Origin of the sequence: Eubacterium sp. BL-380-WT-2B (assembly GCF_009696115.1) — a bacterium.
Taxonomy (GTDB): domain Bacteria; phylum Bacillota; class Clostridia; order Eubacteriales; family Eubacteriaceae; genus Eubacterium; species Eubacterium callanderi.
In genome coordinates, this window is record NZ_VUMP01000007.1 from 57,672 (window position 1) to 115,342 (window position 57,671).

At 45.8% G+C, this 57,671-nt stretch carries 59 protein-coding genes and 4 pseudogenes (2 of these 63 cut by a window edge); 50 read left to right on the top strand and 13 right to left on the bottom strand.

Going from position 1 to position 57,671, the window contains the following annotated elements; genetic code table 11:
- The 5 genes from FYJ53_RS14655 to FYJ53_RS14675 form a co-directional block, all read right to left on the bottom strand.
- Positions 1 to 1,037, bottom strand: partial view of an ABC transporter ATP-binding protein gene (locus FYJ53_RS14655; protein ID WP_008978102.1) — the 5' portion only. 718 nt of this gene lie to the left of the window's left edge; the window shows 1,037 of its 1,755 coding nt (coding positions 1–1,037); the start codon lies at positions 1,035 to 1,037; its stop codon lies off the left edge, out of view.
- Complete coding sequence (locus FYJ53_RS14660) at positions 1,031 to 4,315, bottom strand: energy-coupling factor transporter ATPase (protein WP_008978101.1); 3,285 nt, start codon at positions 4,313 to 4,315, stop codon at positions 1,031 to 1,033. Before FYJ53_RS14660 ends, FYJ53_RS14655 begins: the two co-directional genes overlap by 7 nt.
- Positions 4,316 to 4,326: 11 nt before the next feature.
- Entirely contained in the window at positions 4,327 to 5,028 is a 702-nt protein-coding gene (locus FYJ53_RS14665; RefSeq protein ID WP_020990933.1) for an energy-coupling factor transporter transmembrane component T, read from the bottom strand.
- Positions 5,028 to 5,612 carry an MptD family putative ECF transporter S component gene (locus tag FYJ53_RS14670; RefSeq protein ID WP_154557406.1) on the bottom strand — a complete coding sequence of 195 codons (585 nt, stop codon included), beginning with the start codon at positions 5,610 to 5,612 and terminating at the stop codon, positions 5,028 to 5,030. Before FYJ53_RS14670 ends, FYJ53_RS14665 begins: the two co-directional genes overlap by 1 nt.
- Before the next feature lie 183 nt (positions 5,613 to 5,795).
- Positions 5,796 to 6,617, bottom strand: coding sequence for an AraC family transcriptional regulator (locus FYJ53_RS14675; RefSeq protein WP_243143991.1), 822 nt, complete (start codon positions 6,615 to 6,617; stop codon positions 5,796 to 5,798).
- Positions 6,618 to 6,965: 348 nt separating this feature from the next.
- Here FYJ53_RS14675 and FYJ53_RS21895 point away from each other — a divergent pair.
- The 12 genes and pseudogenes from FYJ53_RS21895 to FYJ53_RS14745 form a co-directional block, all read left to right on the top strand.
- A pseudogene (locus FYJ53_RS21895) lies at positions 6,966 to 7,277 on the top strand (hypothetical protein); the annotation flags it as partial.
- Position 7,278: 1 nt separating this feature from the next.
- Positions 7,279 to 7,407: pseudogene (locus FYJ53_RS14685) on the top strand (Maff2 family mobile element protein); the annotation flags it as partial.
- A 652-nt stretch (positions 7,408 to 8,059) separates the two neighbouring features.
- Positions 8,060 to 9,979 carry a tetracycline resistance ribosomal protection protein Tet(W) gene (gene tet(W) / locus FYJ53_RS14695; RefSeq protein ID WP_002586627.1) on the top strand — a complete coding sequence of 640 codons (1,920 nt, stop codon included), beginning with the start codon at positions 8,060 to 8,062 and terminating at the stop codon, positions 9,977 to 9,979.
- Positions 9,980 to 10,029: 50 nt separating this feature from the next.
- Positions 10,030 to 10,797, top strand: a complete 768-nt coding sequence (locus FYJ53_RS14700) for a class I SAM-dependent methyltransferase (RefSeq protein ID WP_002586626.1) — start codon at positions 10,030 to 10,032, stop codon at positions 10,795 to 10,797.
- A 171-nt stretch (positions 10,798 to 10,968) separates the two neighbouring features.
- On the top strand, positions 10,969 to 11,391 hold the full coding sequence (locus tag FYJ53_RS14705; protein WP_002586616.1) for a sigma-70 family RNA polymerase sigma factor: 423 nt from the start codon (positions 10,969 to 10,971) through the stop codon (positions 11,389 to 11,391).
- Positions 11,384 to 11,596 (top strand): helix-turn-helix domain-containing protein, encoded by a 213-nt coding sequence (locus FYJ53_RS14710; protein ID WP_002586615.1) that lies wholly within the window; start codon positions 11,384 to 11,386, stop codon positions 11,594 to 11,596. The genes FYJ53_RS14705 and FYJ53_RS14710 overlap by 8 nt, the downstream gene beginning before the upstream one ends.
- 497 nt (positions 11,597 to 12,093) lie before the next feature.
- Positions 12,094 to 12,492 carry a plasmid mobilization relaxosome protein MobC gene (locus FYJ53_RS14720; protein ID WP_002596229.1) on the top strand — a complete coding sequence of 133 codons (399 nt, stop codon included), beginning with the start codon at positions 12,094 to 12,096 and terminating at the stop codon, positions 12,490 to 12,492.
- Positions 12,464 to 14,089 carry a relaxase/mobilization nuclease domain-containing protein gene (locus FYJ53_RS14725; protein ID WP_002596230.1) on the top strand — a complete coding sequence of 542 codons (1,626 nt, stop codon included), beginning with the start codon at positions 12,464 to 12,466 and terminating at the stop codon, positions 14,087 to 14,089. The genes FYJ53_RS14720 and FYJ53_RS14725 overlap by 29 nt, the downstream gene beginning before the upstream one ends.
- The gene (locus FYJ53_RS14730) at positions 14,079 to 14,465 is read left to right on the top strand and encodes a cysteine-rich VLP domain-containing protein (RefSeq protein ID WP_002596231.1); all 387 of its coding nucleotides are present in this window, start codon (positions 14,079 to 14,081) and stop codon (positions 14,463 to 14,465) included. Before FYJ53_RS14725 ends, FYJ53_RS14730 begins: the two co-directional genes overlap by 11 nt.
- 72 nt (positions 14,466 to 14,537) lie before the next feature.
- Positions 14,538 to 15,332, top strand: coding sequence for a replication initiator protein A (locus FYJ53_RS14735; protein ID WP_006356266.1), 795 nt, complete (start codon positions 14,538 to 14,540; stop codon positions 15,330 to 15,332).
- Positions 15,329 to 16,171 carry an ATP-binding protein gene (locus tag FYJ53_RS14740; RefSeq protein WP_002596233.1) on the top strand — a complete coding sequence of 281 codons (843 nt, stop codon included), beginning with the start codon at positions 15,329 to 15,331 and terminating at the stop codon, positions 16,169 to 16,171. The genes FYJ53_RS14735 and FYJ53_RS14740 overlap by 4 nt, the downstream gene beginning before the upstream one ends.
- Before the next feature lie 14 nt (positions 16,172 to 16,185).
- On the top strand, positions 16,186 to 16,380 hold the full coding sequence (locus FYJ53_RS14745) for a transposon-encoded TnpW family protein (RefSeq protein WP_002596234.1): 195 nt from the start codon (positions 16,186 to 16,188) through the stop codon (positions 16,378 to 16,380).
- Positions 16,381 to 16,444: 64 nt separating this feature from the next.
- Here the strand turns inward: FYJ53_RS14745 and FYJ53_RS14750 are convergent, their stop codons facing one another.
- The gene (locus tag FYJ53_RS14750) at positions 16,445 to 16,645 is read right to left on the bottom strand and encodes a hypothetical protein (protein ID WP_002596235.1); all 201 of its coding nucleotides are present in this window, start codon (positions 16,643 to 16,645) and stop codon (positions 16,445 to 16,447) included.
- Between the two features lie 225 nt (positions 16,646 to 16,870).
- Here FYJ53_RS14750 and FYJ53_RS14755 point away from each other — a divergent pair, with 225 nt between their 5' ends.
- From FYJ53_RS14755 to FYJ53_RS14775, 5 genes are all read left to right on the top strand, one after another.
- A complete protein-coding gene (locus FYJ53_RS14755) occupies positions 16,871 to 18,487 on the top strand; it encodes a recombinase family protein (protein ID WP_002596236.1) in 1,617 nt (538 codons plus the stop codon).
- Positions 18,488 to 18,702: 215 nt separating this feature from the next.
- Positions 18,703 to 19,065: a helix-turn-helix domain-containing protein gene (locus tag FYJ53_RS14760; protein ID WP_320885729.1), complete on the top strand. Its 363-nt coding sequence runs from the start codon at positions 18,703 to 18,705 to the stop codon at positions 19,063 to 19,065.
- Positions 19,025 to 19,402, top strand: coding sequence for a TnpV protein (locus FYJ53_RS14765; RefSeq protein WP_154557409.1), 378 nt, complete (start codon positions 19,025 to 19,027; stop codon positions 19,400 to 19,402). Before FYJ53_RS14760 ends, FYJ53_RS14765 begins: the two co-directional genes overlap by 41 nt.
- A 51-nt stretch (positions 19,403 to 19,453) precedes the next feature.
- Positions 19,454 to 19,624 carry a hypothetical protein gene (locus FYJ53_RS14770; protein WP_154557410.1) on the top strand — a complete coding sequence of 57 codons (171 nt, stop codon included), beginning with the start codon at positions 19,454 to 19,456 and terminating at the stop codon, positions 19,622 to 19,624.
- Positions 19,625 to 19,784: 160 nt separating this feature from the next.
- Positions 19,785 to 20,642 carry a PrsW family glutamic-type intramembrane protease gene (locus FYJ53_RS14775; RefSeq protein WP_154557411.1) on the top strand — a complete coding sequence of 286 codons (858 nt, stop codon included), beginning with the start codon at positions 19,785 to 19,787 and terminating at the stop codon, positions 20,640 to 20,642.
- A gap of 216 nt (positions 20,643 to 20,858) precedes the next feature.
- On the opposite strand, the gene FYJ53_RS14780 is transcribed toward FYJ53_RS14775, so the two are convergent.
- Positions 20,859 to 21,665: a helix-turn-helix domain-containing protein gene (locus FYJ53_RS14780; RefSeq protein ID WP_154557412.1), complete on the bottom strand. Its 807-nt coding sequence runs from the start codon at positions 21,663 to 21,665 to the stop codon at positions 20,859 to 20,861.
- Positions 21,666 to 22,149: 484 nt separating this feature from the next.
- On the opposite strand from FYJ53_RS14780, the gene FYJ53_RS14785 reads away from it, so the two are divergent.
- The 7 genes and pseudogenes from FYJ53_RS14785 (at position 22,150) to FYJ53_RS14815 (ending at position 27,597) form a co-directional block, all read left to right on the top strand.
- Complete coding sequence (locus tag FYJ53_RS14785) at positions 22,150 to 22,338, top strand: hypothetical protein (protein ID WP_154557413.1); 189 nt, start codon at positions 22,150 to 22,152, stop codon at positions 22,336 to 22,338.
- The gene (locus tag FYJ53_RS14790; RefSeq protein WP_154557414.1) at positions 22,335 to 22,676 is read left to right on the top strand and encodes a DeoR family transcriptional regulator; all 342 of its coding nucleotides are present in this window, start codon (positions 22,335 to 22,337) and stop codon (positions 22,674 to 22,676) included. Before FYJ53_RS14785 ends, FYJ53_RS14790 begins: the two co-directional genes overlap by 4 nt.
- Positions 22,669 to 22,965, top strand: coding sequence for a DUF3847 domain-containing protein (locus tag FYJ53_RS14795; RefSeq protein ID WP_118773048.1), 297 nt, complete (start codon positions 22,669 to 22,671; stop codon positions 22,963 to 22,965). The genes FYJ53_RS14790 and FYJ53_RS14795 overlap by 8 nt, the downstream gene beginning before the upstream one ends.
- Positions 22,966 to 23,261: 296 nt before the next feature.
- Entirely contained in the window at positions 23,262 to 23,789 is a 528-nt protein-coding gene (locus FYJ53_RS14800; RefSeq protein WP_154557415.1) for a hypothetical protein, read from the top strand.
- A 211-nt stretch (positions 23,790 to 24,000) separates the two neighbouring features.
- Positions 24,001 to 25,581 carry a MobQ family relaxase gene (gene mobQ / locus FYJ53_RS14805; RefSeq protein ID WP_154557416.1) on the top strand — a complete coding sequence of 527 codons (1,581 nt, stop codon included), beginning with the start codon at positions 24,001 to 24,003 and terminating at the stop codon, positions 25,579 to 25,581.
- 64 nt (positions 25,582 to 25,645) lie between these two features.
- Complete coding sequence (locus tag FYJ53_RS14810) at positions 25,646 to 26,290, top strand: CHC2 zinc finger domain-containing protein (RefSeq protein ID WP_154557417.1); 645 nt, start codon at positions 25,646 to 25,648, stop codon at positions 26,288 to 26,290.
- Positions 26,259 to 27,597, top strand: a pseudogene (locus tag FYJ53_RS14815) (VapE domain-containing protein). The gene FYJ53_RS14810 and the pseudogene FYJ53_RS14815 overlap by 32 nt, the downstream one beginning before the upstream one ends.
- Before the next feature lie 28 nt (positions 27,598 to 27,625).
- On the opposite strand, the gene FYJ53_RS21900 reads toward FYJ53_RS14815, so the two are convergent.
- Positions 27,626 to 27,865, bottom strand: coding sequence for a tweety protein (locus FYJ53_RS21900; protein WP_154557418.1), 240 nt, complete (start codon positions 27,863 to 27,865; stop codon positions 27,626 to 27,628).
- Between FYJ53_RS21900 and FYJ53_RS14825 the strand changes: the two genes are divergently transcribed.
- From FYJ53_RS14825 to FYJ53_RS14905, 17 genes and pseudogenes are all read left to right on the top strand, one after another.
- Positions 27,839 to 28,036, top strand: coding sequence for a hypothetical protein (locus FYJ53_RS14825; RefSeq protein ID WP_002592708.1), 198 nt, complete (start codon positions 27,839 to 27,841; stop codon positions 28,034 to 28,036). The genes FYJ53_RS21900 and FYJ53_RS14825 overlap by 27 nt on opposite strands.
- Positions 28,037 to 29,707: a recombinase family protein gene (locus FYJ53_RS14830; RefSeq protein ID WP_154557419.1), complete on the top strand. Its 1,671-nt coding sequence runs from the start codon at positions 28,037 to 28,039 to the stop codon at positions 29,705 to 29,707.
- A 90-nt stretch (positions 29,708 to 29,797) separates the two neighbouring features.
- A pseudogene (locus FYJ53_RS14835) lies at positions 29,798 to 29,881 on the top strand (Maff2 family mobile element protein); the annotation flags it as partial.
- Entirely contained in the window at positions 29,881 to 30,750 is an 870-nt protein-coding gene (locus FYJ53_RS14840) for a VirB6/TrbL-like conjugal transfer protein, CD1112 family (protein WP_154557420.1), read from the top strand. The pseudogene FYJ53_RS14835 and the gene FYJ53_RS14840, both read left to right, overlap by 1 nt.
- 18 nt (positions 30,751 to 30,768) lie before the next feature.
- A complete protein-coding gene (locus FYJ53_RS14845; protein ID WP_154557421.1) occupies positions 30,769 to 31,542 on the top strand; it encodes a DUF3849 domain-containing protein in 774 nt (257 codons plus the stop codon).
- Positions 31,542 to 31,982, top strand: coding sequence for a PrgI family protein (locus FYJ53_RS14850; protein ID WP_154557422.1), 441 nt, complete (start codon positions 31,542 to 31,544; stop codon positions 31,980 to 31,982). Before FYJ53_RS14845 ends, FYJ53_RS14850 begins: the two co-directional genes overlap by 1 nt.
- Entirely contained in the window at positions 31,909 to 34,299 is a 2,391-nt protein-coding gene (locus tag FYJ53_RS14855; protein WP_371720672.1) for a VirB4-like conjugal transfer ATPase, CD1110 family, read from the top strand. The genes FYJ53_RS14850 and FYJ53_RS14855 overlap by 74 nt, the downstream gene beginning before the upstream one ends.
- Positions 34,292 to 35,305: a DNA (cytosine-5-)-methyltransferase gene (gene dcm / locus FYJ53_RS14860; protein ID WP_154557423.1), complete on the top strand. Its 1,014-nt coding sequence runs from the start codon at positions 34,292 to 34,294 to the stop codon at positions 35,303 to 35,305. The genes FYJ53_RS14855 and dcm overlap by 8 nt, the downstream gene beginning before the upstream one ends.
- Positions 35,306 to 35,449: 144 nt before the next feature.
- Positions 35,450 to 35,635, top strand: a complete 186-nt coding sequence (locus tag FYJ53_RS14865) for a hypothetical protein (RefSeq protein ID WP_154557424.1) — start codon at positions 35,450 to 35,452, stop codon at positions 35,633 to 35,635.
- Positions 35,632 to 36,396, top strand: coding sequence for a hypothetical protein (locus FYJ53_RS14870; protein ID WP_154557425.1), 765 nt, complete (start codon positions 35,632 to 35,634; stop codon positions 36,394 to 36,396). Before FYJ53_RS14865 ends, FYJ53_RS14870 begins: the two co-directional genes overlap by 4 nt.
- Positions 36,397 to 36,411: 15 nt before the next feature.
- Entirely contained in the window at positions 36,412 to 38,757 is a 2,346-nt protein-coding gene (locus FYJ53_RS21905) for a C40 family peptidase (protein ID WP_154557426.1), read from the top strand.
- Between the two features lie 25 nt (positions 38,758 to 38,782).
- Positions 38,783 to 39,046 carry a DUF4315 family protein gene (locus tag FYJ53_RS14880; protein ID WP_154557427.1) on the top strand — a complete coding sequence of 88 codons (264 nt, stop codon included), beginning with the start codon at positions 38,783 to 38,785 and terminating at the stop codon, positions 39,044 to 39,046.
- Positions 39,027 to 39,638 (top strand): DUF4366 domain-containing protein, encoded by a 612-nt coding sequence (locus FYJ53_RS14885; RefSeq protein WP_154557428.1) that lies wholly within the window; start codon positions 39,027 to 39,029, stop codon positions 39,636 to 39,638. Before FYJ53_RS14880 ends, FYJ53_RS14885 begins: the two co-directional genes overlap by 20 nt.
- Positions 39,638 to 41,425, top strand: a complete 1,788-nt coding sequence (locus FYJ53_RS14890) for a DNA topoisomerase 3 (protein ID WP_243143994.1) — start codon at positions 39,638 to 39,640, stop codon at positions 41,423 to 41,425. The genes FYJ53_RS14885 and FYJ53_RS14890 overlap by 1 nt, the downstream gene beginning before the upstream one ends.
- Positions 41,422 to 42,348, top strand: coding sequence for an antirestriction protein ArdA (locus FYJ53_RS14895; protein ID WP_154557430.1), 927 nt, complete (start codon positions 41,422 to 41,424; stop codon positions 42,346 to 42,348). Before FYJ53_RS14890 ends, FYJ53_RS14895 begins: the two co-directional genes overlap by 4 nt.
- A 3-nt stretch (positions 42,349 to 42,351) precedes the next feature.
- Positions 42,352 to 43,869 (top strand): YodL domain-containing protein, encoded by a 1,518-nt coding sequence (locus tag FYJ53_RS14900; RefSeq protein ID WP_154557431.1) that lies wholly within the window; start codon positions 42,352 to 42,354, stop codon positions 43,867 to 43,869.
- On the top strand, positions 43,866 to 44,228 hold the full coding sequence (locus FYJ53_RS14905; RefSeq protein WP_154557432.1) for a cysteine-rich VLP domain-containing protein: 363 nt from the start codon (positions 43,866 to 43,868) through the stop codon (positions 44,226 to 44,228). The genes FYJ53_RS14900 and FYJ53_RS14905 overlap by 4 nt, the downstream gene beginning before the upstream one ends.
- A 170-nt stretch (positions 44,229 to 44,398) precedes the next feature.
- Here FYJ53_RS14905 and FYJ53_RS14910 read toward each other — a convergent pair whose 3' ends face one another.
- The 5 genes from FYJ53_RS14910 to FYJ53_RS14930 all read right to left on the bottom strand — a co-directional run bounded on the left by FYJ53_RS14910 (position 44,399) and on the right by FYJ53_RS14930 (position 50,031).
- The gene (locus tag FYJ53_RS14910) at positions 44,399 to 44,968 is read right to left on the bottom strand and encodes a hypothetical protein (protein ID WP_154557433.1); all 570 of its coding nucleotides are present in this window, start codon (positions 44,966 to 44,968) and stop codon (positions 44,399 to 44,401) included.
- Between the two features lie 117 nt (positions 44,969 to 45,085).
- A complete protein-coding gene (locus FYJ53_RS14915) occupies positions 45,086 to 46,414 on the bottom strand; it encodes a relaxase/mobilization nuclease domain-containing protein (RefSeq protein ID WP_154557434.1) in 1,329 nt (442 codons plus the stop codon).
- Positions 46,375 to 46,704 (bottom strand): plasmid mobilization relaxosome protein MobC, encoded by a 330-nt coding sequence (gene mobC / locus FYJ53_RS14920; RefSeq protein ID WP_154557435.1) that lies wholly within the window; start codon positions 46,702 to 46,704, stop codon positions 46,375 to 46,377. The genes FYJ53_RS14915 and mobC overlap by 40 nt, the downstream gene beginning before the upstream one ends.
- 352 nt (positions 46,705 to 47,056) lie before the next feature.
- Positions 47,057 to 48,679, bottom strand: a complete 1,623-nt coding sequence (locus FYJ53_RS14925) for a response regulator transcription factor (RefSeq protein WP_154557436.1) — start codon at positions 48,677 to 48,679, stop codon at positions 47,057 to 47,059.
- Positions 48,680 to 48,696: 17 nt separating this feature from the next.
- The gene (locus tag FYJ53_RS14930; protein ID WP_154557437.1) at positions 48,697 to 50,031 is read right to left on the bottom strand and encodes an ABC transporter substrate-binding protein; all 1,335 of its coding nucleotides are present in this window, start codon (positions 50,029 to 50,031) and stop codon (positions 48,697 to 48,699) included.
- A gap of 300 nt (positions 50,032 to 50,331) precedes the next feature.
- Between FYJ53_RS14930 and FYJ53_RS14935 the strand changes: the two genes are divergently transcribed.
- The 9 genes from FYJ53_RS14935 to FYJ53_RS14975 form a co-directional block, all read left to right on the top strand.
- Positions 50,332 to 50,727: a hypothetical protein gene (locus FYJ53_RS14935; protein WP_154557438.1), complete on the top strand. Its 396-nt coding sequence runs from the start codon at positions 50,332 to 50,334 to the stop codon at positions 50,725 to 50,727.
- A 186-nt stretch (positions 50,728 to 50,913) separates the two neighbouring features.
- Complete coding sequence (locus tag FYJ53_RS14940; RefSeq protein WP_154557439.1) at positions 50,914 to 51,993, top strand: hypothetical protein; 1,080 nt, start codon at positions 50,914 to 50,916, stop codon at positions 51,991 to 51,993.
- Positions 51,994 to 52,005: 12 nt separating this feature from the next.
- Positions 52,006 to 52,785, top strand: a complete 780-nt coding sequence (locus tag FYJ53_RS14945; protein ID WP_154557440.1) for a TPM domain-containing protein — start codon at positions 52,006 to 52,008, stop codon at positions 52,783 to 52,785.
- Positions 52,786 to 52,815: 30 nt separating this feature from the next.
- The gene (locus FYJ53_RS14950) at positions 52,816 to 53,517 is read left to right on the top strand and encodes a hypothetical protein (protein ID WP_154557441.1); all 702 of its coding nucleotides are present in this window, start codon (positions 52,816 to 52,818) and stop codon (positions 53,515 to 53,517) included.
- 31 nt (positions 53,518 to 53,548) lie between these two features.
- Positions 53,549 to 55,213: an S-layer homology domain-containing protein gene (locus tag FYJ53_RS14955; protein WP_154557442.1), complete on the top strand. Its 1,665-nt coding sequence runs from the start codon at positions 53,549 to 53,551 to the stop codon at positions 55,211 to 55,213.
- 57 nt (positions 55,214 to 55,270) lie between these two features.
- The gene (locus FYJ53_RS14960) at positions 55,271 to 56,113 is read left to right on the top strand and encodes a TMEM43 family protein (protein ID WP_195840257.1); all 843 of its coding nucleotides are present in this window, start codon (positions 55,271 to 55,273) and stop codon (positions 56,111 to 56,113) included.
- 2 nt (positions 56,114 to 56,115) lie between these two features.
- On the top strand, positions 56,116 to 56,691 hold the full coding sequence (locus FYJ53_RS14965) for a hypothetical protein (RefSeq protein ID WP_154557444.1): 576 nt from the start codon (positions 56,116 to 56,118) through the stop codon (positions 56,689 to 56,691).
- A 34-nt stretch (positions 56,692 to 56,725) separates the two neighbouring features.
- Entirely contained in the window at positions 56,726 to 57,604 is an 879-nt protein-coding gene (locus FYJ53_RS14970) for a DUF4428 domain-containing protein (protein WP_154557445.1), read from the top strand.
- Between the two features lie 25 nt (positions 57,605 to 57,629).
- On the top strand, positions 57,630 to 57,671 hold the start of the coding sequence (locus FYJ53_RS14975; RefSeq protein ID WP_154557446.1) for a hypothetical protein. 975 nt of this gene lie beyond the right edge of the window; only the first 42 of its 1,017 coding nucleotides appear in the window; the start codon lies at positions 57,630 to 57,632; its stop codon lies off the right edge, out of view.

Below are 57,671 nucleotides of genomic sequence, written 5' to 3' on the forward strand. Positions count from 1 at the left end.
TCTGCATGATAGGTAAACACAACATCCTGAAATTCAATATCATATCCCTGATTATTGCAGACAGGCTGCCCGCCCTGCTCCTTGATAGCCTCCATTTGTTTTGTCCGTTTAATACTGACAAGAGATAAGATCATTTCCGCCATCAGCATGAACGATGAACTAAATGGCTCATATACACGCCCGGCTATAACAAGATATAAAATAAACATGGTAACCGAAAGGCTTCCATCCACAACCATCAGACCACCTGCAAGCAATACCGCCACAATCCCAAACCGTAAGAAAAATTGTGCTAATGTCACGGCGATTCCGGGGGCCAGCTCATTTTGGAACGCACAAGACACAACATGCTCTAACTTTTTGTCCACATCCTCAAGATATGCTTTTTCAAGTCCGTCCGAGCGCAGTTCTTTCATCACATCTAAATACTCCTGCACACTGTCATATGCGGCTCGATGCGCATCCAGATTCCGTTCTTCTGCTTTTATTTGTTTTTTTCGTGCGGCAAGCACTACAAGTGCAGAAATTGGAACCGGAAGGATAATACACAATCCCATACGCCAGTCAATCACCAGCAATCCGCAGGAAATAATGATAAACATGATGACAGTTCCCAAAAAGCCGGGTACCGCATTTGAAAACATGCGTTCCAATTTTGAGCAATCCCCCATCATCGTTGTTGTCAAATCGGATAGATCTCTTTGACCAAAGAAAGACAACGGCAGACGACGCATTTTTTCAGCAAGGGACATCCGGCGCTCAGCGCTTTCCTCATATGCCACCTTATAGGTCAAGTTGTATTGAACCCACTGAGTGACAAAGATAAGCGCAGTCAAAAAAGCACATAATAAAAGGATAAACGGAATATTTAATTCTGCGCCGCCACGACCGACCGTTTTATCAATCAACGCCATTGTCACAGTCATCAGCAAGGAAACAGGCAGCATGACACAGAGATGCGCCACCGCTGTCGCAACGATACCTTTTTTTAAATCCCGTGTGCCTTTGTCACTGAGAGCAAGCGTTTCTTTTAGCATGATCGCACCTCCTTTGCAATTTTCCACGAAATAGACTGATTATAATTCTCCCACATATGGGCATATTCTCCGTGCAGTTCCAACAATGTTTCATGTGTTCCCCGCTCTACAATGTTTCCTTCTTTCATTACTAAAATCTGATCCGCATTTTGTACGGTACTCAAACGATGCGCAACCATAATAACTGTTTTCCCCTTTTGCAGTTCCGTGAGAGCTTTCTGGAGCTGTACCTCGTTTTCTGGATCAGCGAATGCTGTGGCTTCATCTAATACAAGGATAGGCGCATTTTTTAGTATTGCTCTGGCAATAGCAATCCGTTGTACCTCGCCACCGGACAAGTATACGCCCTTTTTCCCGACTACACTGTCAAGACCATCCGGCAGTTTTTTTAAAATATCATCACATTGAGCCAGATGTGCCGCACGAAGAATTGCATCCCTGTCTGCATCATGACAACCGCCGCGAATATTATCCTCAAGCGTTGCTTTCCGTAATTTGGGATTCTGGAATACGAAAGCGACCTGCTTCATCAGAGATTCCCTCTCAATCTGATTCAGCGACGTTCCTCCGATCATGATGCTTCCTTCCTGTGTATCGTAAAAACGGGGAATCAAGCTGGCAATGGTTGTCTTTCCGGAGCCTGAGTGCCCTACTAACGCAGTTGTAGTACCAGCCCGGGCAATAAAGCTAATATCAGTGATTGCAGGTGCTTCACCTGTGGGATAGGTAAATGTCACATGTTCAAAACAAATATCTCCGCTCTGCGGTTTTACAGGCTGCATTGGCTGTTTTTGCGGTTTCGCCAGAAGTATGGTATCTATTCTTCTCATAGATTCTACTGCCTGCATTTTATAGTTGCTCATATACATAATTTTGTTGAGCATAGAAGCGCAGGCCGGAGCGAACGCCAGATAAAACAGGAATTTTCCTGCAAAAGCAACGGTATCACCTGAAAACGTCATCCCTATTAGCGCTGCCGGGACAAGTACCAAAAAAGAGGAGTTTACAATCGTATTAAATCCGACATATCCCGGTTTGCACGCCATTGTAAAAGCAAGAGCGTCATCACGGTATGCAGTAATTGCGTCCCGGAATTTTCTTATGGAATAGGCGGATTGTCCAAAAACCTTGATAACCGATATTCCCCGTACAAATTCCACCGCCTCGTGGTTCATTTCTTCCTGTGCGTCCTGATACCGTTTCATAAAGCTCATGGTTTTTTCGCCCATCATGGTCATCTGGCAGGCAAAACCGGCAATCAGAAGCAGAATCAATGGCAAGCCAATTCGCCAGTCAATCGCAAGCATTAATATAAGCCCGACAACTGTTGTTACCTGTGCGCCCACAAGATCGGGCATCTGATGTGCCAGATAGCCTTCCACCTGAGCGCTGTTCTCATCAATAATCTTCCTTAATTTTCCGCCGGGATTTTCTTCAAAATAACCCAACGGCATTTCAGAAAGATGACGAAGCACTGCCATTTTCAGATTCTTTTCTGTATGGAATGCTCCAACATGGGAGCAGAGAAGCGCAATGAAGTTGACAGCTAACCCAGCCAGCTCGAACACAAGCGCCCATATCCCCCATTGCAGCATATGTACTGTGTCGTATCCGCTGCCCGACATACCAACGAGTAATTCTCTTGCAGCAAAATAAATACACAGGAAGGGTGCCAGTAATAACAAAGAACTAAATCCTGCCAATATCTGAGACACACTGAAAAGTCCTCTGTATTTTCCGGAGAATTCAAGCAGCCGCGGGATTCCTGTTTTTAACGGTTTTTCTGTTTGTGAATTTTCTCCAAACACCTTTTTCATATAAAGTATCCCCCTTTCATCCAATTTCGTAAATTTTTTTATTTCGCCTGAATGGATATGAAGAATATGCGTAGCGCAGCGCAGGATCAGTTCCGGATCATGCGTGATCATCATACTGCAAAAAGCCTTTTCGTTTGCTTCCCGGATCATTTTTGCGGTTCTCATCAGATTGCTACCATCCTGTCCGCTTGTGGGTTCGTCATACAGCATAATTTTTCGATTCATGCATAATGCAACACCAAGAGAAAGCCGCTGCTGTTGACCGCCTGACAGAGCACCCGGATGGCGTTTTCCCAATCCTGCCAGCCCTATTTTTTCCAAAACATCTGCTGCTTCAGTCTCTGTAATCGTTCCATTATTCAGCATCAGTTCGCCCAGTACGGAATCACTGAACAACTGATGACCGGGCTCCTGCATTACCAGATAAGTTTGCTCCGACAGCTTTTTATTTGGAATTCGTTCTCCATTGATCCGCACGGTTCCATGATGCTTTAGCAGTCCGCAAAGACAAAGCGCAAATGTTGATTTTCCTGCACCATTTTCTCCAATAACCGCTACGATTGCCCCTTTGGGAATCGCCAATCTGTTTATATCCAATACTTGCTTCATTTGACGTGAAAACTGAAGCCCCTCTATTTCAAGAAAAGCTGTTTCATCCAAGTCATTCTTCTGCTTGATCGTGTGTCTCCCCGTATTCCAGATCTGTTCAGGGCGTACTGCTCGTAAGCCTGCCTGCTCAAGCTTTCGGGATGATAGCGTCAGGATTTCATCCCCTGTAAATTCATGTTCTATCTGTCCGTCATTCAACAGAACATACCTGTCTGCAATATCTTCCAAATACCATAAACGGTGTTCGGAGATTAGAATCGTCTTTCCTTCGTCCTTCATGGTTCTGATCAGGTCTTGCAGCTTTCGGATGCTTTCCATGTCCAGATTTGAGGATGGTTCATCCATAACGATGACCGCAGGCATAGAGGCATACACGGAACCACATGCAATTTGCTGCTTTTCCCCACCGGATAGTTGAAAAATATCTCGATCCATCAAAGCCTGTATATCCAACTTCCAGGCAGTTTCCTTTAAGCGTTCTACCATTTTGTCATGCGGGACATTCAAATTTTCCATATTGAACGCCATTTCTCCGGTCGTATCCAGATGGAAAAACTGCGTCCTTGGATTCTGAAACACGCTGCCTGCAACGGCGGCAATCTGAGGAAGAGACGCCTCCTTTATATTGACGTTTCCAACAGTAATGTCTCCCTCCAGACATCCTTGATAAAAATGAGGAACAAGACCATTGACCATGCGTAGCATTGTCGTTTTCCCGCATCCGCTTTTGCCGCATAATACGATACATTCGCCACGTTCTGCATGAAAATGAATATGCCGGAGAACCGGTGGTTCTGATCCGTCTGAAATACTGCCTTGATATGTAAAGCTGACATCATCAAAGGTAATCATAGTTCCCTCCTTCAAACAATCAGGTTCCATGCCAATATTCCGGCAGATACGACAACGATGCACCAGTCCAGAAATGACAATTTTACCTCTATGTAGCTGCTGCGGCGTGTGTCACGGTCAAATCCTCTTGCCATCACAGCGGCTGACATTTCGTCCACCACAACGGAGCTTTGCATCAAAAAAGGAACCATCATATACTCCAGCATATGGATAGGCCGAGTAAAAACGTTGTGCCAGTTCCATGCCAGCCCCCTCAAGCGGAGCGCTTGATTTACCATTTGCCATTCTTCCTGAATCGTGGGAACAAAACGAAACATTACTGCCAGTGGTATCACAATCTCGGACGGCATATGCATTTTGGTCAGTGCGGATATATATGCTCCAATTTTTGTCGTCCTTGTAACAAGATAAAAGGACGCAAACAGGGGAAGAATAAAACGCAAAACATGGCAGATGGATGTCGTAATGTTCCTTGATACACCGGTTAAATGCGGTACAACATACAAATCCGAAAGTAGCATGGCAAGAAAGAGAACACTGATATAAAATGCCCGTTTCCATTTGCGGCAAAGAAGCAAGGTAACCACGCATAATGCAAGCAACGATATTTCCTGTATGTACGACAAGCCCGAAAAAACCGAGAAGCAAACTGCGACAAAGACTGCAAGCTTGCTCCTCGGATCTAACATGCCAGTCGGATTACTCCGCGCCATCACGCAGTAATTCCCGCTTTCTCAAAATGCTTTTTCAGAATGCGCTTTCCAAGGAGACCACCCAGAAGACCGCCGATCAGCGCAAATGCGATCAGAACCACAACAATCCAATTAGGCGTCAGGGTGTTCAATGTTGCAGCATAATCTGCACCATAATAGGTTGCACAATTTTCAAGAAACGCTTCCTTTGCGAGGATAATCGCAAAAAACGGGCCCATTGAAGTCATGTTGAATACAACATAGCTTGCAGCCAGCATACCGGCAGATTTTCTCTCTTTCCTGGAAGCAATCACTTCCGCAAGGATTCCCCAGATAACGGAAAACAGCAGCGGATAAAATGTTGACATAGAAGTAATCAGTCCCACCAACACAGCCAATATCAAGATTGTGCCTTTCTTTTGAACCTTTGTCGCATACAGCATATATACTGTACCCAGAACGATGCCGGCAATCAGTGGAGTTGCTAAAAAGAGAACCGGAACAATGGGCAGAACCAATGATGACAGGACGGTCAGGATTACCAGATAAATCGCGCCGAAAGCTCCTGCGGCAATTAAATCTTTTGTCGTAAGTTTTGTTTTCATATAGATACCTACCTTTTCATTATTATTGGTTAGTTGTTGCTAACTCCTGCATTATAGCAATTATCCCGATTTACTTCTACTCTAAAAAGCCGAAAAATTGCAAAAATGCTCCAAAAAGCCAAAAAGTGACGCTATCAAAAGACAGCATCACCGAATCTTTCGTTCCTATTGATTTTGCTTTGGCTACACCGTATTACTTGATTTTTGCGTCTTACGATAGGCTTTGGGTTTACATCCGATCACGGCGTAAAATGCTTCTGAAAACTTGCTTGGATTCTCATACCCCATCATTAGTGCAATCTCACTGATTTTCTGATCAGTCTGACGCAGCAGCTGCGCAGCCTGATGCATTTTGTAATTCCGCAAATACGCATAAGGAGATTCTCCATACACTTGCCGAAAGCCATCTTTCAGCTGCGTCAGGCTTAAACCATGCTCCAAAGCCAACTCCTTCAAATTTGTTCTCTGCGTCATGTCCTGCAGTAAATGCTCTTTTACATGTTTAATACGCTCCACAGTTGCCCCTGAAAGATACTCCCGATTTTCTTCAAAAACAATTTGCTTTGACTGAAAATGATAAAGCAGCTCCAACACCTTTAATCTCAAAAATGGCAACGATGGATGCGGAAGTGTCAAATGTGCATATAACTCCTGATATACATGCTCTATTTCCGCATTCCGGCGATATACATGGCATTCTGTATTGAGAGAATATTTTTCAACTATTTTCTCTGCGCTGATTTGAAAAGCCTGTAATTCGTGTCCCCTTTTCATGATTTCCGGAAAAAGCAGAATGGTAGAGCCGTAAAAATATTTTAAAGGAAAAGAAGAAGCAACCGGAGGATGCAGTTGACTGTTAATCGCAATATCTCCTTCTCCTAAATAGATATAGCTCTTATTATCGAAAGCGCACTCATATCTACCTTTTTCGCAATGATTAATTCCAATCACATTTTCTTTTCCGCTTCCACGAAAACAGCTTTCGATAGCAAAATCAACCACCATTAACTGTACGCCCGAAAAAATATCATATACCCACATATCAGCAGGGGCATCGCCCGCCTGATAATCTACATAAGTAATAAAAGGTTCCTTGCCCGGAATTTTCTTATCTTGCTTTAAATATTGAAGTTCTGTCGTAGCTGATACACCTCCAGATGACGCTTTTATATGGTTAGCGGCAACTAATCATAGTTTACAATACGGGGACATAAAAGTCAATTTGAACACAGAAAAGTTCCTTATGAAGAAAGCAAAAGAAAATTTATCTACACTGGAATCGACAGTGATTTATTTTTCTTTGTGGAGAAGATGGCTGTATGTTTATTTTCTTAATTCATCACTTGACATTGTGGCAAAGAGCTTATGAGTCAGGACGAATTGGCGGTTATGGACGGCGGAAAATGTATTTTGCAATTAAGGGGCGTGCGTCCTTTTCTCTCGGAAAAGTATGATATAACGGCGCACCCGAACTATAAATATCTTTCCGACGCAAACATAAAAAACACCTTTGATATGGAAAGGTATATGAAAAAGCGAAAACCCATTGTAAAGAAAAATGAGGTATTCGACAGTTACAAAATCAGTCTGCCGTCCGAACCGGACAAAACGGAATCGGCGGCAGACGAAACAAAAAAATCACAAAATGAACAGGAGGAAATCTAATATGCAATTTTTTTCACAGGCAGTAACAGTATTACAGACACTTGTAATTGCGCTTGGAGCCGGTCTTTGTATATGGGGCGGCATTAACTTAATGGAAGGCTACGGGGCGGATAATCCCGGAGCGAATGCTCATGTACGGTAAGGAAGCAAGCAACCGAAAACAAGAGATAGACCGCCAGCACTACACTATTCCGAACCAAAGACCAAAAGATAAGCATTGTGGGAAAATCTAAACTTTTGGATTTTCCTACAATGCCAACTACGGCGGAATCCCTCCCACTCCTTATATCTTTCTGTATACATTGAATTTGTATTTAGTAAAATGCAGACAACACCACGGATCGGCTTTTGGTTGGACAATTCCAACCAAACACCACAGCAGACAGCAGAAAACATTCTGAACGCTAGGAAGCCGGTATGATTGTTACATATAAGGGGAAGAAAAATTTCTTTTAGGTACTTGCTTTCCTAAAACTGATGTGATACAATGATTTAATCCAGAAAAGGAGTAAAAAATATGCGGCAAGGTATTCTTAAATAAAACTATAATCAAATAGTGGGAACAAAGGATTATGATAGCTCCTTTTGTAGGGGCTTAGTTTTTTGTACCCAATTTAAGAATACTTTTGCCTTATCAATTTTGACATATCCCCAAAAACAGCAATCACAAACAGGTGTATGCTGTATATGTGTATGTCCGCAACTTATAATCCCCAGTGGTAAAAGTATTTTACTGCTGGGGATTTTTATGCCCTTTGGGGCTGTAAAGGGAGGACAATCACATGAAAATAATCAATATTGGAATTCTTGCCCATGTAGACGCTGGAAAGACGACCTTGACGGAGAGCCTGCTATATGCCAGCGGAGCCATTTCAGAACCGGGGAGCGTCGAAAAAGGGACAACGAGGACGGACACCATGTTTTTGGAGCGGCAGCGTGGGATTACCATTCAAGCGGCAGTCACTTCCTTCCAGTGGCACAGATGTAAAGTTAACATTGTGGATACGCCCGGCCACATGGATTTTTTGGCGGAGGTGTACCGCTCTTTGGCTGTTTTAGATGGGGCCATCTTGGTGATCTCCGCTAAAGATGGCGTGCAGGCCCAGACCCGTATTCTGTTCCATGCCCTGCGGAAAATGAACATTCCCACCGTTATCTTTATCAACAAGATCGACCAGGCTGGCGTTGATTTGCAGAGCGTGGTTCAGTCTGTTCGGGATAAGCTCTCCGCCGATATTATCATCAAGCAGACGGTGTCGCTGTCCCCGGAAATAGTCCTGGAGGAAAATACCGACATAGAAGCATGGGATGCGGTCATCGAAAATAACGATGAATTATTGGAAAAGTATATCGCAGGAGAACCAATCAGCCGGGAAAAACTTGCGCGGGAGGAACAGCAGCGGGTTCAAGACGCCTCCCTGTTCCCAGTCTATCATGGCAGCGCCAAAAATGGCCTTGGCATTCAACCGTTGATGGATGCGGTGACAGGGCTGTTCCAACCGATTGGGGAACAGGGGGGCGCCGCCCTATGCGGCAGCGTTTTCAAGGTTGAGTACACCGATTGCGGCCAGCGGCGTGTCTATCTACGGTTATACAGCGGAACGCTGCGCCTGCGGGATACGGTGGCCCTGGCCGGGAGAGAAAAGCTGAAAATCACAGAGATGCGTATTCCATCCAAAGGGGAAATTGTTCGGACAGACACCGCTTATCAGGGTGAAATTGTTATCCTTCCCAGCGACAGCGTGAGGTTAAACGATGTATTAGGGGACCAAACCCGGCTCCCTCGTAAAAGGTGGCGCGAGGACCCCCTCCCCATGCTGCGGACGACGATTGCGCCGAAAACGGCAGCGCAAAGAGAACGGCTGCTGGACGCTCTTACGCAACTTGCGGATACTGACCCGCTTTTGCGTTGCGAAGTGGATTCCATCACCCATGAGATCATTCTTTCTTTTTTGGGCCGGGTGCAGTTGGAGGTTGTTTCCGCTTTGCTGTCGGAAAAATACAAGCTTGAAACAGTGGTAAAGGAACCCTCCGTCATTTATATGGAGCGGCCGCTCAAAGCAGCCAGCCACACCATCCATATCGAGGTGCCGCCCAACCCGTTTTGGGCATCCATAGGACTGTCTGTTACACCACTCTCGCTTGGCTCCGGTGTACAATACGAGAGCCGGGTTTCGCTGGGATACTTGAACCAGAGTTTTCAAAACGCTGTCAGGGATGGTATCCGTTACGGGCTGGAGCAGGGCTTGTTCGGCTGGAACGTAACGGACTGTAAGATTTGCTTTGAATACGGGCTTTATTACAGTCCGGTCAGCACGCCGGCGGACTTCCGCTCATTGGCCCCGATTGTATTGGAACAGGCATTGAAGGAATCGGGGACGCAGCTGCTGGAACCTTATCTCTCCTTCATCCTCTATGCGCCCCAGGAATACCTTTCCAGGGCTTATCATGATGCACCGAAATACTGTGCCACCATCGAAACGGCCCAGGTAAAAAAGGATGAAGTTGTCTTTACTGGCGAGATTCCCGCCCGCTGTATACAGGCATACCGTACTGATCTGGCCTTTTACACCAACGGGCGGAGCGTATGCCTTACAGAGCTGAAAGGATATCAGGCCGCTGTCGGTCAGCCGGTCATCCAGCCCCGCCGTCCAAACAGCCGCCTGGACAAGGTGCGCCATATGTTTCAGAAGGTAATGTAAAGATACATAATCGTCAAGACGGCAACAATCAGAAGTTATGGAGGGTAACAATGGAATATAGTAAGGAAGATTTAATGGAAGCAAAAAAGCAAATTTGGGGAGTGGGAGAGAACATGGGAACAGAGGAAAGTAAAAAAATCTGGGAGGAGAACGCACAATTTTGGGATAATGCAATGGGTGACGAATCTAATGAATTTCACAGAGAGGTAGTGCGTCCCAAAGTAACGGAACTTCTATCTCCTAATCCTGCGGATTACATTTTGGATATTGCGTGTGGCAATGGAAATTATTCTTCGTATCTTGCACAAAGAGGCGCTTCGGTTGTCGCTTTTGATTACAGCAAAAAAATGATAGAATTGGCTAAAAGACGGCAATCACAATATGCAAAACAAATTGAATTTTGTGTGGCGGATGCGACCGATAGAAAAAGTATATTAGAATTAAAAAGAAATCGAGCCTTTACGAAAGCAGTTTCTAATATGGCAATTATGGATATTACGGATATTGAACCACTTCTTATGGCTGTTTATGAACTGTTGCAGGAAAGCGGAATTTTTGTCTTTGCAACGCAACACCCTTGTTTTGTCACGTTGACTGAAAAATATATGACACCGCACAGTTACTATGATATAGCGATTGAAGGGCAACCGAAAGAGCAGATTTATTATCATCGTTCCATACAAGATATTTTTAACCTTTGTTTTAGAGCTGGATTTGTCATTGATGGATTTTATGAAGAATGTTTTAAAACCAACAAAGAAATTCCTATGGTAATGATAGTAAGGCTTAAGAAGGTAAAACGTGATAGCTTAAAATAAATTCAAGTTTGTCGGGTAAATAGCAAACCCAGCCGAGCCAGTCAACGGTCAAGATGAACGGCGCATATGCGCAGCCGTTGACAGCCCCGCCCGCCTTTGCTGGTAGGCAATCAAGGGGCGACAGCAAGAAGTGCCACCGCCCCGCACTATTATTCAGAAAGGGGAATTTCCATGACCGACCAGATAGCCTATCAAGAATATATCCAGCGCAGGTACAACGCCTTTTGCAAGACTGTTATCCGCTGTGCCGCCTTGGACAAGATTTTGAAGCTTAAACGGCAATGGGAACGGCAAGTTTCCCTTGACTATCTGATGAACGAGAAGTTTGTCCAGTTTGCCGCGTCGGAGCCGGACGAGGAATACCCATTTACCGTCTGCGGTCAGACCGTCCTGCTCTGCAACGCCGCCCTTGCCGACGCGATCTCTGTTTTGCCGGAGCAGACGCGGGAAGAAATCCTGCGCTATTACTTTCTGCGCCAGCCGCAGCGCGTGATCGGCGCGTGTATTGGCCGGTCACGCAGCACAGCGGGGCGGCATATCCAGCTTGCCTTGCAGCGGCTACGCGAAGAAATGGGGGTGAGCCGGTATGAGTAGACTTCTCCCCTATGAAACAATCCTCAAAGCCCGTGAGGGCGACCCAGAAGCCGTGAACGCTGTCCTGCTCCACTACGCCGGATATATCCGCTATTTCTCAAAAGTGAACGGGCAGGTCAACGCCGAGGTGGAGGACTATGTAAAGCAGCGGTTAATTGACTGTCAATTCAAGTTCCGGCTTGACGAACCACCGGACAAGTCATAAAAACTGAATACCAGCCGCCACCGACGCGGCCAGCGAAAGCAGTAAGTCTTGAAAAAGATTTACTGCTTTTTTTGTTGTCCGGCTCCGCTCCCGGCCATTTTGCCCCCTGCCGGTTGTAGTAGTAAGCGAGGAGGGAATTTTTCTGCCCTGGTGTTTGGCATTTGGAGCATTTACCCGTAGTAGAGGGCAAAGAGAAAGGATTTCTCCAACACCGGGTAGAAACCACTGCGTCCGGTGTCATTTTAGCGAAAGCGGGCAGGAATGCCCTTTACAGGATTAGTAGTAGCAGAAAAAGAGAAACAAACTTTTGTGGTTGCAGTTTTCCAAAAAAGTGGCGGACGGAAGTGAGAGAAAGTTTGCAGTCACGGAGAGCAAGTTTCTACCACGGTGCCAAAATCCGCAATTCTGCAGTTTTGCCCCTCGCGGGAAACTTGTTGGGGAGTGCCTTCCCCAAACCCTGCTCATGCGCCCTTACGGGCGAGAAAGGAGGTCACACCATGCGAAAGAAATACAACACGCCCCACCGCAGCCGCGTTGTGAAAACCCGGCTGTCCGAAGATGAGTATGCCGACTTCACAGCGCGGCTTGCGCCCTATGGTATCAGCCAGTCCGAATTTCTCCGGCAGGCGATACGGCGGGCGACCATACGCCCGGTTGTCCATGTGTCGTCGGTCAATGACGAGTTGCTTTCCGCTGTCGGGAAGCTGACAGCCGAGTACGGCAGGATCGGCGGCAACCTCAATCAGATTGCCCGGTATCTGAACGAATACGGCGTACCCTACAACACCCTTTCCGGCGAGGTACGCGCCGCCATATCCGACCTTGCCGTCCTCAAGTATGAAGTCCTCAAGAAAGTAGGTGACGCGGTTGGCAACACTCAAGCATATCAACTCTAAAAACGCCGACTACGGAGCCGCCGAGCAATATCTTCTCTTTGAGCATGACGAGTTTACCATGAAGCCCGTCCTTGATGAAACCGGCAGGCTTATCCCCCGCGAGGACTACCGGCTGTCCACGCTGAACTGCGACGGGGAGGATTTTGCCGTTGCGTGTATGCGGGCCAATCTCCGCTATCAGAAAAACCAGCGGCGGGAAGATGTGAAAAGCCACCACTACATCATCAGCTTTGACCCGCGGGACGGGCCGGACAACGGCCTGACCGTAGACCGGGCGCAGGCGTTGGGGGAACAATTCTGTAAAGAGCATTTTCCCGGCCACCAGGCCCTTGTCTGCACCCACCCGGACGGGCATAACCACAGCGGCAACATTCATGTGCATATCGTCATAAACAGCCTGCGGATTGAGGAAGTGCCGTTCCTGCCCTACATGGACAGGCCGGCCGATACGAAAGTCGGCTGCAAGCACCGATGTACCGACGCTGCCCTGCGCTACTTCAAATCCGAAGTCATGGAGATGTGCCACCGGGAGGGGCTTTATCAAATCGACCTCTTGAACGGCAGCAAGAACCGCGTCACCGACCGGGAGTATTGGGCGCAGAAAAAGGGACAGGCCGCGCTGGACAAGCAGAACGCCCCCATGATTGCCGATAGTATCACGCCCCGGCAGACCAAGTTTGAAACGAACAAGGAGAAGCTGCGGCAGACCCTACGGAAAGCCCTTGCCACCGCCGCCAGCTTTGACGAGTTTTCCTCTCTGTTGCTGCAGGAGGGTGTGACCGTCAAGGAGAGCCGGGGGCGGCTTTCCTACCTCACGCCGGACAGGACAAAGCCAATTACCGCCCGGAAGCTGGGCGACGATTTTGACCGCGCCGCTGTCTTTGCCGTTTTAGAGCAAAACGCCGCCAGAGCAGCCGAAGCGCCAGCCAGATCCCCCGATCCCCCACGCACCATAAAAGACCGCTTGCAGGTTGCCAGAGCCGAGATAGCCGCCCCGAAACAGGACGGAGTGCAGCGGCTTGTGGACATTGAGCAGAAAATGGCCGAGGGCAAAGGCCGGGGCTATGAACGCTGGGCGAAGATACACAATCTGAAGCAGGCCGCCAAAACGCTGTCCGTCTACCAGCAATACGGCTTTACTTCCCCGGAGCAGTTAGAAGCCGCCGTTGACACCGCCTATCAGAAAATGCGCCAGACCAGCGGCGAACTGAAAGCACTGGAAACGAAGCTGCAAGGGAAAAAGAAGTTGCAGCGGCAGGTGTTGGCCTACGCCCAGACCAAGGCCGCCCGCGACGGGCTGCGGGCACAGAAATCCGAGAAAGCCCGCGCCGCATACCGGCAGGCCCATGAGAGCGATTTTATCATAGCCGACGCAGCAGCCCGGTATTTCAAGGCGCATGGCATTACCAAGCTGCCCGCCCGGAAAGCGTTGCAGGCCGAGATCGAGCAGCTTATCTCCGAGAAAGACGGCCTGTATAACACCTATCACGAACAGAAACAGCGGTTCAAGGAGTTGCAGACCGTCAAGCGGAACATCGACCAGATTTTGCGCCGGGACGAGCCGCACCGCAGAAAGGAGCAGAGCCATGAGCGATAACCTGCCCCACATGGACTACCGCCAGCACCGGCGGGCGCGGCGGCTGGTACATGAGTGCTGTAACTACGATGAGGGGAACTGCCTGCTATTGGACGACGGGGAGCCTTGCGTGTGCGTCCAGAGCATTTCCTTTTCCCTCATGTGCCACTGGTTCCGTGTGGCTGTCCTGCCCCTTGACGGGGAGCTGGCCGCAGCCCTCTTGTGCCGGGGAAGCCGGAAACGGTGTGCCGTCTGCGGGGCGGCCTTTGTCCCCAAATCCAACCGGGGAAAATACTGCCCCGACTGCGCCGGGCGCATGAAGAAAATCAAAGCCGCCGAGAGAAAGCGGAAACAAAGGCAGAGATGTCACGCTTTAGAGCCTTTCAAACCCGCATAAATCAAGGCTTTTTTCGTGGGTGTCAAAGGGTACGCGATACATTTATCCTTTTCCCCCGGAAACGGCGTTTTAATGCGTGACAATACGCCAAAATCAACCCGAACACAGGGAGGTGATCCTATCGCTGATTATATCAGGGCAGACACGCGGCTGCCCGCCTATCTGCCGTATCCCCGTTTCCTGCTGAAAATGGAGATTTCACAGACCGCCAAGCTGCTGTATTCGCTGCTGTTAGACCGTTCCACCCTCTCCCAGAAAAACAAGTGGCTGGACGACGAGGGCAGGATTTATATTATCTATCCCATCGCGGAGATAGCAGAAATACTGGATAAAGGCAGCACCACCATCAAGGGGGCGCTTAATGAACTGGACACGGCGGGGCTGTTGGAACGGGAACGGGGCGGCTTCTCCGCACCGAACCGGCTTTATGTCAAAGTACCGCCAGTGCCACAGGTACAGTTTTCAGACCAACTGATGGCCGGAAGTCCGCCCCTCATAGAGCCGGAAAACCGTCCTACTGATGGTCAGAAAACCGACCTTATGATGGTCGGAAAACCGTCCCCTAACCAAACTACTATAAACAACCTTACAGAGAGCCAAACAAAGGGAGTGAGTGGGGGGCCGTCCGCGCCCTATGGCCGATATGGAAATATTTTTCTGTCACAGACCGAATACGACGAGTTGCAGGCAGAGTACCCTGACAGGCTGGAACGGTTCATCGAGGAAATGAGCCGCTACCTTGCCGCCAACGGGAAAAGCTACCAGAACTATGCCGCCGCCCTGCGGATATGGGCGGGGAACGACAAAAAGGAAGCCCCTAAAAAGGGCATACCAGACTACTCATGCAAGGAGGGCGAGAGTTTATGAAGAATGAAATCAACGCGGTTTTGGAGAATATGACGACCACCATCCCGGAGCCGGAGGACTACACCGGCGAGGACGGTTTACTGTACTGCGGCAAGTGCCGCAAGCCGAAAGAAGCCTATTTTGCGCCGGATAAGGCCGCTATCTTCGGGCGCGACCGCCACCCGGCAGAGTGCGACTGCCAGAGAACCGCCCGCGAGGAACGGGAAGCCGCCGAAAAGCGGCGCAGACACCTTGACACCGTGGAAGAACTGAAACGCCGGGGCTTTACCGACCCCACCATGCGGGACTGGACTTTCGAGAACGACAACGGCAGGAACCCGCAGACCGGGCTTGCCCGCCGGTATGTGGAGCATTGGGAAGATATGCGGACAGACAATATCGGCTGCCTGTTCTGGGGCGGCGTAGGCACCGGCAAAAGCTACCTTGCAGGCTGTATCGCAAACGCCCTCATGGAGAAAGAAATCCCCGTCCGCATGACGAACTTTGCTCTTATCCTCAATGACCTTGCCGCCAGCTTTGAGGGGCGCAACGAGTACATTTCCCGCCTTTGTCGTTATCCGCTGCTGATCCTTGACGACTTCGGCATGGAACGCGGGACGGAATACGGGCTGGAACAGGTGTTCAATGTGATTGACAGCCGTTACCGCAGCGGCAAGCCGCTGATCGTCACGACCAACCTTACGCTGGACGACCTGCACAACCCGGAGGACACCGCCCATTCCCGGATTTATGACCGCCTGCTTTCCATGTGCGTCCCGGTACGCTTTACCGGCGACAACTTCCGGCAGGAAACCGCCAAGCGGAAAATGGAGAGCATGAAGAAACTGATTACCGACTGAAAGGAGTATTGCCTATGGCAGATAACAAGCAGCACGACACCCGCACCACCCGCCGCCCTGACTGTGTGACGGAAATCCGCATGGGCAATTCCGTCCTTGTCGTGTCCGGCTATTTCAAGAAAGACACCACAACCACAGCCGCCGACAAAATGGCGCGGGTACTGGAAGCGGAAGCCGCTGCTACACAGGAGCCGACTTATCCGGCGTGAACCGGGGCATGGAAAAGCGGCCATGCCAGGGAGCATGACCGCTGGAACGAAAATCGGAAGTGCTTTAGCAATTCTTAATCTCATTCTCTATAAAATAATTTGCAATTTCAAAGGCTTTTATTCTTCTCTTTGCCAATGTGATTTGTGATTTATAACGCTCGGAATTATCCTTTGATTCAAATGTTTTTACTGTTTCTCTTAGCTTGTGCAGAGTTGAATCAATTTGCCTTTTGGCCGCGGTTAATTCATCTATTGTATACTTCATGTTTTCTCCTTTAACTTCTGATTTTTTTGTTAAATCAGAGTATACCACGGAGTTATGAACTTTTCTACTGCAAATATGGGACGACAACCCATACCATAAAAATCGGAAAATTGAAAAGCTGTAAAGAAGCAAATTTAACGCTTTTGCCGCTGTACAGCCCCCGCCGTTCCGTGGTACAATGAAACCACGGAATAGTGGGGCTGGCTGTCGGAAACGGAGGATTTTATGTTAAGACAAGCCACCCAAAACCTCATTACCGCCCTTTATCCGAGATTGTCCCACGAGGATGAATTGCAAGGCGAGAGTAATTCCATATCGAACCAAAAAAGGATACTCGAAACCTACGCAAAACAGAACGGCTTTACCAATCTGCGCTGGTACACCGACGACGGTTTTTCCGGCGCGAACTTCCAGCGGCCCGGATTTCAAGCCATGCTTGCGGACATTGAAGCCGGGAAAGTGGGTACGGTCATCGTCAAGGACATGAGCCGGTTAGGGCGAAACTACTTGCAGGTAGGGTTTTACACGGAAATGCTGTTCCCTCAAAAGGGTGTGCGTTTTATCGCTGTCAACGATAATGTGGACAGTGCCAGCGAGGGCATGGACAACGATTTTACCCCGCTGCGAAATCTGTTCAATGAATGGCTGGTGAGAGATACGAGCAAGAAAATCAAGGCAGTGAAAAAGTCAAAAGGCATGAGCGGCAAGCCTGTTACCAGCAAGCCGGTTTACGGCTATGTGATGGACGAGGACGAGAATTTTATTATAGACGAGGAAGCCGCCCCGGTGGTGCAGCAGATTTACCAGCTTTGCCTTGCCGGGAACGGCCCGACCAAGATTGCCCGTATGCTGACGGAGCAGCAAATCCCCACGCCGGGGACGCTGGAATATCAGCGGACAGGCAGCACCCGCCGTTATCACCCAGGCTATGAGTGCAAATGGGCGACCAACACCGTCGTTCATATCCTCGAAAACCGAGAGTACACCGGATGTCTGGTGAACTTCAAAACGGAAAAGCCTTCTTATAAGGTCAAGCACAGCATAGAGAACCCCGTCGAGAAGCAGGCCATTTTCGAGAACCACCATGAGCCGATCATCGACAAGGAAACATGGGAACGGGTGCAGGAGTTACGCAAACAGCGCAAACGCCCGAACCGCTACGATGAAGTGGGGCTGTTCTCCGGGATTTTGTTCTGCGCCGACTGCGGCCATGTGCTGTATCAGCAGCGGTATCAGAACAAAGACCGCAAACAGGACTGCTACATCTGCGGCAGCTACAAGAAGCGCACCCGCAACTGTACGGCGCACTTTATCCGCACCGATCTGTTGACCGCTGGTGTCCTGGCAAATCTCCGGCAAGTGACCGAATACGCAGCCAAGCATGAGAGCCGGTTTGTGAAACTACTTGTCCAGCAGAACGAGATCGGCGGCAAGCGAAAGACCGCCGCAGCCATCAAGCAGCTTGAACAGGCGCAGGAACGCATTTCTGAAATCAGCCGCATTATCAAGCGGCTGTATGAGGACAATGTAAACGGCAAAATCAGCGATGAGCGTTTCATGGAACTGTCGGCTGACTACGAAGCCGAGCAAGCGGAGCTGAAAAAGAGAGCCGCCGCCCTGCAAGCCGAACTGGACAAGTCACAGGCAGCTACCGTCAACGCCGAGAAATTTATGGGCATTGTCCGCAAGCACCTTGCCTTTGAAGAACTGACCCCCACTCTCTTGCGGGAAATGATCGAGAAAATTGTGGTGCATGAGTGCAGCTATGATGAGAACGGCACCCGCAGGCAGGACATTGAGATTTATTACAGCTTTGTCGGCAAGATTGACTTGCCCGAATAACCGCCCGACCTATCCGACACAATGGCCAAGTGTCGGATAGGAACGGCAAAATTTTTTGCACTTCTATTGCTTCTTTATCACACATAAGCAAAAAGTCAGGGTATCAAGCAGTTCATGGCTAATTAAAGGGAACAAAAAGAAAGGAAAAGCACAATCCAGACGGTATCAGCGGCAGTCTACAAGACGGTATCAGCGGCAGTCTACAAGAATAAATTGTGATTACACAAGATTGGTGCTATAATAAGAGAAAAGTTCCTGCCGGGGCAGCCGCCCTGGTGGTATGGATAGGAAGGCAGGAAAGCAATATGCACATCAGCTATAAACCACTCTGGCATACACTGTTAGAGCGTGATATGAGAAAAGAAGATTTAAGGCTTGCCGCCGGTATGACAACGAATATGATTGCCAACATGAGCAAAGAGGGAAAGCACATCAGCATGGACACATTAGCCCGTATCTGCGAAACGCTGAATTGTGAGATTACCGATGTGATTGAGTTAGTACCAGACGAGCCTGCTTCCACAGGAGGTAAGGAACATGAGCGAATTGAAACCAAGAATAACGGAAAACGGAATTGATTATATCCTTGTCGGAGATTACTACATCCCGGACTTGAAACTGCCGAAGGAACACCGCCCTATTGGAAAGTACGGACGGATGCACAGGGAATATTTAAGGGAAGTCCACCCAGTCAGATTGAATACATTGATACTGACCGGAGAATTGTGGACATATCTTGCAGACCTGAACGAACAGGCACAGGAACGGTTAGATACCATCATGGAGCAGATGAAAGCTGCCGAGGGCGTGACCGAGGAATTAAAGCGTACCTGTCAAATGGAATGGGTGCAGCATTGCAATAACATTCACAACCGGGCAGAAGAAATTGTTTTGCATGAGATGATTTATTCATAACGATATGGTAGAATAATTATGATAAATCGAAATTTGGGGAGGAAAATTATCATGAATGATTTGAAGGTATCAGATATCATGTGTAAATGGTATATATGGGCTGTAGTTGGATATGTTATTGGAAAAATTTTAAGTGACACATTAGGGGGACTTATTGGTTTGGTAATTGGGGGTCTTATAGGCTGTTACATACAAAAAAATCATAGTAAAAAAGATGATTGATATGAAAAATTGACTTTTCCAACTTTATTATGATATACTATACTAAATTTTCAAAAAAAATATATATGTTAACTATATAGTAAATTTATCAGATATATTATATTTGGATAGTATTGATATAATCGTATATCTATATTCTTAAAAAATTGGAGGGGTTTATATGAGGAAATTTTTTGACAATTATGGATACAAATTGCTGGTTATCATAACTGTAGCGTTGGTATTTGTAGGTTTTCGTGACTTTTTTAGTCAGTTTGCGGAGAAGGATAAATCCGTAGCGCTGTTTCCAGCGTTTTTGACTGCTTCGAGTCTGGTACTATTGTATGCTGTGCCGACTGCATTCTTTGTACGCCATTTGGTTAACAGATTAAATGTTTCACGTAAGGTTGTTTTGCTAAGCTTTATACTAGGATTTACAATACCGCTGTATCTAGGTGGTGAGGGGAACGCTCTAATTTCACAGGTTTTATTTTCGACAAGTGTTCCAAGAGCTGTGATTGATAGTTGGGGAGCTGCTTTAACAGCACCATTTACAGAAGAGATTGCAAAAGGTTTAGTTGTACTTTTAGTATATTTACTATGCAGAGGAATTTCATTAAAGGAAGCATTTGTGTCAGGCATGATTTCTGGATTCGGTTTTCAGGTTTTGGAGGATTGGGCGTATATTTCTCAAGCTACTTTTGGAGAAACAAACAGTGGATTTTCAATAGCTTTCGAGAGAGTGTCAAATGCTCTTGGCAGTCATATGGCTTTTGGAATAGTATTCGGTGTTGGACTTATAGCCGTTATTAAAAATGTGCCTGCAGTACCAAGGCTTAAAGCACTTTGCTTAATTTTGGCACCGGTTATCCTGCATTTTATATGGAATTCTCCACTTGAAGGAGATTGGGTGAATCCTTTGTTTGGAAGTATTAACTTAAATCTTGCTTATTATGTATTCACCATTGTGAATCGCTTGGATGACAATGACAATATACTAGCGACGAGAGAATTTGATAAAGCTGCAAAATTAAATTGACATTGTGTTCAAAAAATATAAAAATTGTTTAATAATAAGCTAATTAAAAGATATAATTAATAAAAATATGTTTAATAAAAAAGCTAAAATAGGAGGGGGTTTCCCTCCTATTTTTTAGATAACTTCCAGCTTGTCTTTCAGAAATTCTAACTGAATAATCACAGCACGAACCGCTGCTACATGGAAGCTAACAAACCATGCAACAGCGGTTTTTCTTTACCGTTTTTTCCTCTGGCTGATAGGCGTTCCCATTTTCTTTGACTTTTTGAGAATACGAATGAGCCAGCGAAATTCTTCGTCTGACAGATTTTCATAGTTGATACCGAGCTGCTTGCAGTAAAGTACAACGAGCTTTTCATCCCGGCTGCCCTTGAAATTTTCGACCGCTTCCAGATTTTCTTTCAGTTCATCAGCAACGGTAGTTTGGGGCGCACTCTCACTGTCCTTTTTGTGGGCTTCCCGAATATCCCGGATAATCAGGTTGAGGTCATCCAGAACCATGTGACTGAAATACTCATCATCACTGATATGGGTAGCTTGCAGCACCTTCAAATGCGGGTCGTCTTCGCCAGGGCGATACCGTTCAATGATTTCATGCCGGACAGTATCGACAATGGCGTTGAGGTTTTGAATCTGCATGGTGGCAATCCCATCCACATAAATCTCAATGTCCGCAAGAAACTTGATAAAGTCCTTATGGGTGGCAAGTTCGCAGAGCAGACGGTTGTTAATCCGACCGCTTTTCAGAAGTGCTACCATCTCATCACTCAAATGCAGCTCCCTTAATGGCGTGTTGATCTCCGCCCGGTTCTCTGTCCGGCAAAAGAGATAATCGAGGGACACCCCATAAAAATCTGCCAGCAGGATAAGGTTGCCATGATTGATTTCCTTATAGTCATCTTTTTCATAACTGCCAAGAGCCGATTTTGAAATACCCGTTTGCTCAGCCAGTTCTTCCAGTTTTAATCCTTTGTTTAATCGTAAATCTTTTAGCCGTTCCTGTATTGTAGTAGCTCCGTTCATTGAAGCAGTTCCCCCTTTCTAACGACATTTATAACCGTTGAATTGATTATACCATATCAATTCCGCAATCGTGGAAATTTCTGATTTTTACCCCGAATTCCTACTTTGTGGACATACGGCACAGGGCACAAAAATGTTCTATGATACAGGTAGTTCATCGATGGATTATTCCAATCGAATGACCAGCCTATGTGGGATATGCTTCCCCGGCGATGTAGTGCCATGACTTTTGGCAGGGATGTGGAGGAACCCTGACCGAAACGAGCGTACCAAAGGGAGCGATACGCCGCTGTGAAATTCAGGGGAGGAACGACACCGGGGAGAACTGGCGAACTGACACCGAAATGATACCGAAACACGACAATCTGATAGGGGGATAGTCTACCCTATCGCTGATACTTCGGGAGATTTTAAGCGGCTCTATGACCGTAATTTTGCCGAAAATCACCCCGAAACCATACACTAAAACGGAAGGAAGCGCAATATGCCGAGAATGAGCAAAAAGAGGAAGCATGAGCTTTCCTTTTACCTCAATGACCGGGGGCGTGTCACTTACAACGAATTATGCCGGAAATGCCAGCATGGGTGCAAGCAGAGCTTCCGGGCGGTTGTGGTTGACTGCCCCCGTTATTTATCCAAACGAACCAAGAAAAAGGAGGGACTCACCGAATGAATTTTGAATTTATGACCATAGACACACCATTGCCGCCCTGTATGCCCTTTCCCAGAGCGTTGACAGGATTTCCAGTCAGCAGCACCGCAAAGGTCATGTACTGCCGGATGTTAGACGCTACGCTCACCAAAGGGCAGGAGGACGAGAACGGAATCCTGTTTGTCTGCTTCCCTGTCACAGCCATTGCCGCAGTCCTGTCCCGCAGCCCCATGACGGTCAAGCGTTCTCTGAATGAACTGGAAACCGCCGGACTTATCATGCGGGTGCGTCAGGGCATTGGAGAACCAAACAGGATTTATGTGCTGATACCGGGAAAGGAGGACGCTGCCCTTGCCTGATACCTCAAAGCTGGAAAAACTCAATCGGGAGTTGGAAAAAAACGAAAAGAAACTGCGGAAAGCCATCAATGATGAAAAGGCATTGCAGCACCAGTTGAAACAGCTTACCCGAAAGGAACGGACGCACCGGCTCTGTACCCGTGGCGGTATGCTGGAAAGTTTTCTGCAAGAGCCGGAACGCCTGACAGATGATGATGTCATGCTGTTGTTGAAACTCATTTTTCACAGACAGGACACGCAGGAATTATTGAAAAAACTGCTGGAACGGAAGAAGCCAGAAACCCCTTAGTTTACTAAGGGCGCAATTATACACCACCCAGAGGTTGGTGCATTGCGTTCTCCGAAGGCTCCTCGCCGGAGGGCTGTGATTTTCCGCATTCATGGTCTGCTCCAAATCATACAGGGGACGCTACGCTTCCCCTGCGCTGGCTGCCGCCAGCTACCCTTTTGTGTACTTGCCATCTGGGGACACCTTGCGTTGCAAGCTGTTCCCAGCCGACAAGTTTCATAAAATATGCTATCTTTTCGATAGTCGATGAAGTATAATGAAGATGACAACAAATTAGAATTTGAGGTGATGAAACTATGACTGAAATACAAATTGCATGGTTAGAATTGATGACAGTTGGAGGTCTTGGTGTAATATTGGTTCTACTAGGAGTTACTTTCAATATCATTGTAAAAAGACAGAATAAATTGTGTACAAAAAAGACAGATGGTATTATTAAACAATATGGGTTTCCTGGAAATGGAAGAGTGTACCCAATCGTTGAGTACTTTGTGAATGGAATTTGTTATAAAGCAAAGAAAAAATTTCGAGGAGTTAAAACAACGCAACTATCAGGAGTACCTGTACCGGTGAAATCAGAAGTCTATGAAGATGAAAAAGGGTGGCTACATGTAAAAACTGGAGCTATTGCGAATTTGCGTCAACTCGCGGAGCAGTTGTGGCCTATAAACAGTAAGATGGCAGTTTATTATAATCCAAACAATCCTAAAAAGTGTTATGTTGATAGACCAATTTCAAAAAGTTTTACTTCCATGATGTTTATTATAATGGGGACAGTAACAATACTCTTGAGTGTACTGGTATTCTTTTTGATGCAGTTATAAATTGCAAAAGATAATTGCTAATCAGACAACTTCCAGTTTATCAGCTTCACATCGGGTCAACTTGCCCCGAACTTTTACAACTAAATACCCGCCGCCCACACAGCGGCACACCGAGCAGGAAATCTGAAAAAGGTCTCCTGCTTTTTTTCTGCCCAAAATGAGGTGGTAAAACGCCACCCCATCCGCCAATCACAGAAAGGAGTGACACGAAATGCCCTGTCCGCATAACGAAATTTCTATTGTGCAGCGCAGCCAACAGCAGTCTGCGATTGCCGCCGCTGCTTACCAGAGCGGCGAAAAGCTGTTCTGTGAATACGACCAGCAAGTGAAGCACTACCCGGAAAAGCGTGGTATCGTCCACAATGAAATCCTGCTCCCGGCAAATGCCCCACAGAAATATGCAGACCGCAATACCCTATGGAACGCCGCCGAAGCGGTGGAGAAACAATGGAACTCCCAGCTTGCAAGGCGGTGGGTGCTTACCATCCCCAGAGAGATACCGCCTGACCAGTACGCTGTCCTTGTACGGGAGTTTTGTGAGCAGCAGTTTGTTTCCAAAGGCATGATTGCTGATTTTGCAATCCATGACCCCCATCCGCCGGGACACAATCCCCACGCCCATGTCCTGCTCACTATGAGGGCAATGGACGAACATGGAAAATGGCTTCCCAAGAGCCGCAAAGTTTATGACCTTGACGAGAACGGGGAACGGATAAAGCTGCCATCCGGCAGGTGGAAAAGCCACAAGGAGGATACGGTTGACTGGAACGACCAGAAGTATTGTCAAATCTGGCGGCATGAATGGGAGGTCATCCAGAACCGCTATCTGGAAGCCAATGACCGCCCGGAGCGTGTGGACTTGCGTTCCTATGCCAGACAGGGGCTTGATATAGTCCCTACTGTCCATGAGGGAGCTGCTGTCCGGCAGATGGAAAAGCGGGGTATCCAGACGAATATCGGAAACCTGAACCGGGAAATCAGAGCTGCCAACAATCTGATGAAGTCCATCCGGCAGCTTATCCAAAACCTCAAAGGCTGGATTACCGAGCTGGGCGAAAAACGGAAAGAGCTGCTTGCACAAAAGGCGGCGGAGGAAGCAACACTTCTTCCCAATCTGCTGATGAAGTATATGGCGATACGAAAGGAAGAACGGAAGGACTGGACAAGGGCTGGACAGAACCGGGGGACTTCACAGGACTTAAAGGCAGTCAGCGAAGCCCTGTCCTATCTCCGGCAAAAGGGGCTTTCCACTGTGGAGGACTTAGAAGCATTTCTGGAATCCTCCGGGAAATCAGCCGCAGATTACCGCAATCAGATGAAGCCAAAGGAAGCCCGAAGCAAAGTGATTGACGGGATTCTTGCCAGCCGGACAGACTGCAAAGAATGTAAGGCTGTCTATGAGAAGTACCAGAAGATATTTTTTAAGAAAACAAAGGAAAAATTCAAACAGGAACACCCGGAGGTTGCCCGGTATGAGAAAGCCGCCGCCTACCTTGCCAAGCACCCGGACGATAAGGACAGCACTCAAAAGGAACTGCAACAGGAGCAGGAAACACTTCTGGAAGAAATTGCAGCTCTGAAAACACCGCTGACCGAGGTACAGGAGGATTTGAAGAAGCTGCGGGACATCCGCTACTGGGTACGGAAAGCCACACCCGGCACAGAGGAAAGCAAAGAGCTGCCCAAGAAGCAGCCTATCAAGGAAGTCTTGCAGGATAAGGCAGACGAGAAAAAAGCACAAAGAACCGCCCCGGAACAGACGAAACACAGACAACAGGATATGGAACTTTAACAGGCACTTGCCATTTTCAAGCAGAGAATGTCAGGTGCTTTTTTCTTTTTAAGGAGGGATAGATTTGAATTTATTTGAAGCTGTGAAGCAGTCCGTCACAACCAGACAGGCTGCGGAGCATTATGGAATCCATATAGGTCGGAACGGGATGGCTTGCTGCCCGTTCCATCACGATAAAACCCCAAGCATGAAGCTGGATAGGCGTTACCACTGCTTCGGCTGCGGTGCGGATGGGGATGTAATTGATTTTACCGCCGCCCTGTATGGGCTGGGAAAGAAAGAAGCCGCCGTACAACTGGCACAGGACTTCGGGCTTTCCTATGAAGACTGGAAACCGCCGGGGAAGGTAAAAAAGCCCAAGCCCCGGCAGAAATCCCAGGAGGAACAGTTTCAGGAAGCAAAGAGCCGCTGCTTCCGTATTCTTGCCGATTATCTTCACTTGCTTCGGGCATGGAGAAAGGATTATGCCCCGCACTCCCCGGAGGAAGCCTTTCATCCACGGTTTGTGGAAGCCTTACAGAAGCAAGACCAAGTGGAATATCTGCTGGATGTGCTGCTCTTTGGGGAGACAGAGGAAAAAGCAGCTTTGATTACGGACTACGGAAAGGATGTGATACAGCTTGAAAAGCGAATGGCAGAGCTTGCCGCCGCAAACGCAGCAAGAACTAAAAAACACCATGAACGCCATGCAGCCGCCCCAGAGCATTGAGGAAATCAAGGCGGGGCTGGAAACTACCGAGAAAGGCGGTGTCCGTCAGAGCATACGGAACTGCCTGACCGTATTCCAGCGTGACCCGCTGCTTTCCGGGGCTATCGCATACAACATCCTGACTGACCGCAAGGACATCATAAAGCCCATCGGCTTCCACAGGGAAAGCACCGCCCTGAATGATACGGATATGAAGTATCTTCTTCTCTATCTGGAAGAAACCTACGGGCTTACCAATGAGAAAAAGATTGATAACGCCATTGGGATTGTGGCGAATGAAAACAAGTACCATCCCATCCGGGACTATCTCAATACCCTTGTGTGGGACGGGACAGAACGAATCCGTTTCTGTCTGCGGCACTTTCTGGGGGCTGACGCAGACGATTACACCTATGAAGCGTTGAAGCTGTTCCTGCTGGGTGCTATCTCACGAGCCTTTCAGCCGGGATGCAAATTTGAAATCATGCTCTGTCTGGTAGGCGGTCAGGGGGGCTGGCAAGTCCACCTTCTTCCGTCTGCTGGCAGTCCGGGACGAGTGGTTCTCCGATGATTTGCGGAAGCTGGACGATGACAATGTGTACCGCAAGCTGCAAGGTCACTGGATGATCGAAATGTCGGAAATGATGGCAACCGCCAACGCCAAGAGCATCGAAGAAATCAAGTCATTTTTAAGCCGGCAGAAAGAGGTTTACAAGATACCCTATGAAACCCACCCGGCAGACCGCCCCCGTCAGTGCGTGTTTGGCGGCACTTCCAATGCCCTTGACTTCCTGCCCCTTGACCGTTCCGGCAACCGCCGCTTTATCCCTGTCATGGTGTACCCAGAGCAAGCCGAGGTTCACATTTTGGAGGACGAAGCTGCTTCCAGAGCCTATATCGAGCAGATGTGGGCAGAAGCAATGGAGATTTACCGAAGCGGCAGGTTCAAGCTGGCGTTCAGCCCTGCCATGCAGCGGTATCTCAAAGAACACCAGCGGGACTTCATGCCGGAGGACACCAAAGCCGGGATGATACAGGCGTATCTTGATAAGTACACTGGGAGCATGGTCTGCTCCAAGCAGCTCTACAAGGAAGCCTTAAACCATGCCTTTGACGAGCCGAAGCAATGGGAAATCCGGGAAATCAACGAGATAATGAACCAGTGCATTGACCGCTTGCGGTACTTCCCGAACCCAAGAATGTTTTCCGAATACGGCAGACAAAAGGGCTGGGAGCGTGAAAACCCGGCAACGGACTTATGCAACCCGTCTGAAAAAACGATGGACGGTTTTGTGGAGGTCACAGAACAGATGGAGCTTCCATTCTGAAAAGGACAGCCCGTTGCACACCCTGTTGCTATCCCGTTGCCGAGCCGGTTGCCGGGGAAAATCCCTTATTTCTGGGCTTTTCTCCTTTATAACAACCAAAACAACAGAAAAATAAAAGAAAAGTATAAATAGTAACCATCGCCAGATTGAGATTGTTTGCAAGGTCTTTTGAAGCCCGTTGCCGGACTTCGTTGCCGACACCCTCTGTTTGGCTGTTTTCATGTATGGAGGATAACTGCCTATGGCAAAAAACAAAACAGAGATTCATGTGACTACTGTATTTGACGGGGAGCTGGACGCCACCGATGTGTTCGTAAGCCTGATTTCCCAGAAATACGGAAAGACAAATGCAAAAGAATATCTTGCCAAAAAGAAAGATATAGGCTATAATGAAGATGAGGTTCAAAAGAGCCAGATACCGTCTGGATTGTGTGGGTAAATGGCTATGATGAACGAAATGGAATATAGAACAATCGGAAAAGCACTTGCCGGGGGCTATCGTGCAGCGGTCTATTGCAGGCTGTCAAAGGACGATGACCTGCAAGGCGAAAGTGCCAGTATCGCAAACCAGCGTGATATGCTGGAAAAATACTGCGAAAAGCAGGGATGGGAGGTTGTTGCAGTCTATCAGGACGATGGTTTCACAGGTCTTAATATGGAGCGTCCTGATTTACAGAGAATGTTGAGATCCATTGAGCGCAGGCAGATCAACCTTGTCATCACGAAAGACCTCAGCCGACTGGGGCGGAACTATCTGCAAACCGGACATTTGATTGAGGACTTTTTCCCAAGAAACGGTGTACGCTATATCGCCATGAATGACGGTATCGACACCCTGCGTGATAACAACGACATCGCTCCGTTCAAGAATATCCTGAACGAGATGTACAGCAAGGATATTTCCAAGAAAGTCCATTCCTCTTATCTTCTGAAAGCGCAGAAAGGACAGTTTACCGGGTGTCTTGCCCCGTTTGGGTATCGGAAAGACCCGGAGGACAGAAACCATCTGCTCATTGACGAGGAAACCGCCCCGATTGTGCGGCTGATTTTCGGATATGCCCTGAACGGTCATGGTCCGAATTATATCCGCAGACGGCTGGAGGAAGAAAAAATCCCCTGCCCCACATGGTGGAACCGGGAACGGGGGCTTCGCAATACCCGCACCAAATGGGAAAAGAAAGACCCGGAAAACGGACGGTATATGTGGGACTTCTCCGTTATCAAAGACCTTTTGATGAATCCCGTCTACACCGGGGCGATTGCTTCCCAGAAAAAAGACTACCGCTTCAAAATCGGAACGATTGGGGAAAAGAAGCCGGAGGACTGGATTGTGGTAGAGGGGCAGCATGAACCGCTGATTGACCGCATGAGCTTTGACATTGTGCAGAATAAGCTGAAATCCCGCCAGCGTCCGGGGCAGACCAATGAAATCAGCCTGTTTGCCGGACTGATAAAATGCGGCGAGTGTGGGAAGTCGCTGACGATACGCTACACAAACGCAAAACATCCCCAGCGGATTTATTCCTGCAAGACCTACAATGCCTTTGGAAAGAACCACTGCACCCAGCACCGGATTGACTATAACACCCTTTACAGCCATGTGCTGCGGAAAATCCGGGAATGTGCCAGAGCTGCCCTGATGGACGGGGAAGCGGTTGCTGACCGCCTGACCAATACCTGTGAAGCCGAGCGGCGGGAACAGCGGGAAGCAATGGAGCGCTCCCTTACAAGGGACGAGGAACGGATTGAGGTTCTGGACAAAATGGTAATGCGGCTTTATGAGGATATGATTGCAGGGCGTATCAGTGAGCAGAACTTCAACACCATGCTGGAAAAGACACAGACCGAGCAGACGGAGCTTAAAGCAAAAGTGTCCGAGGGCAGGAAGCGGCTGTCCGATGAAGTCCAGCTTGCCAATGATGCAAAACAATGGGTGGAAGCCATTCAGGAATATGCCAACATCACAGAGTTGGACGCAGCCACCCTTAACCGCTTAATCAAAGAAATCGTCGTGCATGAGCGCATTGACGAAGATAAAACAAGACACATTTCTATCGAAATTCATTTTAATCTCAAACCCATCCCGGAGGTGGAACAGGTCACTGCCTGACCTGTCCCGCCGGGACGGTTCTCTTAAAAACACCATATAGATTTTTTGTACGCCGCCGCCCGCCATCGAGCAGAGTTTTACACCTAATTGGGGATGAAACAGCTTATGGCGGGCGGCGGCGTTGTGGTGATTGGTACTACCCTTGTTCCGTTACTCTCAGGGCTGTTTAGCTAATGGACAGCATTTTTGAAAAGATTACACAGGCTATCAACGAGTTTTTAATCTCGCTTATCGAGGGAAGTTTAGGCACAATGTTTAACGACGTCAATGAGAAAGTAGGCACGATTGCAGCGGAGGTCGGCAAAACGCCTCAGCAATGGAACGCAAGCGTGTTTTCTATTATTCGGACGCTTTCTGAAAATGTGGTGCTTCCCATTGCAGGGCTGATAATCACATTTGTATTGTGCTATGAGCTTATCACAATGATAAACGAGAAAAACAATATGCACGACATAGACACGTTTATGTTTTTTAAGTTTATCTTTAAGGCGTGCGTTGCGGTATTTATCGCAACGCATACCTTTGACATCATTATGGGCGTCTTTGATTTGGGACAGTATGTTGTGCAGCGGAGCGCCGGAGTAATTGGCGCGAACACGAACATTGATATATCGTCAGCCCTTGCCGATATGCGGACAACGCTTGAAGCAATGGGAACGGGCGAGCTTGTTTTGCTTATGCTCGAAACGGCGCTTGTCAGTCTGTGTATGAAAATATTATCCGTCTGTATTACCGTCGTAATTTTCGGACGAATGATAGAAATTTATATTTATAGCTCCGTTGGGGCTATCCCGTTTGCAACCTTTACAAACCGTGAATGGGGACAGATTGGAAACAACTATTTAAGAGGACTTGTAGCTTTGGGCTTTCAGGGATTTTTCATAATGGTGTGCGTCGGCATCTATGCCGCATTGGTAAACGGCTTTACCGTTACAACCGATATACACGCAACCATATTTTCCATTGCCGCCTATACGGTGGTGCTGTGCTTTACCCTGTTTAAGACCGGAAGCATATCAAAGTCCATATTTAACGCACATTAAGGAAAGGGGGAATTTCTTATGACGGAGCATAAGCCGATATATCCGTACTCTTTTGAGGAATCGGAAAGAAACGGCGAAACCGAGTTATACAAAAAATCGCGCAATGAAAATATTGCGTGTGCGCAGGCGATTAAGAAAACGCTTGCAGAAAACTTTGACGGTTATCACTTAAAGTCCGGCATTGAAAAGAAAATCATTGAAGATTTTGGATTTGACCGTACAATGTATGTTTTGGCAAACACCATACAGCATTTTAATTATGACGGGCGGATTTCCATATACAATAAGGATTGGGCGGACACAATCGTTATACCCGATAACAAATTCGGCAATGCAGACAGAAATGTAGATTTTCTGATTGACAGTCCGGGACTTGTGAATATGTTTGCCGCCGACGTCAGGGACAGATACAAGGAACTGAATTTGTGGAACAATGCACATTGTATTCCGACGGATAATCTCAACTTTGAAAATAAAATAATGGTCTTAAATCCATTTGGGATAAAGGACGAATACAAAACGCCTGATTTTCAATTATTCTTGGTGCAAAGCGGATTTGGGTGTTCGCCCACCGCAAGCGGGCGGCAGGTTTACGGACGATTTCTTGCAGACGGCGAATATACGCATTTTGAGCGTTCACGATTTATAGGGCAATTAAAGCCGGAGCTTGTACCCGATTGGGCGAAAGAAAAAGTTAAGGAATTTCAAAAGCCGTCAATCAAGAAACAGCTTGCCGAAGCTCCGAATCAAACGGAGCCGGAAACAAAAAATAAAGATAAGGGGGCGAGATAATGCCGTATGTACCTGTACCGAAAGACTTAAATGCGGTCAAAACCAAAGTGGCGTTTAACTTAACGAAACGTCAGCTTATATGCTTTTCGCTTGCGGCTGCCGCAGGCGTGCCGACATACTTCTTGACAAGAGGGATTTTCGGCAACACGGGCGCGGTGATTGCGCTGCTGATTGCCGCGCTTCCGTTCTTCTTCTTTGCAATGTATGAGAAAAACGGACAGCCGCTTGAAAAGATTTTAATAAATTATATTAACGCAAAATACCGCCGTCCGCAGGTGCGGCCGTATGTAACGAATAACATTTATTCGGCAATAGAGAAACAAATACAGCTTGAAAAGGAGGTTGATAGAATTGTCGAAACAAAAAATACCGCTGCCAAAGGAAAAACCGCTTACAGCAAGGCAGCGCAAGCAAATAGCCGACGCGGTAAAAAAGGCTAAAATGCAAGGCAAAATTGCAATGAGCGCACAGGACACCATTGCATATAAGGAAATGCGCCCTGACGGAATTTGTATTGTCAAAAACGGATATTATACAAAGACAATACAGTTTTATGATATAAATTATCAGCTTGCGAGGAATGAGGATAAGAATATTATTTTTGAAAATTACTGTGATTTCCTTAACTATTTTGATAAGTCAATCACGGTGCAGCTTTCTTTCCTCAATCAGACAATGGATATTTCAGACTTTGAAAAATCCATTGCCATAAAACCGCAGGGAGACGCATTTGACGAGATACGCGCGGAATATACCGCAATGCTGAAAAATCAGCTTGCAAGGGGCAACAATGGTATTGTCCGAAAGAAATATATCACATTCGGCGTCGAAGCCGATAATATCCAAAATGCAAAGCAGAGATTGGAGCGTGTGGAAACGGACATAATCAATAATTTCAAGGTGCTTGGCGTTCGTTCTTATCCTCTTAACGGTATGGAACGGCTGGAGCTTTTGCATAATTGCTTTAACGGCGGCGGAAATAAATTAAATTTCTCTTGGAATTTAATTCACCAAACAGGGCTTACCACAAAGGATTTTATTGCTCCTACCTCGTTTGACTTCTCGGACGGAAAATATTTCAAAATGGGACGCACAATCGGCGCGGTATCGTTTTTACATATTCTTGCGCCGGAACTTACGGACGAAATGCTGAAAAACTTTCTTGAAATCCAATCCAGCCTTGCGGTCAATATTCACATTAAGAGTATCGACCAGACAGAAGCTATCAAGATGATTAAACGCAAGATTACGGACTTAGACCGAATGAAAATTGAGGAGCAAAAAAAGGCGGTGCGTTCGGGATATGATATGGATATTATACCGTCAGACATAAACACTTTCGGAGTGGACGCTAAAAAGCTGCTGGAGGATTTGCAGGGGCGTAATGAGCGAATGTTTTTAGTTACCGTGCTTGTGATGAACACGGCGGAAAACCGCAAGGAGCTGAAAAGCAGCTTGCTTGAAGCGGAAGCAATCGCACAGCAGAAAAATTGTCCCCTCCGCCGATTAGATTATCAGCAGGAGGACGGACTAATGGCAAGCGTACCGATCGGAATAAATAATATACAGATTGAGCGGGCTTTGACAACATCAAGCGCCGCTATTTTTGTACCCTTTACCACGCAAGAGCTTTTTTCGGAAAGTAAGGAAGCGTTATATTGCGGCCTCAACGCCTTATCTAACAATATGATAATGGTTGACCGCAAAATGCTGAAAAATCCGAACGGGCTTATCTTGGGAACACCCGGCAGCGGAAAATCCTTTGCGGCAAAACGTGAGATTGCAAACGCATTTCTTGTTACCAATGATGATATTTATGTGTGCGACCCCGAAGCCGAGTATTATTCGCTTGTATCGGAACTGAAAGGACAGGTTGTAAGGCTTTCGCCCACCTCGAAAGATTATCTTAACCCGCTTGATATAAATTTGAATTACTCTGATGAAGAAAATCCAATCTCTTTGAAATCGGATTTTGTATTGTCATTCTGTGAACTTATCATAGGCGGTAAAAACGGACTTGAACCGATTGAAAAGACGGTAATTGACCGAAGCGTAACACGGATTTACCAAAAGTATTTTGAAAATCCCGTGCCCTCAAATATGCCGATACTCGAAGATTTGTACGAAGAAATCAAGCGTCAGCCCGAACAGGAAGCAGGGCGTATTGCGTCAGCGCTTGAATTGTATGTTAAGGGCAGTCTTAACGTATTCAATCATCATACAAACGTGGATATTTCAAACCGTATTGTCTGCTTTGATATAAAGGAGCTCGGCAAACAATTAAAGAAACTCGGTATGCTCGTTGTGCAAGACCAGATTTGGAACCGTGTTACGATAAACCGAAACGAACACAAGTCTACCCGTTATTATTGTGATGAATTTCATCTGCTCTTAAAGGACGAGCAGACGGCGGCGTATTCGGTTGAGATTTGGAAGCGTTTTCGTAAATGGGGCGGTATTCCGACAGGTATCACGCAGAACGTCAAGGATTTGTTGTCCAGCGCGGAAATTGAAAACATCTTTGAAAACAGCGATTATATTTATATGCTAAATCAGGCGCAGGGCGACCGTGAAATCCTTGCGAAAAAGCTCGGTATATCACCGCAGCAGCTTTCCTATGTTACGCAGTCGGGAGCCGGCGAGGGACTTTTATTTTACGGAAACACGATAATTCCGTTTATAGACCGTTTCCCCAAAGACACAAAATTATATCGCCTTATGACGACCATTCCGCAAGAGGTGGCGGGCAATGAGTAAGCTCACGCATTTAAGTTTATTTTCAGGCATAGGCGGCATAGATTTGGCAGCGGAAGCGGCGGGCTTTGAAACGGTGTGCCAATGCGAATGGGCGGACTATCCCACAAGCATTTTAGAAAAGCGGTGGCCGGACGTGCCCCGCTTCCGTGATATTACAACACTAACAAAGGAGGAATTTTTTGAAAAGACAGGACGAAAAACACTTACCCTCATATCCGGCGGCTTCCCCTGCCAGCCGTTCAGCAGCGCGGGACAACAGAAAGGATTTACCGATACGCGGTATCTCTGGCCTCAAATGGCAAGAGTTATTTCCGAACTGCATCCCGCTTGGGTGCTTGGCGAGAATGTTGCCGGATTTATCAATATGGGGCTCGACAAGACGATTTTTGACTTGGAGCGTGAGGGCTACGCTGTTCAAACATTCGTATATCCGGCTTGCGGCGTCGGCGCGTGGCATGAGCGCACAAGAACTTTTATCGTCGGCGCTGATGTTTCCCACGCCCCTTGCGTCAGACGACAGGAATGTAAAAGAAGCAAAGAGCCTCAACGTGTATCTCTCGGACAACGGGATATTCCGCAAGGTGAACAGCAACGGGAGCAAATGGAGCCTTCCGCTTTCGGCGGCGGTGTTTTATCTGACGCCGGTGGCGTCGGACGGAGTACGCTCGAACTTCCCGCCGTCCGTGATGATGAAAAGCAAGAACGGCGCGAACCTTGCAGCGCAGATTATCAAGCAGGAAAATCCGATAAGCGACACGGCGGCGCTCAATCCCGATTGGGTGGAATGGTTAATGGGATTTCCCCACAAATGGACGGACGCAAGCTGTGGCAGCGAGAACCTTTCGGCGTTCTCCGTATAACGGAGGAAACGGAAAATCGGGCTTTAAGACTAAAAACGCTCGGTAACGCCGTATGCCCTCCGCAGGTGTACCCGATATTAAAATGTATCGCAGATATTGAAACAGGCGCTTGTATAGATAGGTGTGTGTTTAATGATTTGCAGTAGCAGCAGTAAGGTTGTGGGAATGTGTGTAAACTCGCAGAGTTTTCCATATTTCCACAATCAAAAACGGTGTGGGATTTGTGCGTAAACTCAAAGAGTTTTCCATAACTTCCACACCTTAATTTATACAGATTGGAAGTGAAACGATTGGATAAGGAAAAAATGAATGCCAGCGGCTGCCGAGATGAAACCGCATACGAAGCAATGAAGAATATCCGGCGTGAGGAACGCAAAAAGCTGATTGCGGATATTACCGAGCTTGCCGCACGGCGCGGCTATGAGATTACAAGTAATATCCGTCTGGAGGAAATCAAGGAGGTGGACGGGATATGACAGAGAATAACGGCTATCATTCGTATGATTTTGACAGATTAAGCGAGGGCAGCAAAATCACGATTGAGCATAGCATATACGTTGACGAAACCGATATGTCGGATTTAGTATCAAAACCGCTCGAAAAATTACAGGCTATGCGCGACGGCAGCGTTGCCAAAGAAAAGACGGCTTTTGAAAAGGTGCGGCAGGCGGCGCAGAATTGGGAAAAGCAAGCGGCGGTTACACGGCAGTATGACAGGGCGATTGCATATTTGGAAGTACCCGAAGTTGAGCACAGTTCAAATAAATGGGTAAAAGCTAAAGATGAATTTGACTATAACCGTATCAGTAACAGGGTATATAAAATGTCATACCGCATATATGAACGGTCAAGCTGGAGGACGGACGCGAAAAAATATGATGTCAGGTGGGATATATATACAAACAGGCCTCAATCGCAAAGCTCATATAAAGTGGCGGGACAAGAGCGCGTTTGCTCTACCCGTGAGGAAGCCGAGAAATATATACAGGGCAGAATTAAGGCATATTCGCATTTATTCACGGAAATATCCCCGCCTATTCCAAAAGAATTGGAAAAATCCTTTATGGTGTACGGACAGCTCTTGCCCGGATATATCACGGAGGAAATGCAAAAGGCACAGGAAGCCGAGAAACCGAAAGCGGCTGAAAAGCCCTCCGTCCGAAAACAGCTTACCGAACTTAAAAGCAACATTATACCGCCGGAGCAGGGGCAGACGCGCCCCTCTTTAGAGCTTTGACGGGGGTGTTAGGCTGTGAGAAACGATAAAGAATTTAAGTCAAAAGCCCGTGATGAAAGCTACATTAAGGACAAACGCCCTGATGTTCAGCTTGGACGGCATACGGAAATTCCGCAGACAAAACCGATTACACAGTCGAAGAAAAACCGTATGTATCAATCGCGGCAGGAGCCGCAGACGGAAACGGCGGCGGTCAATCCCGAAACGCCGTATGCTGCGGATATGCAAACGGATTTATCCGAACCGGAACAAACGCAGGAAGTTTCAGAAGCAACCGAACTTGAACAGACGGAAGATGTCAGGGATATTCCGAAATTCGAACCGCCGAAGCAAACGCCGAAACAAAAAAGGCGTATTTATCATCAGCATACGCAGAATATGAAAAAGTCTGTTGATTTGGATATTCCGCAGGAATCGGAAGCAAAAGCGCCTCCCCCTCTATCTGATATGGAAGATTACAATATCCGTGATGTGGTGCAGGACAACAAAACGGAGTTTTCTCGCAATACGGATATTGACTTTTCGGAAGATGTTGCAAATAAAGACAGCAATATTGCTTTTGACAGGGCGAAGCCTACGGAGCCGGACGTGCCCGAACAGGGCAAGCGAAAACAGCGGCTTTATCACAGGGACGAAAAACTGGAGGGCGCTTCTTCCGCTGATACCAAAGCGGAGCAATCCGCAGAGGGCGGCAAAACTCCGAAACAGGAAAATTCGGAAGATACAAAATCAGCTAATGGTGATGTTCCCTTTGACCGTGTAAAGCGGTTTGAACAGAAAGCCGAGAAAGCAAAAACGGCAGCGGATAAGGCGGAACAAAAATTACCGCATAAAACAAAAATCAAGCGTCAGCGGATTTTTGACGAACAGAAGCAAAAGCCAAAAACCCGCTTGCAGTTTGAAAAAGAGGTGCGCCCTCAATCGGATTTATACCACCGTTCCCCGATACGAACCGGCGCGGACACGCTGCAGTATGCGGCAATGAATAAAATTCATTCCAAAGTCGCAGAGGTCGAGCACGACAATACCGCAGTTGAGGCGGCACACAAGGCCGAGCAGAAAGCGGAAACGCTGGCACAGCATAGTATGAGGACAGCAAAATATATCAACGGACAGCGAAAGGAAACGCCGTATAAAAAAGCCGCAAGGCTCAGACACCGCGCGGACAAAGCGGAAGTTAAGGCAATCCGCGAAAGGACGCTTGCCGAAAATCCGCAGCTTAAAAAATCTGTTATTCGGAAATTTCAGCAGAAGCAGCGGATAAAAAAGCAGTATCAGAAAGCAAAACAGGCGGAGCAATCCGCAAAGGCGGCGAAGAAAACCGCGCAGAATACCGAACGGGCATTACGGCGGTTCGTTGCTTTTGTATGGCGGCATAAAGCGGTATTCGGTGTTATTCTTGCAATCGTGCTTTTGATTGCGTGGTTGGGTACGATGCTGTCCTCCTGTTCCGTTATGGTAACAACAGGCGCAAATTCCATTATGGTATCGTCCTACTTTGCAGACGACGCGGATATATACGCGGCTGAAAATTATTATGTTTCTTTGGAGCAAAATCTACAAAGTAAAATCAACCGCATTGAACGCGATTATCCCAGCTATGACGAATACAAGTACAGTATGACGCAGATAGGTCATAACCCGTATGAGCTTATTTCCTATCTTACGGCGGTGTATCAGGATTTCAAGTTTCGTGACATTAAATCAAGTCTTGATACGCTTTTTCATTCTCAATACCATTTGAGAATTACCACCACTACCGAACAGCGCAGGGACGAGGACGGGAACGCAAAGGAATACAAAATATTAAATGTTACGCTAACAAATGAGGGGATGACAAATTCCCTCACAGACGACCAGCGGGAATTATACAACATCTATCTTGTGAGCAAGGGCAACCGTGATTATCTGTTTGCAAACGATATTTACGCCAACGAAACCGACGCACCGAGCTACACCATTCCCGGTGAAGCATTGACGGACGCGACATTCCGGCGGCTGATTACCGAAGCGGAAAAATACTTAGGTTTTCCGTATGTATGGGGCGGCAGCAATCCGTCAACATCTTTTGATTGCAGCGGTTTTGTATGCTGGGTATTCAGTAATTCCGGCGTTTATCCATTGAGCCGCACAACGGCGCAGGGCATTTACAATCAATGCGCACGGGTATCGCCGCAGGACGCAAAGCCGGGCGATATAATTTTCTTTAAGGGCACTTACAACACAAGCGAGGTATCGCATGTCGGGCTGTATGTCGGAAACGGAATGATGATACACGCTGGAAACCCGATACAATATACAAGCGTCAATACAAATTATTGGACGCAGCATTTTTTCGCCTACGGACGATTATCTAACTAAAAAATTTTAAGGAGTTGATTTAACTATGGCAACGATAGCAAAAATTGAAAAGGATATTATCAGGACAAAAGAAAAAATTGCGGAGCTTCAGAAGAAAGTCCGCATATTGGGAGCGCAGAAAGCGGAAGCGGAAAACTTGCAGATTGTTCAGCTTGTGAAAACGGTCAATATTGACAATAAAACGCTTACGGCACTTTTGAAAGCATACGCAAAGGGAGAATTTGAATTGCCCGAAGAATACAAAGCAGAATTACAGGAGGACACAGACAATGAAGATGAACAGGCTTAAACTTGCGGCGGCGGTACTTACCGCCGCTTTTGCATTATCAGGAGTAACGGCATTTGCACAGAGCAGCGAAGCGGCAAAACCAATACAGACGCAGACCGAAACCGTGATTGAGGATAACAGGACGCTTACGCCGAAAGGAAACGCGCAGCTTGTAGATGATGTTACCGACAATGAGAATTTGCAGTTTATCACGGTTACGGCACGGGACGGAAATGTTTTCTATTTCGTGATTGATAAGGGCGCAAACAGCGAAAATGTGTATTTCTTAAATACCGTTGACAAAAGCGACCTTGCGGCATTGGTTGAGGACTACACACCGCCGACGGCAGCCGAACCGAAGCCCGAAGCCTCCGCCTCGCCGGAGCCGGAGCAGGCGGAGCAGCAGAAACCGCAGGAGCAACAGGAGCAGAAAAAAGGCGGCAGCCCTACGCTGTATATCGTCCTTGCCCTGATAGCAGCCGGAGTTATCGGCGGTTATTATTACAAGGTGATACTTCCTAAAAAGAAGCTGGAGGGCGCGGACGATATAGAGGATTTCGAGCTTGAAGAAACTGAAACCGAAGAAACAGAAGATACGGAGGACGACGAGTGATGAAACTGATTATAGCAGAAAAGCCGTCCGTCGCGTTTGCAATAGCAAAGGCGCTGAACATTAAGGGCAGCAAGGACGGATATATTGAAAATACAGATTATGTCATAAGCTGGTGCGTGGGACATTTGGTGGCGCTTGCGGAGCCGTCCGTTTATGATGAAAAATACTTGAAATGGAATTATGCGGATTTGCCGATTATTCCGCAGGAATTTCAATACAAAATCTACGGCGGCAAGCAAAAGCAATTCAAGGTAGTAAAAAGCCTGATGAACCGAAAGGACATTACCGAAGTTATCAACGCTTGCGACGCAGGACGCGAGGGCGAGCTCATATTCCGTTTGGTGTATGCACAGGCGAATTGCAGAAAGCCGATTAAAAGATTATGGATTTCATCAATGGAAGAAAGCGCAATCCGTGAGGGCTTTACAAACCTCAAAGACGGAAGCGAATACGATAATCTTTATCATTCCGCATTATGCCGCTTATGGGCGGATTGGCTTGTGGGTATCAATTCAACACGGCTGTTTTCTCTGCTCTACCGAAAGACCTTAAATATCGGCAGGGTGCAGACGCCGACGCTTGCGCTGCTTGCCGACAGGCACAACAAAATATCCTTTTTCAAAAAGGAAAAATATTTTACCGTAATGCTTGACGTTGGCGGCGTAAAAGCGGAAACGGAGCGTATTGACAATGAAGATACCGCAAAAGAAGTTGTAACGGCTTGTGAACATTCACAGGCCGTTTGTGTTTCGGTGAAAAAAGAGCAAAAGACGGAAAAGCCGCCGAAATTATTTGACTTGACAGCTTTGCAGAGGGCGGCAAACAGGCTTTACGGCTATACCGCAAAACAGACGCTTGATTACGCGCAATCGCTTTACGAAAAGAAACTTATCACCTATCCCCGAACCGACAGCCGATATTTAACGGAGGATATGGCGGACACAGTAAATAGGGTGATTTCTGTTTCAATGAGCGTATCGCCATTTGACAGCATTTCTAATTTTGTTCCCGAAGTATCGGCAATGCTGAACAGCAGCAAGGTATCAGACCACCACGCTATTATTCCAACAGTGCAGATTGAAACCGCAGATATAGCGGAGCTTCCAAACGGTGAACTTCATTTATTAAAGCTCATTATCTGCCGTCTGATTTCAGCGGCGGCGGAGCCGTATGTTTTTGAGAATACAACTGCAATATTCGAGTGCGGCGGTTATACCTTTACCGCAAAGGGAAAGCGCATTATTTCCTACGGTTTTAAGGCTGTGGAAAAGCTGCTTGCTTCTTCATCAGAAAACGAGGACGGCGGCGATCCGTCCGTAACCTTTACGGAGGGCGAAACATTTTTGGATATAAAGCCGGAGCTTTGTGAGAAATATACCGCGCCGCCGAAGCCGTACACGGAAGATACTCTACTTTCCGCAATGGAAGCGGCGGGAGCAAAGGAAACGACCGACGACGCAGAGCGTAAAGGTTTGGGAACCCCTGCTACCCGCGCGGCGATTTTAGAAAAGCTGGTGCAGACAGGATTTGCGGAGCGCAAGGGCAAGCAGATACTTCCGACCAAAAACGGAACGCTTCTTGTTTCTGTTCTGCCCGATACCCTCATTTCAGCGTCGTTGACCGCCGAATGGGAAAACCGCCTTAGTTTAATATCCAAAGGCAAAGCAAGCCCGAAAGAATTTATGCAGGGCATTGAAGCTATGCTTGCGGAGCTTGTGAGCCGCTACCGTGAATTTGACCGGACGCAAAGTAATCCGTTTCAAGAGAAAAGCGGTGTTGAATTATGAGTGCGGCGGCAACAGCGGCAACGAGTACGGAAGTATTAAAGTATTTTCCGTTTGACGCTTTTATTACCAATCTCGGAAAATACAACGAGGGGTATTTAGTCGGCGAATGGGTACACTTCCCGACAACGCCGGAGGAAATACAAGATGTGTTCAAGCGTATCGGAATAGGACAAAAGGACGATTTCGGACAGCCTTATGAGGAATGGTTCATCACCGATTACGATTGTTATGTACCCGGCTTGTATGACGTGCTGGGCGAATATGAAAGCCTTGACGAGCTCAATTATCTTGCAAGCAGGATTGAGGAATTGAGCGAAAGCGAATTTGAATGTTTTCAAGCTGCTGTGGAAATGGGCGAATATACGGACAGCGTTAAGGATTTAATCAATCTCACAGAAAATCTTGACTGTTACAACTTCTATTCCGACATACACAGCGACAGCGATTTGGGCTATTATTGGGTGGAAGAAAGTGGAGCGTATGACGCAAGCGCGTTAGGTACGCTGTCTAATTACATTGATTACGAAGCATTTGGGCGGGATATTCGGTTTGACGAGGGCGGCGAGTTTACCGACAACGGATATATCATCAATAACTACGGCAGTTTTATTGAACGGTACAACGGAAACCGTGAGGATATACCCGATGAATACTGTGTTTTTGTATCGGAGGACGAACCGACGCTTGAAACTATGACCGAAGATGAAAAACAGGCTTTTGTGGACGGTATCGAATTGTCGCTTGATTATCAGCTTACGGAGGGTATAACGCAATCCGATATGGATTTATACAACGCTATCATACAGGAGCGGACGGAGCGGGAAAAGCCTTCTATCCGTCAGCAGCTTGCGGAAAACAAAGCAAAATGCGCGGCTGCTCCGCAAGAAAGCACGAAGATAAAAAATAACGATTTGGAGGTGTAACGAATGGATAGAAATTCAGATTATATATTTAAGGCGTTTATCGTAAATGCAAAGGAATATGACAACGGAAATCACGAAACAAGCGGTGCTTGGCTGTATTTTCCGACCACAAAAGAGGACGTTTCGGCTTTATTTAATGAAATAGGGCTGCCGAACAATGCGGACAGCGACCAGTATTTTATTGACGAATACAAATGCGGCAATAACGACCTTGAAAAATTTCTCTCAATGGACGGCGATATTGACGAGCTCAATTATCTCGCTTCCCGTATATCGGAGTTAGAGGACATAGAAATGACTGTTTTTCAGGCTGTCATTCAGACGAAAGAATGTCAGAGTATTAAGGACGCAATCAATCTTACTTATAATACGGAGTGTTTTGATATTATTGCTGATATGGGAAGCTGGGAAAATATCGGCGCATATATAGCCGAGCGTAATGGGCTTGGTATTGAAGTGTTAGGCGACCTTTCCAATTTTATTGATTATGCAACCTACGGACGCGCTTATGCGAATGATAACGGCGGGTATTTTTTGGACGATATATATTTGGAAAGAAACTCCGCTGCTTTAACAGAAAAATACAACGGCAATATTGAAACCGTACCGCCCGAATACATTGTTACGGAAAACGGAAAAAATCTAAATTTTGATATTCAGCTTCAGGCGTCAATGGAATTGGCAATACAGATTGACGGTTATTTGCGCGGGCATAATTCCGAGTATATATCAAAATATACGAAGCCGGACGAGCCGCCCGTATATATATCCGATTGTCTGATGAACGGGAATACGCTTAATATAAAGGATATGCTTACCGAAACAAGCACCTTGCAGGGTGACGCGCTGGTTGACAGGATATGTGACTTTGAACAAAAATATCCTTGTAATCAATATATGCTGTATCAGGTCAAGGACGGTGAATTAACAAGAGATTACAGATATGCGCCGTATAACTTGCTTCAAAAATGCGGATTGAGTATAGACAAAAATAATTATGAGCTTACATATATTTGCAGATTGTCTGACAATACCACTCTTGAAAATCTGTTTGAGAAATTTAATATAAATCGTCCGCAGGATTTTAAGGGGCGCAGTATGTCCGTTTCGGATATTGTAGTATTGCATAGGAACGGTGAAGATAAGGCCTATTATTGCGATGTGTCCGGCTTTGTTGAAGTGCCGGAGTTTCTCAAAGAAAATTATCTTGAAAATGCGGAAAAACAGATTGAACAGAACTACAATCAGATTGACGGCATTATCAATAATGAACAGCCAAAAAATAAAACGCTGACAGATTTGCATTTCAAAAATAATACCGGGATAATCAGTATTGGCAACGGAAGCACAAATATTATGATTTCACAGCGTATGAATACAGACACCCGAATTGAGAAATTTAGCAGCAATGAGCCGCCGAAACAGGGAAAGCCCTCTATCAAGGAGCAGCTTCAGCGTACAAAGCAGGAGCAGGACAAACAGCCGCCAAAGCCTCCGCAGAAACCGGAGCCGGAGCTATGATTACGAAACTGACGCCGCAGCAGAGCAGACGAATAAACGCCCTTATCCGCCGTGAGTGCTGCAATTATGACAACGGGAATTGTATTCTGCTTGATTGCGTATGCCCTCAAACAATTACATTTTCGCATATTATCTGTAAATGGTGCAGGTCGGCGGTGCTTCCGCTTGACAAGGAATTATACATACAGCTTGCAAAGCCGCCGAATACCAAAATATGCGCCGTATGCGGCAAGCTGTTTGTTTTCAAGGGCAACAAGGCGAAGTATTGCAATAAATGCAAAATCCACATCAGACGCAGAAAACAAGTACAGTATCAGCAAAAATACCAAAGAAACAAGGGTAAAGGATTGAGCAAATAGGACTTTGAGAACCGCATAAAATAAGGGCTTTTCGCGGCTGAAACAATCGGGGTAATATACTTTATCCAAAACAGCCTAAAATCAAGGTCTAAATGCTCAATTTTCAGACAGCAAAAAACAGGAGCAAGAACCGTAAAAATCGGCGCTTGCTCCTGTTTCTTTTTTTATGCTTATTTATTTGACGCTTCTTGTAATAGCTTTCTTGCCTGTGTAAACATCACGGTATCGGCGGCGGGAATATCTAAATATATTCGGTCAACGCCGACTTCCGTATTTGGTGTGTAGCTTGGATTGAATGACTGATAAATTCTTGTATAGGCTTCATTTCTTGCTGTGGTATAATCTTTTATCCCATTCTGCACGTCTGTAATTAAATCAGCTATCAGAGCCTTAACTGCATTTTCCTTTTCCGCATAATACTCAGGCCGCAAGTACATATCCCGATATTGCAAAATTGCATTTCGTGATATTGCGGCTAAATCGGAATAGCCATAACCGTTTGTCTGCTTTGCAAGTACGGCGCTGAATATGGCGTTGTTCGCTTTGCTCCACGCGGGTTGATACCCTAAACCGTTTTGTACTTCATCTAATATGCCACCGATTAAGTTTTCGGCGATTACGATACTTTCCTCCGTTGCGTTTGCAGGGGCGGACTCTCTTGGAATTTCAGCGGCGAACGCCGTGCTTGAAATTGACGCGGCAATCGCCGCCGACAGCATAAACATTGTAAATTTTTTCATAGTGGAAACCTCCTGTATTTTTATTTGTTATAATAATTATATCATCATTCATACCATGCGCCCAGCGTGCAAAGCGCCGATTTTTTTCTTTGATACCTGTATAGAGCGCACAAACGACTATTCAATCTCGTGTTCCTGTGTTCGCTCCTTATTCAGATTATCGCCCAGAAGCATATCAACATTTTGTTTGACAATATCAATTTCGGCAGACTGCTTTTTCAGCTTTTTATATTCTTCATATAACGCCGCTTTCTGCTCGTTAAGCTCCGCGTAAGAATTTTTTAATGCCGGAGCGGACGGCGGATTTTTGCCTTTCAGATTTTTCGCCGCTGTTCTGAACAGGATAATTTCGCGGCGGTATTTGTTTTCAAAATCAGATTTATTTTTCGCTGTTCGGTATTTATCATAGACAGGTTTTAATTCTGTATATGTATCGACGTTCTTCATCAGGACGGCGGTGTCGTTCATCTGCTTTTCCGTACTCTTGATTTGCGCGGAAACAGCGTCAAAATCTGTATGGATTTTCTCGGCGGTCTGTTCCAATTCCGCATAGCTTTTGATATTATGCTCGGTGAGATAATTTAATGTTTTACTTGCCTGTTTCAGATTATTGATTTTTGCCCAATGCTCATAGCCCTTACTCTCTTGTGCCTTAATACAATTCTGAATATCAATCAGCAAATTGATACGGCGGCTGTTCGTTCTTGGTTTGCGGGTACGGTTCTTTTCTATTCGTTCTCTTATGGAATCCTCTGTGTACCGTTCGCCTAACGTCTTTCCTCTTGTAAACCGTTCTTTCCCTTTGGCACGGAATGAAATATATTTACCGCGTTTTATTTCATAATCGGCAATTTCCATTCGCAAGAGAAAATCCTCAAAATCCGTTGACCGTGATATTGCTTTGTCAATATCCGCTTTTAACTGTGCTTTCCAGCTTGTACCTTTGCGGGCGGCGGAATATTCAATATAGCTCTTGCCCTTGTTTTTGTTCGGCGGTATTATGGATAAGCCGTATTCTTTGCACAGATTATCACTAATGTGGCGGGTTTGCTTGTTCCACCGTCTGTTGACGTGGCTATGCTTATAGTCAACAAAACTGACGTCATTAAAAATGATATGATTATGAATATGTCCCTTATCAATGTGCGTTGTGAGCACATATTCAAATCTACCGCCCAGCACTTCATCAGCGAGCCGCTTTCCGATTTCGTGCGCTTGTTCCGGCGTGGTTTCACCCGGCGAAAAGGATTGTATTAAATGCCGCGCTAAATGCGGCGTCGGGGAGGTGGATTTTTCTCTCGTCCATTCAAATTCCATATCTGCCGTTTCGGGTGAACAGCCGTAAGAATGTATCAGCAAGGTATCATCTGTCTTTTCGGGATTGCAGATATAGTCAACCGCTTTTTTCAGCGTAGCGTCGATAGTATGGTTCTTTGTATATGCCATATCTCTTGTAACCTTTCCCGAAGCTCGTCAATGTCCTCACGGTAGACGCTGCTTGTGGAATTAACACGCTTTGCAATCTGATTGATATTCAGTCCGATAGCGTGCAATTCCTTATTCATTTTTTTAATGTCGGTGGTATCAGTATAGATAATATATCCGTCAATCGCCATTTTCCGTAAGTACGCCCCGATTTGATTTGTCGGCACAAGCGACATTTTGTATTCAATCAGCTTCCGTTCTTCCTCTGTTACAGGGCAACGAAGCACCATTTTTCTTTTCCGATTTGCCATAGTAAAATCCTCCGTTTTTTCTGCTGGGTTTGGGATAAGTTCCCAAAATATTTTTTTAAGGTTTCTGCGGAGCAGAAGCAATTAAAAAAATCGTGAGTGTAGCCACACTCGCTTTGCTTGCTGTTCTTTGAAAATTAGTTTTTTCCCTTATATATAGGTAACAATTATACAAATAATTCTACAACTGTTTTAGTAAATTTGTTTTTTGTGAAGCTAATGAATATAAAGAAGTTAAACGTTTTGGAGCAAATGAATAAAACAAAAAATCACCGTATATGCCGGACATAAGAAGAATAATAAAAGCAACAAAAATAGGGAGGTATTGTACACTCCCTATATTATTGAAAATATTTTATTCATTACGGTTTCTCTGTTTCAATATAACAGCGTATTGCATAAGTTCTTTTCTGGAGGTAACACCCAGCTTAGAATATATATTTTTATTATGGAATTTTAGCGCGTTATTTGTAAAACCGAGTTTTTCAACAATCTCTTTTCCCGAATATCCCTCAAGATATAAATTAAAAACGTCCTTTTCCCGCGGCGTTAAGGTGATTAAATTTTGCATAAAATGGTTGACGCCGTCATCGCTCAGTTCTTTTTTCCTTTTATCAATAATACGGTCAAGCTCGGATTGAATTCTTGCGGCTTCTTGTTCCGCCAACCGCTTTTGTTCTTCAAGGCTGCTCAGTTTTTGCTCGTAATCCCTATCATTTTGTTCAAGGAAATCAAGTAAATCAACAATTTCGGGAATACGCAGATTTTGTTTGTTAATTGTTCCCTGCTTCAAACCCTCAATATCATTGATTATCGGATTGATATACCGACGGCTTAAAACAGAACAGCAAATAATCGCCGCTGCCGTTATAAGCAGAAAAATTACAAAAATCAATAGCTGCGTCTTATATTTGGAATACCTGTAATACGAATACGGGAGCATAACAGCGGAATAATGATTGCTTTCTCCCACAGAAAAATTTTGCGTTTTACCAATATACTTTTCATCGTTGATACGGAAAAGATCAAAAGGGGTATTTGGAACATATTTGAAATTCCCCTCTGCCGATATAATACTGGCAGCCGTATATTCAGAGATAATACCGCTGTAAGAATCGTCCGTCTCATCAAAGACAGTCAGCACCATATGTTCGGTGTCGCTGACGGAATTCTTGTATATGTACTTAAAATATAAAGAATTTATTTCAAAGCCGCAAACGCCTATGATCTCTTTTTTATCGTTTACAATCGGAGCACACACGAAAAATGCGTGTTCCCAAGTGCCCGGAAGCTGATACAGCGAGGTCATAACCCCTTCTTGCGCCGTTTTCATGTTTTTCTGTTCCATCATCTCGTCAATTTCGCGAAACAATCCCTTTTCCGTTTCCAGTGTCCAAGTGCTGTTAAGGGAAATTTTGTTCTCTCTGGCAACAGAAGAAATACCGTGATACATACTGATATCCGTGTTAATGGTATTTTCGGTACTGAGATTTTTGAATTTAAGATATATACCGCTGTAACTGCCTTTTTCCGGTTTTGTCGTTGTATTAAGATAATAAAACGCGCCGCTTGCCGGAGTAAGTTGCATATAAGTGTATACCGTATTATATGTATTGCTTTGAACGGCTTTTAACGCTGTGGGATTATTGCCCAAATCATCAAAACTCATTGCATTTATCTGCAATGTCTTTTTTATATCGGTTGAGAGCTTTTGTGAAAAAGACACGGCATTTGCCGACAGCTTTGCTGTGTTGTGCTTTATATATGAAAGCGATACCTCAGATTGAGCAGAAAGCAGTCTTTGAAAGGTTTTGTTTGTCGGATTAAGAATACCTGCAAAATTTAATATAATAATCACAACGGCAAGAAAGCCGCAAATCAAAGAAGCAAAATAGAAAAACAGCTTTTTCTGCATAGAAATTCCTTGCTTTTTTACGGCTGCCAAAACAGCTTTAATCTGAGATAAACGATATGTCATTGTAATCCTCTTTTCAATTACCGCATTTGCTTTTTGAGCGAGCTAAGTGATACGGTAAGTAATTCGTTCATTACCGCTTCTTTATCCTCGCCGCCGTCAATACGTTTTATATATGTTTTGTGCGCCTCGCTTAATACTGTCTTAACGCTTTGTTCAAAATTTTTCTGCACATCCGCACTGTTATCAAGCAGCGGCAGCGCAATAAAGGAATAATTGTCATACATTTTTGAAACTGCTTCATAAACAAGCCGGTACTTTGGATTTTCCACTGCGTCAAGATTTGACATCAATTCGTCAAACGCCTCTTTTGTAACAGGCAGATAGCCCATTTCCGTTGCCAAATGAAGATTGTGCTTTTTTTCTGTAAGCCATTTTACAAACAGCGCAATCGCCTTGTTTTTCTTTTTATCGTCGCTTTTCACTCCGAATATACCTGTCCCGCGCTGGATGGCCGTAGGGTTTGTGCCGTTAAGCGTGGGATAGGTATATACCTTTGTTTCAATATTTTCATCGTCGCCGTTTTCGTATGTTACATAATCCCGCATATACATAATTCCGGCGGTAGAGCCGACAGAACTTATCAGTTCGGCCGTTTTCCATTTGTCGGACGCATAGCCGCCGTCTGTAGAAAGTCCGCCATAAATCGCCGCTTTTGCAAGAGGGGTAAACGCCGCTTCAAATTCCTTGCTGTCCGTGTTAATTTTATTATTTTCTATAAAATTTCCTCCCAAAGCATGTATTTGAGTGAAGAAAAAGTGATAATAATCATTTATTTGCAGCATTGCTTTTCCGTCCGAATAGTCGTAATATTTATCGCACAGAGCAAAAATATTATTGAAATCGGAAAAATCCGTATTATCGGAAAATCTTTCAAACAGCGTTTTATTCAAGAAAAATAATTCGGTTGATTTTGCAATCGGGAACATAAGAAACTTGTCGTCAAAATATCCCTCGCTTAAAAAATCCTCAACATATCCGCTTAATTCCTTTTCGGAAAAATAATCGTTCCAATTCAAAAGCATATCCTTATCAATTTTGTTTACAATTCTCGGATAGGCTGTAAAAATATCGGGGAGATTGCCGCTGTCCGCAGCATTTACAACAGCTTCGTCAATTGCTGCAGAGTCGCTTACGGAAGTAACCTCAACAACGATACCCTTGTCTTTTCCGACGCTTTGATTAAATTCATCTATTATATCGTTCATCGGCGATTCGGTTTGAGAACCGTAAACGTGCCATATTGAAAGCGTTGTAGTTTTATCGCCCAAAGATAAATTTCGAATATTGCAGCCGGACAGCGTAAGTGTTACAGCGACAGCTATGAATAAAATAGTTGTTATTGTTTTTTTCATATCAGTTCTCCTTTCAGTTCTCCTTGTTCATAGTAATATTTTTCATATACTACCCTTTTTCCTACCCCATTTGCCTAAAAATAAGAAATATCTGTCGTTTTCCTACCCCAATTACCGTTCAAGGGTAGCGACAGATAGTTAAGTATTATTTATAATCAAATTGTAGGTTGCATCATTTCTAAATATTGTTATCTATTATAGCATATCCGGCCAAAATAGTCAAGCAGTTTGGAAACAAAGTTTTGATGATAACCGAACAGTTGGGCAGAAGACGTAAAAAAGAAAGAGGAGGACAGGACAATGAAAGGAAGAAAATTTTTAAAGGTAACAGGTATTTTAATGATTATCGGCGGCAGTATTGGAATGATCGGCGGCATCATTGCGGTAATCGGTGTAGGCGCATTGGCGGCAATACTTGAAACAAGTTCGGGCGGTTTGATGTTTGCAAGCATTTTAACGCTGATTGGCGCTGTTATCCAATTTATTGCCGGAATTATGGGCGTAAAAAACAGTGCACGACCGGAAAAGGCGCAGTCTTGCATTGTAATGGGTGTTTTGGTTGCATTGTTCAGTATAGCTGGCAATATTATAAGCACTGTTTTAGGTAACTCTTTTAGTGTAATGAACCTAATTACAGGCTTGGCGCTTCCCGTATTATACATAATCGGCGCAGTATTAAACAAAAGGGAAGCCTGATAAATATTACATTATTACCAAACAGCAGTGTCGTTTGCTGATTGATATTGAAAAGCGGACAGTCATACGCCCAACTGATATGGTAGCCTTCCGCCGCAGCTTTCAAGCTGCGGCGGAAGGCTGCTTAAAAATTTTCCGTTTTATGATAGAAGCGAATCGGCAGAAGTTTGAAGAAAGGAACTTGTTATGGATACAATACAAAGCTATAAATGTCCCTGCTGTAGTGACGCGCTTATATTCATCGGTGAAACTCTGCATTGCGAATCGTGCGGAAACGACTTTACCCTTGACGCAATACAGCAGCTCAGTGAAGCAGAGGGCGAAACGCAAAACGCGTCAAAGTATGATTGGGAGCATTATGAACCCAGAAGCTATGAGGATAACAGTGAGATTAACCTTGCAAATTATAATTGCCCATCCTGCGGTGCGGAAATTACGGGCGATGATACGTTAGGCTCAACAGTCTGCCCGTATTGCGGTCAGTCAACCATTGTGAAGGGACAGTTTGAAGGAGCACTGCGGCCTGATTACATCATTCCTTTTAAGGTGGATAAAAAGACGGCGATGGCTGCTTTTGAAGGGGATTTCAAAAATGCCCCGTTTCTTCCGGACGCATTTAAAAACAAAAAGAAGATTGAAGAAATGGCGGGCGTGTATGTGCCGTTCTGGATGTTCGACTGCGACTGCAACGCCGCAATTTCCTACAATGCAGAACGCGTGACAACGTGGAGTGATTCAAATTACAATTACACAAAGACAGATTGTTTTAAACTGTTCAGAAGCGGCAGTGTCGGCTTTGCAAATATTCCGGTAGATGGCTCGAAAAAAGCAGACGACGCATATATGGAAGCGGTTGAACCGTTCCATTATGACGATGCCGAGGAGTTTAGCGGCGCTTATCTATCGGGTTATCTTGCGGATAAGTACGACGTTACGGCAGAGGAAAGCATAGAGCGAGCAAATGAGCGTGTGAAAAATTCCACTATTTCGGTATTTTCAGATACGACAAACGGGTACACCACTGTAATTCCCGAAAACAGCAGCGTCAGCTTTTCAAACGGTAAAATAAGGTATTCCCTTCTTCCTGTTTGGATGCTCAATATTAAATATATGAACAAAATATATCAATTTGCAATTAACGGGCAGACGGGAAAGGTTGTCGGCGAATATCCAATCGATAACGGAAAAAAATGGCGTTATTTTGCAAAGGTTGCAGGTATTGCATATGCAGCGGCAACGGTCGTTGCATACATACTGCTGCATTAAGGGGGTGATCATGTGAAAAAGATTATTTTAGCGATTACTGTTATGATTATTTGTGCAGCTTCGGCATTTCCGGCATTTGCGGTGTTTGAAAACCCTCCGATTACAGACGAGGCGGCGTATCTCACAGAAAACCAACTTGATGAGCTATCCGAGCAGCTTGAAGAAATTCGCAAACAATACAATTTTGATGTAGCGATATACACAGAGAATGTAATGTCCGGCGAAGATGCGATGAACACAGCGGACGATATATTCGATTATAACGGTTACGGCGCGGGCGGCGGTGCGGACGGAATACTCTTGTATGTGTCCGCAAATCCGAGAAAGTATTGGTTTACAATACACGGCAGCGGCGAGAGCTTCTTTAATGATAACGGGCTTGCTTATCTGGAAAATAAGGTTTTGCCGTATTTAACAGAAAATGATTATCATTCAGCGTTTAAAGCCTACGCCGAATATTCCGGTGAGCTTTTGGAAATGGCGGCGCAGGGAAAACCGTTTAACAAAAAGCAGTACGATATGAAATATCTACTGTGTGTAATCGGCGGCGCTCTGCTCCTGCCTTTGCTGCTTGCATTTGCTTTCATGAAACGTAAGCTTGAAAAGATGAAAACAGCGGTGAAACAGGATTATGCCGCAAATTATATGAAACCGGGCAGCATGAACCTTGCGCTTTCAAGGGACATATTTCTTTACAGCACTGTTATCAAAACGGAGAAACCAAAATCTAATTCCAGCAGTCATACGTCCTCTTCCGGCGAAAGCCACGGCGGACGGGGCGGAAGCTATTAAAAACAATTTAAAAATCAGGAGGAATTTGCCATGAAAAAATATTTGAATTTTGCGGGTATGATAGGCGTTTTGTGCGTAGTATTTATGCTCTCGGCCTGTGGCGGAAGCGGCAGAACGGATGCAGAGTATGAGGGAAAATACATATCGGTTTCGGGCGAAGCAATCGGAATGACCTTAACCGGCGAGGACATCAGCGGTTTTGGCTTGGAACTAAAAAGCGGCGGTAAGGGAACAATGACCGTTAATGGCGAAAGCGATACCATTAAGTGGACAAATGATGATAAAAATATCACGGTAAAGATAAGCGGCACAGACATTGTGGGTGCAATCGGACAAGACACCATAACCTTTGACAATATGCTGAATATGGGAATGAAGCTGACCTTTGCAAAAGAAGGCAGCGAGGCGGCAAAACTCGAAAACACTTTGCCTGAGTCAGATAAGAGAATGCTTGGAATATGGCAGTCGCATACGGTCACAGATGTTTTGGGCGACCCGATTGAAGGATTTTCGGGTGACGAACTGAAAATGGAGTTTGCCGCAGACCATACCGCAAAGGTTACCTTTAAGGGAAAGGATTTGGGAAGTCACAAATGGTCGCTTGTGGGTGATTGGGGCAGTCTTGACGGTGATGAACTGAATATAAACTGGGATATTACCGACAACGGAATTGATGTTAATTATTCCACAGACGATGACTACTTTGTTTTCGGGTGCACAAAGCAATCATAAAATCTGAAATTATTTGAAAGGACATGAAAAAATGAAAAAGACAATTGCACTTTTATTAAGTATTGTAATGTGCATAGGCATTATTCCAATGACCTTTGCCGCAGAAATGAATTTTGAGGACGTTAAGCCGGCAGCGTGGTACTACAATGATGTTAAAATTGCAGTAGAAAGCGGTTTGGTAAACGGAAAAAGTGAAACTTCTTATGCGCCGGAGGATAATCTCACCTATGCAGAGGCAATTAAACTGGCGGCTTGTATGAACCAGTTATATCTTGAGGGCACTGTTACCCTCAAAGCAGGCAATCCGTGGTATCGTCCGTATGTTGACTATTGCGAGGATAACCATATTATTTCAAAAAATTATAATTATAACGACAACGCAACAAGAGCGGGATATATGGAAATTTTCGCAAATGCGCTTCCCGCTGAAGGACTGAAAGCAATCAACAACGTCCCCAATGACGCAATCCCTGATGTGCCTTCTTCACGGTCTTATGCAGCGGCTGTCTACAAACTCTACCGCGCAGGTATTCTTACGGGTGTAGACGAAGCGCATAACTGCGATCCGCTTGCAAACATTAAACGCAGTGAGGTTGCAGCAATTCTTACCCGTATGATGAATGAGGATAAGCGAATTTTATTCAGTATGGGAGAAGAACCAGAACCAACAAAAGAGCCAGAGCCGACAAAAGAGCCAGAACCAACAAAAGAACCGGAACCGACAAAAGAGCCAGAGCCGACAAAAGAACCGTCCGGCGGAAATACGCCGACGGAACTTACCTCCAAGCAATTTTTAATGTACGCTGAGGACGTATTGACCATTACGGGCAAGGGGACAATTCTTACCGGAAAAGTGGTAAGCGGCTCCATTAAATTGGGAGATGCGCTGCAAATTGTACATAGCGACGGGACTGTTACAAAAGCCACAGCCGCAGGAATTGAAATGTACAGAAAAAATTTGGACAGTGCCGAAAAGGGCGATAATATTGGTTTGTTGCTCAATGCGGAGATAACAAAGGATATGGCTGCAAGAGGCGACGCCGTTATTGGCGCAGACGCTGATTTTACAATCGCAAACCGACTGAAAGGCACGCTAAAACTTCTATCTTCTGAGGAGGGTGGAAGAAAAACGCCGATTGCACAGGAGGATAAAGCACAGTTTTATTATACAAGCGATGTCACAGGGCGATTTGCCGATTTAAACGGTGAAGCGGTTGCTCCCGGCGAAACAAGAGAAAATGTGTCTGTTATTTTCCCCAAATCCGCAGGCGTATGGTATGTAGGGCAAGAGCTTACCGTGCGCGACAGTGGGAGAACATTGGGTACCTTTATTGTTACGGAGGTAATCGCGGGCGTTGCATTTGAAAAAGAGGAAACCACACCACTGTCTATTGTTACACAACCCGAAGATGTAACGGCAAGAGTCGGCAAAACCGTTTCCTTTACGGTAGTAGCGGCAGGCGGAAAGGCCCCGTACAGCTATCAATGGGAAGTCAGCAACGGAAAAACATGGAACAAACTCAGTAATACCGATGAAAACACCGTTACCGACGCTGATACGGATACGGTTAAACTGCTGAGTACCAAATCAGTTATTCGACTTCGCTGCGTCATTACCGATGCGGACGGGAACAGCGTTATCTCAAACGAAGCGATATTGAGATATATCGTCAGAAATATACATGGTAGGCTGTAAGGGTAAAGGGTAAATATTTTGAGTAAATATTCATTCAATATATAGGGAGGAATGACTATGAAAAAAATAATTGGCGTTATACTGATTATAGGAGGCTTGCTCTTTGCTTCGCTTGCCGTAAAAGCTCTTGTGTCAGCACCGCAGTCCTACGAGAGAATCAGAGCTGCGGTAACAATCAAGGACGGCAGAATTCTTCCCGACAATGAAGGAAAGCTTGTGGTTGTTTCGGGAACGCTTAAAGCCGCCGAACAGCTTCAAGATCCCATAACGGGTGTTAAGCTCCCGGGGGTAACGGCGAAAAGAACGGTTTGGACTTATAAACAGGATACCGGCAGCGATGATGAAAAAGTGTGGGACTGGCATCCGGAGAATACCGACTACAGCGAAAAGGCGAATTTCGGAATCAATGCCGAGATACTTACAACGACCGTGCTCGCCGCACCTACCGTGCTCGGTGAGTTTAAGGTGGAAAGCAAGCTGCTCAATCCCATTATAAGAAACACCGAATTTACGCAATATGACGAGGAGAGCCTTAATGCGGGCTGGAAGGTGCTTTCGGGCGGAAAAGAAAGCCGCTACTGCGTTTCAAAAGAACATTGGCTGCCGAAAAAAACAACAGGTATGTACTCATCAACGGGATACGGATCTCAAAAAATATCCTACGGCATCGTTTCGCCCGACGATCCGCTCGAATATACGATTATCGGCATACAAAAGGGCGATACGATCGTAAAAGCCGAGGACATTGATTCGGTAACGACCTTTAAGGGCATTATGACTGCGGAGGAATTGACCGAGGAGAACAAAAAAGGAGTGCGCGGCGGCTCGATTTTCGGCATCGTGGCAGGAATATTGCTTGCAATAATCGGTGTTGGAATGATGGCATTCCGGAGGCAGTAAAAATGGGGACAAATAAAAAAATGTTTTCCGACGGCGGAACATATATTTCAAAAATTGCAATTGCAAGGCTTACAATAAAAAAGCACATACAAATAATCATAGGCGGATTCTTCACGGCGGTTTTTCTGTTTGGAATTATTTCGGGGGTTACAGGGTATAACGAAAATCTTCGCGATAACTTGATTACCAATGTAGTCATGATTGTTCCGTCCGCACTGCTCTTGTTAAACGGCATTAAAAATGGAAGAGTGGCGGCGCGTGCATATCGTTACAACTCAATCTTTATGTGCGATGTCGATGGCACGGTGACAATCAATGAGCTTGCAAATCAATCCGGAAAACCGCCGTTCAAGGTGATTTCCGAGCTTGAGAAGCTTTTCGAAAAAGGAGTGTTCTGTGACTGCACTCTGCAAAAGCAGGGATCGCCATGCGTTATTCTTTCGGGACGCAAGGGAAGCAAAACAGGCTTTGTCAACATTGTGTGTGAAAAATGCAACGGAACAACAAGAATCCGCGCCGGAAGCTCCGGCAAATGCGAGTATTGCGGAAATGCAATCTCAAGCCGAAATTCCGGTTGAATGTAAAATAACACATTAAAAGGAGGTATGAACAATGGGATTAGGAGGTTTTTTCAAAGATAAATTTGGGAAAAAGACCTGTGCGTTATGCGGGAATGAGTGCGGAGTGATGAGCCGCACAAAAATCAAAAACGGGGATTTTCTCTGCGATGGCTGCGGTGATAAATGTTCCAGATACATAAGGCTAAGTGAACTGACTTTAGACGAAATTAAAGGGCATATTGAATATATGAAACGACAGAACAGGCTTTTTGAAGAGGTCTACTCCAAAGAAGGAAAAAAGGAACCCTTTCCGTCTACACTTAAAGAGGCGGGCATTGAATTTTGCGATGATTTGGGAATGTTCAGAATTAAGTATAGAAGTTACACCGGCAGAGGTAAAATGAACGAGCTTTTCCGATATGACCAGGTGGCAAGCTATGAGGAATACTACGATGAATCGCCGGCAAGCGAACCGGGCAAGAATCCCGAATTTAAGGGCGGAGGTCTGAAAATCAAACTTTTGGGCGGAAATATGAACAATATAAACATGGACAACAAAAAGGGTTTGCGTCCGCATCCATACATCAAGCAGGAAATCAAGGTCTGCTTCAGCAAGAACAACAGAAGGGATGCCGAATATGCTCATAATGCAAAATGCCATTTTGATTATATTTTCGGCATTCACGACAGTTCAAAAGGATTGTTTGATTTTGGAATGAGCAAGGAAGAAAAAAGACAGCTTCAGGGAGCGGTTGGTATGGCGCAGACCTTCGGTACTGTATTTAAGGCAATTAAAAACGGAGAAGATTCTATTACGGACGAAGAAAAAGCGAAATTAGAGAAAAATATCAACGCTGTGGAGGACGCAAATACTGGCGGAATGGCGGTTTATACAAGGCGTGCAGACGAAGCAGAGGCAAAATTGTCGTAAATTTAATGTTTAGGAGGACGTATCAATGAAAAAATTATTAGCGCTTATTTTAGCGTTTGTATGTGTA

Coding starts and splice junctions, on each gene's coding strand:
- FYJ53_RS14660 (WP_008978101.1), bottom strand. CDS start 4,315: ATGATTACCTTTGATGATGTCAGCTTTACATATCAAGGCAGTATTTCA.
- FYJ53_RS14665 (WP_020990933.1), bottom strand. CDS start 5,028: ATGGCGCGGAGTAATCCGACTGGCATGTTAGATCCGAGGAGCAAGCTT.
- FYJ53_RS14670 (WP_154557406.1), bottom strand. CDS start 5,612: ATGAAAACAAAACTTACGACAAAAGATTTAATTGCCGCAGGAGCTTTC.
- FYJ53_RS14675 (WP_243143991.1), bottom strand. CDS start 6,617: ATGGTGGTTGATTTTGCTATCGAAAGCTGTTTTCGTGGAAGCGGAAAA.
- FYJ53_RS14700 (WP_002586626.1), top strand. CDS start 10,030: ATGGAATATAGTAAGGAAGATTTAATGGAAGCAAAAAAGCAAATTTGG.
- FYJ53_RS14705 (WP_002586616.1), top strand. CDS start 10,969: ATGACCGACCAGATAGCCTATCAAGAATATATCCAGCGCAGGTACAAC.
- FYJ53_RS14710 (WP_002586615.1), top strand. CDS start 11,384: ATGAGTAGACTTCTCCCCTATGAAACAATCCTCAAAGCCCGTGAGGGC.
- FYJ53_RS14720 (WP_002596229.1), top strand. CDS start 12,094: ATGCGAAAGAAATACAACACGCCCCACCGCAGCCGCGTTGTGAAAACC.
- FYJ53_RS14730 (WP_002596231.1), top strand. CDS start 14,079: ATGAGCGATAACCTGCCCCACATGGACTACCGCCAGCACCGGCGGGCG.
- FYJ53_RS14735 (WP_006356266.1), top strand. CDS start 14,538: ATGCGTGACAATACGCCAAAATCAACCCGAACACAGGGAGGTGATCCT.
- FYJ53_RS14740 (WP_002596233.1), top strand. CDS start 15,329: ATGAAGAATGAAATCAACGCGGTTTTGGAGAATATGACGACCACCATC.
- FYJ53_RS14745 (WP_002596234.1), top strand. CDS start 16,186: ATGGCAGATAACAAGCAGCACGACACCCGCACCACCCGCCGCCCTGAC.
- FYJ53_RS14750 (WP_002596235.1), bottom strand. CDS start 16,645: ATGAAGTATACAATAGATGAATTAACCGCGGCCAAAAGGCAAATTGAT.
- FYJ53_RS14755 (WP_002596236.1), top strand. CDS start 16,871: ATGTTAAGACAAGCCACCCAAAACCTCATTACCGCCCTTTATCCGAGA.
- FYJ53_RS14765 (WP_154557409.1), top strand. CDS start 19,025: ATGAGCGAATTGAAACCAAGAATAACGGAAAACGGAATTGATTATATC.
- FYJ53_RS14770 (WP_154557410.1), top strand. CDS start 19,454: ATGAATGATTTGAAGGTATCAGATATCATGTGTAAATGGTATATATGG.
- FYJ53_RS14775 (WP_154557411.1), top strand. CDS start 19,785: ATGAGGAAATTTTTTGACAATTATGGATACAAATTGCTGGTTATCATA.
- FYJ53_RS14780 (WP_154557412.1), bottom strand. CDS start 21,665: ATGAACGGAGCTACTACAATACAGGAACGGCTAAAAGATTTACGATTA.
- FYJ53_RS14785 (WP_154557413.1), top strand. CDS start 22,150: ATGCCGAGAATGAGCAAAAAGAGGAAGCATGAGCTTTCCTTTTACCTC.
- FYJ53_RS14790 (WP_154557414.1), top strand. CDS start 22,335: ATGAATTTTGAATTTATGACCATAGACACACCATTGCCGCCCTGTATG.
- FYJ53_RS14800 (WP_154557415.1), top strand. CDS start 23,262: ATGACTGAAATACAAATTGCATGGTTAGAATTGATGACAGTTGGAGGT.
- mobQ (WP_154557416.1), top strand. CDS start 24,001: ATGCCCTGTCCGCATAACGAAATTTCTATTGTGCAGCGCAGCCAACAG.
- FYJ53_RS14825 (WP_002592708.1), top strand. CDS start 27,839: ATGGCAAAAAACAAAACAGAGATTCATGTGACTACTGTATTTGACGGG.
- FYJ53_RS21900 (WP_154557418.1), bottom strand. CDS start 27,865: ATGAATCTCTGTTTTGTTTTTTGCCATAGGCAGTTATCCTCCATACAT.
- FYJ53_RS14830 (WP_154557419.1), top strand. CDS start 28,037: ATGGCTATGATGAACGAAATGGAATATAGAACAATCGGAAAAGCACTT.
- FYJ53_RS14840 (WP_154557420.1), top strand. CDS start 29,881: ATGGACAGCATTTTTGAAAAGATTACACAGGCTATCAACGAGTTTTTA.
- FYJ53_RS14845 (WP_154557421.1), top strand. CDS start 30,769: ATGACGGAGCATAAGCCGATATATCCGTACTCTTTTGAGGAATCGGAA.
- FYJ53_RS14850 (WP_154557422.1), top strand. CDS start 31,542: ATGCCGTATGTACCTGTACCGAAAGACTTAAATGCGGTCAAAACCAAA.
- dcm (WP_154557423.1), top strand. CDS start 34,292: ATGAGTAAGCTCACGCATTTAAGTTTATTTTCAGGCATAGGCGGCATA.
- FYJ53_RS14870 (WP_154557425.1), top strand. CDS start 35,632: ATGACAGAGAATAACGGCTATCATTCGTATGATTTTGACAGATTAAGC.
- FYJ53_RS14880 (WP_154557427.1), top strand. CDS start 38,783: ATGGCAACGATAGCAAAAATTGAAAAGGATATTATCAGGACAAAAGAA.
- FYJ53_RS14885 (WP_154557428.1), top strand. CDS start 39,027: ATGAAGATGAACAGGCTTAAACTTGCGGCGGCGGTACTTACCGCCGCT.
- FYJ53_RS14890 (WP_243143994.1), top strand. CDS start 39,638: ATGAAACTGATTATAGCAGAAAAGCCGTCCGTCGCGTTTGCAATAGCA.
- FYJ53_RS14895 (WP_154557430.1), top strand. CDS start 41,422: ATGAGTGCGGCGGCAACAGCGGCAACGAGTACGGAAGTATTAAAGTAT.
- FYJ53_RS14900 (WP_154557431.1), top strand. CDS start 42,352: ATGGATAGAAATTCAGATTATATATTTAAGGCGTTTATCGTAAATGCA.
- FYJ53_RS14905 (WP_154557432.1), top strand. CDS start 43,866: ATGATTACGAAACTGACGCCGCAGCAGAGCAGACGAATAAACGCCCTT.
- FYJ53_RS14910 (WP_154557433.1), bottom strand. CDS start 44,968: ATGAAAAAATTTACAATGTTTATGCTGTCGGCGGCGATTGCCGCGTCA.
- FYJ53_RS14915 (WP_154557434.1), bottom strand. CDS start 46,414: ATGGCATATACAAAGAACCATACTATCGACGCTACGCTGAAAAAAGCG.
- mobC (WP_154557435.1), bottom strand. CDS start 46,704: ATGGCAAATCGGAAAAGAAAAATGGTGCTTCGTTGCCCTGTAACAGAG.
- FYJ53_RS14925 (WP_154557436.1), bottom strand. CDS start 48,679: ATGACATATCGTTTATCTCAGATTAAAGCTGTTTTGGCAGCCGTAAAA.
- FYJ53_RS14930 (WP_154557437.1), bottom strand. CDS start 50,031: ATGAAAAAAACAATAACAACTATTTTATTCATAGCTGTCGCTGTAACA.
- FYJ53_RS14935 (WP_154557438.1), top strand. CDS start 50,332: ATGAAAGGAAGAAAATTTTTAAAGGTAACAGGTATTTTAATGATTATC.
- FYJ53_RS14940 (WP_154557439.1), top strand. CDS start 50,914: ATGGATACAATACAAAGCTATAAATGTCCCTGCTGTAGTGACGCGCTT.
- FYJ53_RS14950 (WP_154557441.1), top strand. CDS start 52,816: ATGAAAAAATATTTGAATTTTGCGGGTATGATAGGCGTTTTGTGCGTA.
- FYJ53_RS14955 (WP_154557442.1), top strand. CDS start 53,549: ATGAAAAAGACAATTGCACTTTTATTAAGTATTGTAATGTGCATAGGC.
- FYJ53_RS14960 (WP_195840257.1), top strand. CDS start 55,271: ATGAAAAAAATAATTGGCGTTATACTGATTATAGGAGGCTTGCTCTTT.
- FYJ53_RS14965 (WP_154557444.1), top strand. CDS start 56,116: ATGGGGACAAATAAAAAAATGTTTTCCGACGGCGGAACATATATTTCA.
- FYJ53_RS14970 (WP_154557445.1), top strand. CDS start 56,726: ATGGGATTAGGAGGTTTTTTCAAAGATAAATTTGGGAAAAAGACCTGT.